The sequence below is a fragment of the Streptomyces sp. NPDC055400 genome (assembly GCF_053644375.1).
This window is the reverse complement of sequence record NZ_JBSHLM010000016.1, coordinates 202,301-259,805: the sequence shown is the minus strand read 5'-3', so window position 1 is coordinate 259,805 and position 57,505 is coordinate 202,301. Positions and strand designations below refer to the sequence as shown.

Genomic DNA, 57,505 nt, shown 5'->3' with positions numbered 1-57,505 from the left:
TGAGGGACAGCGCCGTCTCGAAGATCGGGTACTCGCGCGCGGGCACGGCGAGCAGGTCGGAGAGCCACTCGAGCGCTTCCTCCCTGCCGTCGTCGGTGATCCCGTAGAGCGTGCGCTCCGGCCGGTTCCCCTGCCGCTGCACGTCCGCGACCTCGACGAAGCCGTGCTTCTCCAGGTTCTGGACGACCGTGTAGAGCGAGCCGTAGTTGATCTTCGTCGTGGTGTCCTTGCCACGCCGGCGCAGTGTCTGCGCGATCTCGTACGGGTGCATGGGCTTCTCCATGAGCAGCACCATCACCGCGAGGGCCAGCGGATTGCCCAGCTTGCGCCGCTTGGTGGCCACCGACCTCACCTCTCCCCTCGCGCCCCTCACGTGGAAGCTGCACCTCGTACCCGAATATCCGTAGCCGAACATATCGCGATAGAAGACAAGGCGTCAACACACGATGTATCGCGAATGATGTCGACGCGCAAGAGAGGGGACTTCGGCGGGCCCGGTACGGTCGCGTCACGCCCCCGGAAGGCGGTCACCCTGCACGCGCGCGTGGAGGTGGGAGTCGTGCCAGCCGTCGGCGTGCAGGAGCGCGCTGCGCTTCGTGCCCTCCAGGGCGAAACCCGACTTGAGGGCCACCCGGCACGACGCCATGTTGCCGACGGCGTGCTGGAGTTCGAGGCGGTGGAAGCCGACCTCGTCCAGCGCCCAGCGGGACAGCGCGGCGACGGCTCGCGGGGCGATACCGGCACCCCGCGCCGAGGGCAGGACCCAGTACGCGACCTCGGCCACCCCCTCGTGCAGCGAGACGGAGCGCAGCCCCATGCGGCCCACCACCTCGTCGGTGTCCGTGGCGACCGCCCAGCCGACCCTTTCCTCGCCGTCCCAGCCGTCCCGCCACTCCTTTATCCAGCCGCGCGCCTCGTCCTCGGACTCCGCGACCCGCACGTGCCAGTGCTGGATCGCCGGGTCACGGAACGCCGCGTACACGGCCGGCACGTCCTCGTCCCGCCAGGGCCGCAGGAGGAGGCCGCCCTCGGCCCCGATGGTGGGCTGGGGGCCGCCGGCGAGCGTGCCTGCGGCCAGGACCTGCGAAATCGTCATCGGCATGCGCCCCATCCTGCCCCCGGCGGCCGGCCTCCGTCCGTGGTTCAAGGGGACCGGCGGCCGCCCGTAGGCTGGGCGGCGATGAGACGTAAGCGGCGCATTCCGCCCTCCCCGCTGCCGCAGCGCGACGGCATCGACGCCTTCCGGGTCATGCTGCCGCTCGACGGCGCCTGGAACACGGTGCGCGACCATCTCGTGGAACGGCTCGCGGCCGGGCCCGGGGTGATCGACGCGATGCTGCGCGAGGGGCGGATCGTGGGCGCGGACGGGGCCGCGGTGACGCCGGACGCGCCCTATGTCCCGGGCGCCTGGGTGTGGTTCCACCGCGACCTCGCGCCCGAGGTGCCCGTGCCGTTCCCGATCGGGATCGTGTACCGGGACGAGCACATCGTGGTCGCCGACAAGCCGCACTTCCTGGCCACGACGCCGCGCGGCAGCCATGTCACGCAGACCGCGCTGGCGTGCCTGCGGCGGGAGCTGGACCTTCCCGCGCTCGGGCCGGCGCACCGGCTCGACCGGCTCACCGCCGGCCTCGTCCTGTTCGTCGTCCGGCCCGAGGAACGCGGCGCGTACCAGACGCTGTTCGGCGCCAAGCTGGTGCGCAAGGAGTACGAGGCGGTGGCCGCCCACGACCCCGAAGTCGCTCTGCCGAGGACCGTGCGCAGCCGGATCGAGAAGGAGCGCGGGGTGCTCGCCGCGCGCGAGGTGCCGGGCGGCGAGCCGAACGCGCAGAGCCGGATCGAGCTCGTCGAGGAGCGCGGCGGGCTCGGCCGCTACCGGCTGCTCCCCCACACCGGCCGCACCCACCAGCTGCGGGTCCATATGAACGCGCTCGGCCTGCCGATCCTCGGTGACCCGGTCTACCCCGTGGTCGCCGACGCGGTGGCTCCCGACGACTTCCGCCGCCCGCTCCAGCTCCTCGCGCGGACCCTGGAGTTCAGGGACCCGGTGACGGGCCGGGAGCACCGCTTCGACAGCGGGCGGGTACTGGAGGCCTGGTCGGCGTACGAGGAGTGGGCGGGCGGCAGTGCGACGGCGCCCGCGCACCCCTCGTAACGCCTGGATCGGGCACGGTCAGTAGCCGCGCCACCAGCGCAGGAAGCGACGCCAGGCGCCCTGCGGCGGTGCGGCGGGCTCCGGGAACGCGGCGGGCGGCTGCTCCGGCGCCGGGGCGGCGGCCGGAACGGGGGCGGGCTGCGGGGCCGGCGGGGCGTGCGTCGACACCTGCCATTCGTCGCGCTGCTCCGGGACCGGGCGGTGGCCGGGCTTGGCGACGACGTCCTGCGGCGGGCGCGGCTCGAACTTCACCGGCAGCTCCACCAAGTGCCGCGAGAGGATCGAGGAGCGCCAGCGCAACTCGTGCTCGTGCACCGATAGTTCGACGTCGGGCAGGCGCATCAGGAGCGCGTCGACGCCGATGTCGGCAATGGCGCGGCCGATGTCCTGTCCGGGGCACTCGTGCGGTCCGCCGCCGAAGGCGAGGTGCGAACGGTTGCCCTGCATGTTGGCGGACAGGTCGGGGCGTACGACGGGGTCGACGTTGCCCGGCGCGATGCCGAAGATCAGGCCGTCGCCGCGCCGGATGTGCCGGCCGCCGAGCTCGGTGTCCTCCTTGGCGAAGTAGCCGACCATGGCGCTGAACGGCGGCTCGTCCCACAGGGACTGCTCGACCGCCTCGGGCACGGTCATCTGGCCGCCGTTGAGCTGGGCGCGGAAGCGGGGGTCGGTGAGGACCACGCGCAGCACGTTCGCGATGAGGTTGGCCGTGGCCTCGTACGCGGCGATCAGGACGAGGCGCAGGTGCTGGGCGACCTCGTCGTCGTCGAGTGCGGCGGGCTGGGCGATGAGGTGACTGGTGAAGTCGGCCTCGGGGTTGGCACGGCGACGGGCGGTGAGCCTGGTGAGGACGCCCATGATGTATTCGTTGCTGGCGATGGCGGTCTCGGTGCCCTTGATCATGTCGCGGGCGGCCTGCACCATCCGCTCGTTGTACTCCTCGGGCATGCCGAAGATCCGGCACATCACCATCATCGGCAGATGCTCGGCGAACTGGCTGACGACGTCGGCCTCGCCGATCTCGCAGATCTTGTTGACCAGCTCGTTCGAGGCCCGGTTGATGAAGCGCCGCAGACCACGGGACTCGATGGTGCCGATCGCCCCGGTGACCGCCCCGCGCAGCCGCTGGTGGTCGGCGCCCTCGGCGAAGCTGCAGATGGGCTGCCAGCTGAAGACGGGCGCGAGGGGGTTGGTGGGCGTGACGCTGCCGTCGAGGACCGCGTTCCAGTGGCGCGCGTCGCGGTTGAACTGCGAGGTCGAGCGGACCATGTGCAGGTTCTCGCCGTGCCCGAGAACTGCCCACATCGGCACGTCTTCGTGGATCAGAACGGGGGCGACGGGGCCGTGTTCGGCGCGCAGCTTCTCGTACACGGCCGCGATGTCGTCGTCCGCCTCGGGGCCGTAGAGCCGGCGCAGGCCGCCGGGGCCCAGGGCGTGGGCCGGGCAGCCGGGCGGCGGACTGAGCGCGGCCTCGTCCGTTCCGGCGTGTGAGTGGGAGGGAGTCGTCACGGTGATCGCTCCGGTGGTGTGGAAAGGCTGTGTGGAAAGACTGTGTTGAAGCAGAGAGGCCGGCGCCGGCCGGGTCAGACGCGGGCGAGCGCCAGTTCGTGCAGATAGCGCATCAGCGTCATCAGGACGTCCCGGCTGGAGGCACGGCGCCGGGCGTCGCACTCGAGGATCGGGACGTCCGGGTCGAGGTCGAGGGCCTGGCGCAGTTCGTCGGCGGGGTAGCGCGGGCCGTCGGGGAAGGCGTTGTTGGCGATGACGAACGGCACACCGCGCTCCTCCAGGCGCCCGATCACGTCGAAGCTGACTTCGAGGCGGCGGGTGTCGATGAGCACGACGGCGCCGAGCGCGCCCTCGAACAGGCCGTTCCACAGGAACCAGAAGCGCTCCTGGCCCGGGGTGCCGAAGAGGTAGAGCACCAGCTCGTCCGTGATGCTGATGCGTCCGAAGTCCATGGCGACCGTGGTGGCGGTCTTCGTCTCGGAGCCGTAGTTGTCGTCGACTCCGATGCCCGCCTGGGTCATGGTCTCTTCGGTGGTGAGCGGCCTGATCTCGCTGACGGATCCCACCATCGTGGTCTTGCCCACGCCGAATCCGCCGACGATGACGACCTTCACGGCGGCCGAGACCGTGTCGGGCAGGTGGTCCTCGCTCCGGGGCCCCGGAATGCGGGGTCCGTCCCGGAGCGTGTCAGAGCTTTTGAAGTCCATGCATCACCGCTTCGAGGAGGGAACGGTCGGCGACGGCGCCGCGGATGACGGGGGCGCGCGCCTGAACCAGTTCAGCCGCGAGGAGTTCGCCGAGCAGCACGGTGACCACGCTGAACGGCAGACTGAGGTACGCCGAGATCTCGGCCGTGGACAGGGGTGACTTGCACAGCCGTAACAGGGCTGCCTGCTCCGGCGGCGCGGCGGGCGGGGGGTCGGCGCGCGCGATGATCAGGGTGACCAGGTCGAGCGGCGCGCGCTCGGCCCCCTCGCTGCCGCCCGTGATGGTGTACAGGCGTTCGGGGTTGGCGCCCTTGCCGTCCGGCCCGCGGCGCTCGCGCTGCGGCGGCTCCGCCCGGGAGGGTTGCGGGGGATGCGTCATACGGTCTGCCCGTTGCGCCGGGGCGGACTGGTGAGGTGCGCACCGATGCGTACGACGAGGTCGCGCATGCGGTTGCTGATGAGTCCGGCGTCCACGTGGGCGTCGGCGAGGACCGCGAGGTACGCGCCCTTGCCCGCGGCCATGAGGTAGAAGAACCCTCCGCTGACCTCGATGATGACCATGCTCATCCGGCCGTCGCTGTCCGGGATCTCGCTGGCCACGGCGGTGGCGAGGCTCTGGAGTCCGGCGCAGGCGGCGGCGATGCGGTCGGCGGCGTCGGGGTCTCCGCCGTAGCGGGCGATGCGCAGGCCGTCCGCGGAGAGCACCACGACCTGCCGGGTCTGGGGCACGCCGTCGGCGAGCTCCTTGAGCATCCAGTCGAAGTTTGCCCTTTGCTGGATCACTGGCGGTCTCCCTCGTCGACCTGCTGATTGGTCCCGCCGGTCTCGCCCGACGCGTCACCCTGCCCGTCACCCTTGAGTCCGTTCATGAACGCCTCGACCCACAGGCCCGGTTCGGGCTGGTCCGGCTTCTCGGGTTCGGCCTCGGAGGCCGGCACCGGGATGGGCGTCCACTGCGGGGGCTGGTCCGCGCGGGGAGCCGCCCCGCTGCCGTTCTCGGGCGCCCTGGGCGTCACGATGATCTGCTGGTCGATGACCTTCGTGTCGACCTTCCTGCGGCGCTGCGGCAGTCCGTTGGCGCGCCACTCGGTGACGACGGGGACGTCGTCCTCCATGGCGGCCACCAGCGGCGCGGAGGGGCGGGGGCCCGTGGTGGGGCGGCGCAGCTTCTTCTTACGGGGCTCCTCCACGATGGGCTCGCCGTCGTTGTTGACGCGCGGCACACCGGAGGCGCCGATGCCGTGGGCGAGACCGGGCGCGGGGTCGCTCGTCACCATGATCCGCGGCACGATGAGAACGGCGCGGACACCGCCGTACGCGGACTGGCGCAGCGCGATCTGCATGTCGTACATCTGCGAGAGCCGGCCGACGACGGCCATGCCGAGGCGGGGGTTCTCTCCGAGGTCGTTGAGGTCGATACCGGCCTTGGCGCGGGCGAGCATCTCCTCCGCTCGGCCGCGGGCCTCCTCGCTGAGGCTGACGCCGCCGTCCTCGATCTCGATGGCGATGCCGGTCTGCACCTCGACCGCGGTGACGTGCACCTTGGTCTGCGGCGGCGAGTAACGCGTCGCGTTGTCCATGAGTTCGGCCAGCGCGTGGATGAGCGGCTCGACGGAGATGCCGCGGATGGCGATCTTGGCGATCGAGTGCAGCTCGATGCGGGGGTACTCGAGGATGCGCGACATGGCGCCGCGCAGCACGCTGTAGAGCGGCACGGGCCGCGGCCACTGGCGGCCGGGGCGGGCGCCGCCGAGGACGGTGATGGAGTCGGCGAGGCGGCCGATCAGCGCGGTGCCGTGGTCGATACGCAGGAGGTCGTCGAAGACCTCGGGGTTGCGGCCGTGGTCCTCCTCCATCTCGCGCAGTTCGGCGTTCTGCTTGTGCACGATGGACTGGACGCGGCGCGCGATGGAGACGAAGGCGCGCTGCGCGGCGTCGCGCATGTTCTCCTCGCGGTCGATGACGTTGAGCACCTCGGCCATCAACCTGCGCTGTGCGTCGGGAAGTTGGGAGTGCGCGGGGTCGGCCTCGACCACGACCTTGACGGCTTCGGAGGCCGTGTCGCCGGAGCGCAGCCGGTACAGGGACTCGGGCAGCAGATACGTGGCCATCCACTGCGCCTCGCCGTCACGGGCGGCGAGGCTGCGTTCCAGGTGCTCGATGTGCCGGGCGGACTGGGCGCGCTCCCACTTGATCGTGCGGCCGCGGCGTACCGCCTCGGCGGCCACCAGGATCAGCAGAAGCGTGGCGAGGCCGCCGCACAGGGCGACGGCGAGCCGCGCGGGCTGCGTCACCACCGCGACGGCGGCTCCGGTCGCCGCGGCCATGGCTACGGCGGGCAGCAACAGCACGCGTGTGTAGGGGATTTCTCGGCCACCGGGAGGCGATTGAACACTCACCATGTATGCCCTCTGAACGGTCGGATCGGGGGAAATATGCGGTACGGGGTGACGTGCTGACGTACGCGTGGGAATGAACTGGAACCATCTGCAAGATTGGGAACAAACGCACGAATATGTGCCAACTCGGTGCGCTGCGGGCGAGCTTAGTCCTGTGGAATCACCGCTGTGTCATATTCCGCAAGCACCTGAAATGGCCGGACGGGAGGAATACACTCGACTCCATTTACACGCTCAGCGGCGGTTCGCACACATGGAGTGATCATGTCCGCCCGTGCGAAATCCCCGTCCCGGCGGGGCTGTTGGGCCCTCGACGCGTGACGGGTGTGAGGTCAGAGGCCCGCGGTGCGCGGGGCCGCGTCCGCGGTCGCCGCAGCGAGGACCTGGGCGGCGACCGGTACGGAGCGTTCGGGATCGCAGCGGTGCACGAGAATGACGCCTTCGGTCACGCCGAAGAGCAGAGCGGCACGAGGGGAGAGTTCACCCTCGGCGAGCGCAGGACCTGGTCGATCGCGGCCGCAACTGGCCGTGGAGTTCCTTGAGTTCGGCGGAACGCAGTACGGCGGCCTGCGTCCCGCATCCGTCAGGGGCGCGGGGACACAGGCCCACCGGTCACAAGCGGCCGCAACCTACCCGACGGACGAGTACGCCACCACGCCGCGCCGCAACGCGTCCACCGCCTTGCGGGCGTTCTTGGCGACCGTGTCCCCGCCCCCCGCGCCGGAGACGGCCGGCGCCGCGGCCGAGATCTGGCCGAGCACGTCGATGACCTGCTTGCACCAGCGCACGAAGTCACCGGCAGGCATGTCCGCCTCGCGCAGGACCTCGTCGAGCCCCTTGCCGGACGCCCACTGGTGCGCGGCCCAGGCGAAGCCCAGATCGGGTTCGCGCTGGCCGACTCCCTCGGTCTGGCTGATCTTGAACTCTTCCTCCAGGGCGTCGAGCCGGCCCCAGATGCGGACCATCTCGCCGAGCGCCGCCTTGGCCTTGCCGGACGGCAGCTTGGGTGCGAGCGCGTCGTCGGCGGCGCGGGCCTCGAACACCAACGCCGAGACGCACGCGGCCAGTTCGGCCGGGCTGAGCCCTTCCCAGACTCCGTCGCGCAGGCACTCGCTGGCGAGCAGATCGAGTTCGCCGTAGAGGCGCGCGAGGCGCTTGCCGTTCTGCGTGACCTCGTCGCCGCGCAGATAGTCCATCTCGGTCAGCAGGGCCACGATGCGGTCGAAGGTGCGGGCGATGGTGTTCGTCCGGCCCTCGATGCGTCGCTCCAGCTGCTGCGTGTCGCGCCGCAGGCGGTAGTAGCGCTCGGCCCAGCGGGCGTGGTCCTCGCGCTCGTCGCAGCCGTGACAGGGGTGGGCGCGCAGCTCGGCACGCAGCCGCGTGATCTCCCGGTCGTCGGCCGCCGCCGCGCGGTTCCTGCGGTGCCGGTCGGGCACGATGTGGCCGGCCTTGGTGCGCAGCGCGGACGCGAGGTCCCGCCGCGACTGGGGCGAGCGCGCGTTGAACGACTTGGGGATCCGCATCCGCTCCAGCGCCTCGACCGGCACCGGGAAGTCGATCGACGCGAGCCGCTTGACCTGGCGTTCGGCGGTAAGGACCAGCGGGCGCGGGCCGTCGTGCTGCTCGAAGCCACGGTGTCCGTTCGACCGGCCGGCCGGGATGCCGGGGTCGAGTACGAGCGCGAGGCCGGCGAACTTGCCGGAGGGGACGTGGATGACGTCACCCGGCTTGAGCTTCTCCAGGGCGGCGGCCGCCGCGGCGCGCCGCTGGGCCGCCCCCTGCTTGGCGAGGTCCGTCTCGCGGTCCTTGAGCTCGCGGCGCAGCCGCGCGTACTCCTCGAAGTCCCCCAAGTGGCAGGTCATGGAGGCCTTGTAGCCGTCCAGTCCCTCCTCGTTGCGCTGGACCTGGCGGGAGATCCCGACGACCGACTTGTCGGCCTGGAACTGCGCGAAGGACGTCTCGAGCAGCTCGCGCGAGCGGTGCCGGCCGAACTGCTCGACCAGATTCACCGCCATGTTGTACGACGGCTTGAAGCTGGAGCGCAGCGGGTACGTGCGCGTGCCCGCGAGTCCCGCCAGGTGCTCGGGGCTGAAGCCGCGCTGCCACAGGACGACCGCGTGGCCCTCGACATCGATGCCGCGCCGGCCGGCCCGGCCGGTGAGCTGGGTGTACTCGCCGGGCGTGATGTCGGCGTGCTGCTCGCCGTTCCACTTGACGAGCTTCTCCAGGATGACGGACCTGGCCGGCATGTTGATGCCGAGGGCGAGGGTCTCCGTCGCGAAGACCGCCTTCACGAGGCCCCGAACGAAGAGCTCCTCGACGACCTCCTTGAACGTGGGCAGCATGCCCGCGTGGTGGGCGGCGATGCCGCGCTCCAGGCCTTCGAGCCACTCGAAGTAGCCGAGGACGTGCAGGTCCTCGTCCGGGATCGCGGCCGTGCGCTCCTCCACGATCTCGCGGACGCGGGCGCGGGCCTCTTCGTCGTTGAGCCGCAGGCCCGCGTACAGGCACTGCTGTACGGCGGCCTCGCAGGCGGCGCGGCTGAAGATGAACGTGATCGCGGGCAGCAGCCCCTCGCTGTCGAGGCGCTCGATGACCTCGGGGCGGCCGGGCGTCCAGATCCGGGAGCGCTGTCTGCGCTCGCGCTCGCGGTCCGCCTCGCGCACCATCTTGCCCTTGCGGCGGTCGCGCGGGTTGTACGAACGGCTGGCCTCCATGCGGGCCATGCGCGTCAGATCCGGGTTGACGGCCTTCTTGCGGCCCTCGCCCTCTTCGAAGAGGTCGTACATCCGGCGCCCGGCGAGCACGTGCTGGAACAGGGGCACGGGCCGGTGCTCGGAGACGATCACTTCGGTGTCGCCGCGCACGGTGTCGAGCCAGTCGCCGAACTCCTCCGCGTTCGACACCGTCGCCGAGAGGGAGACCAGGGTGACGGACTCCGGGAGGTGGATGATCACCTCTTCCCAGACGGCGCCGCGGAAGCGGTCGGAGAGGTAGTGCACCTCGTCCATGACCACGTAGCCGAGGCCGAGGAGGGTCTGCGAGCCCGCGTACAGCATGTTCCTCAGGACCTCGGTGGTCATGACGACCACCGGAGCGTCCGCGTTCACGCTGTTGTCGCCGGTCAGCAGGCCGACCTTGTCGACGCCGTACCGCTTGACGAGGTCGGCGTACTTCTGGTTCGACAGCGCCTTGATGGGTGTCGTGTAGAAGCACTTCTTGCCCTGCTGGAGGGCGAGGTGGACGGCGAATTCGCCGACGATCGTCTTGCCGGAGCCGGTGGGCGCGGCCACCAGGACGCCCTTGCCCGTCTCGAGAGCCTGACACGCCTCGATCTGGAAGGGGTCGAGGCCGAAGTCGTACATCTCGCGGAAGTCGGCGAGCGCGGTGGCCTGCTCGGCAGCGCGCTTACGTGCTGCCGCGTACCGCTCGGCCGGTGAGAGGTCCTCTGTCATCGTGCTTTCGAGACTACCGGCCACCACTGACAACGGACGATCTTTATTGTGATCGGCCCCTGCCAGGGCCGGGGGCCCATGATTTCCGGGTCCGGGGCGCCCTGATTTCCGGGTCCGGGGCGTCACGTTCTCAGAGGTCCGGACCCAAGATCTCAGGGGGTCAGGGCCCAATGACCCGGACGGCCCGCGGCACGCACTCGGCGGTCAGGGGCAGGCCTCCGAGCGGCTCCCCGTCGGCGTATCCGGTGATCCCCTCGGCAGCCAGCTCGACCTTCTTCGCGCGGTGGACGGTGACCACGGGGTGGTCGAGGTGGGTCCCCTTGTAGACGCGCGGGAAGACCTTGAGCAGCGTGGCCCGCGAGCAGTCCCCGACGACCGTGATGTCGAAGAGCCCGTCGGTCATGTCGGCGCCGGCACAGATCTTCATGCCACCCCCGTACGACGTCCCGTTCCCCACGGCGACGAGCGTGGCCTCGACCTCCAGCGCGGGGCCGTCGTCCAGGGTGATCCGGTACGGGATGGGCTTGAACGCGGCGAGCTCGGCGACGATCGCGAGGTCGTACTTGAAGCGGCCGACGGGCCAGCGCATCCGGTTGCCCCGGTCATTGACGCGGGAGTCGAAGCCCGAGGCCAGGACGGTGCCGAACCAGTGTCCTGCGGCCCGCCCCAGGTCGAGCTCACGTACCCGCGCGCCGTCGAGGGCGTCGGCGACGAGGGCGCCTGCCGCCGCCGGGTCCCGTACGGGCAGTCCGAGGGAGCGGGCGAAGTCGTTGCCGGTGCCGACGGCGATGACGCCGAGCGGGGTGCGGGTGCCCGCGACTGCCTGGAGCGCGAGGTTGGCCATGCCGTCGCCGCCGACGGCTATGAGCGCTCCGGTGCCGTCGTGGACCGCGGCACGCGCGCGCGTGAGGGCGTCATCGGCGTCCTCCCCCACGACCGTACGTACGGAGAAACCGGCCGCCCGCAACGCGGAAGCGGCCGGCTGCGCCGCCTGGGCGCCCCGGCCGCGTCCGGCGGTGGGATTGACGAAGAGGGTGATCTCGCTGGTCACGGGCGGACCTTACAAGATCGTGCCGCCCTGTCAGGTCACGTCGTCATAACCGTTGACCCGGTCAACGTCCGAGCTCGCCTGCTCGGGCAGCGCGCGGCTGGCCGAGACGGGCTCGGGCGTGAGGTCCAGGTCCGAGGCCTCGTCGTCGTCCAGGTCCTCGCGGTCCCTGGCCTTGCGGCGGTCGTTGAGCAGGGAGAAACCGGCGGCCGCGAAGTACAGGACCCAGATGGGTCCGGCGAGCGCCAGCATGCTCAGCGGGTCGGTGCTGGGCGTGGCCACGGCCGCGAAGACCGTGATGCCCATGATCATGCCGCGCCACCACCCGATCATCCGCTTGCCCGTGATCACCCCGGTGAGGTTGAGCATCACGAGGAGCAGCGGCAGCTCGAAGGAGAGCCCGAACACGACCACCATGCGTGTGATCAGGTCCAGGAGATCGTCCAGCGGCAGCTGGTTGTCGACACCGCCGGGCGAGAAGTCGAGCAGCACCCTCGCCATCGTGGGGAGGGTCTTGTACGCGAAGAAGGCGCCGCACAGGAACAGCGGGAAGCCGGTGGCGACGAAAGCGGTCGCGTACTTCTTCTCGTGCTTGTGCAGGCCGGGCGCGACGAAGCCCCACAGCTGGTAGAGCCAGACCGGCGACGCGAGCACGACGCCCGCCATCAGCGAGATCTTCAGGGCGAGCGTGAACGGCGTCAGCAGACCGTTGAGCACGATCCGCGCGCACGTCTCGTCGTGCTGTCCCTTGTTCGCCTGCTCGGCGAGCTCGGCGAAGCTCGACTTGCAGCCCACCGAGTCGAGCACCGGATTGGTGAAGAACTCGATGATGTCCTTGTAGAAGAAGGCGGCCACGATCGTGACGACGACGATGGCCAGCAGGGCCTTCGTGAGCCGGTTGCGTAGCTCACGCAGGTGTTCCGCGAGCGGCATCCGCCCCTCGGGATCCTTCTCCGTCTTGCGGGCAGACTTGAGCAACCCACGTCCTCATCTCGTGCGACAGGCCGCCTTCGCGGGGCGGCCCGGGATCAGCGCTGCGAAGTCTGGTCGGTCGGCTCGGTGACCGGGCGGGCGTTCGTCACGTCGCCGGGTGCGGCCTTGATGGTGCGCTGAGCCGGGGTCTGCTCGTCGTTCTTCGGCGGGTCCGTGGGCGCGGTCTGCTGACCGTCGGACTTCATCGCCTTGGCCTCGCTCTTGAGGATGCGGGCCGACTTGCCCAGCGAGCGCGCCATGTCGGGAAGCTTCTTCGCGCCGAACAGCAGGACGATGACGACGAGGATCAGAATGATCTCAGGGGCGCCGATCTTTCCGAACATAAGCGTTTACCTTCTCACCGAGGCGGCAGGGGCGGGGCTGCCGGTACAGGTCGGACTGGTGTCCGACCACCGTGCTGGCAGCGATCGTATCCCGTGGGGGTGAACAGGGGGCAATCCCTCTGCGTACTCCCAGTTGCGGGCCGCGCCTCGCTCTTCGGGCCGCGTCTGGCAGCGTACCCGCCCGTCCCGGCAACCGGACAGGGCACAGAGGTAAAGCGCTTACCGGCCTGTCTCCCGCGTCACATTCGGCGGGTCGTGCGATCAGAGGAGTTCGCGGCGCGTGCGGGCCGTGGCGGTCGCCGCTCGCTCCAGGTCCTCCGCCGCGCGGTTGATCCGCTGTGTGGTGTCCGCGACTTGACGCCCGAGGCGCTGGGCCTCGACAAAGACCTTGACCGCGAGTACGCCGAGCACGGCGAGTCCCACGAACCCCACAGCAATCGCCAGCATCGCCCAGAACATACGCCGAGCCTAGACGGTCTGATGGAGGCGGAGCGTGCTCACCCCTCCGCCGGTGAGGAGTTCGATGATGCGCTCCCCGGCCGGCTTGCGTACGGCGGCGCCGCACCCGGGGCAGGTGAACGAGTAGAACGTGGTGCGGCGGGTGGCGCCGATCGCCAGGCGCAGGGCCCCTGCGGAGAGTTCGAAGCGCTCACGGCAGTCGGGGCAGGCGGCCTTGAACAGCACCGGACCCACCATCGCAGACAATCCACCCATTTCGACCATCCCAGACTTTTCAGAACTTCCCGAACTTCTGGCACCCCCCGGGCCGCACCGCGGTCAACGGCACGCCCACCCTTCTCAATCGGACCGCGGCCATGAGCGTCGTCACAGACCCGCCCACGGCCAACGGCCCTACCCCTGCCCGTCGTACGCGGCCAGCGCCTCCCCGGCGGCCTGCCGCGCACTCTCGGCGAGCCCGGCCGGCGAGACGATGCGCCCGTCGCGGCCGAGCCGGAGCGCCAGCCGCTTCAGCGAGGAGGGGTCCGGCGTGCGCAGCGTGATCCGCAGGCCGCCGTCCGCCAACTCCTCGGCGCTGTCGTGCGGGTAGTACTCCGCGACCCAGCGTCCGCCGGGACCGACCTCGACCACGACCTCGGGGTCCTCGGCCGCGGGCTGCACGAGCCCCTCGGACAGGTCCCGCAGTTCGATCTGCGGCGGCGCGGACGGCTCGTCCAGGATCCGGATCTCGGCGACCCGGTCGAGCCGGAAGGTCCGCCGCGCCTCGGAGCGCCGGCACCAGGCCTCTACGTAGGTGTGGCCGACGCTCACCAGGCGGATCGGGTCGATCTCCCGCTCGGTGAGCTCGTCGCGGGCCGGGGAGTAGTAGCGGATCCACAGCCGACGCCGCTCCGAGATGGCCCGGTCGACGTCGGCGAAGACGCCGCCCTCGGACTCGAAGGTCACGGAGAGCCGGGCGCTCGCCCCGGCCGCCTCGCCGGCCGCGGCCTCCAGCTTCGCGGTGGCCCGGAGCAGCGCGAGCCGGTCGCTCTCCCTGAGGCCGGGCAGCGTGGACACGGCGCGCGCGGCGACGAGCAGCGCCGTCGCCTCGTCGGCTGCGAGCCGCAGCGGCGCGGCGACATCGTCCGGGTTGTGCCACCAGATGCGGTCGCCGTCCGTGTCGATGTCGAGGAGGTCGCCCCCGCGGAAGCTCGTCCCGCACAGCGGCAGGATGTCGAGGTCGGAGATCAGCTCGTCCTCGGTGATCCCGAAGGCGCGGGCGACATCCTCGACGCGCGCTCCGGGGCGCTCCCGCAGATACGTCACGAGGGACAGCATCCGCCGGGTCTGGTCGATGGCGTTCGTGGCCATTGGTCCTCGTTCCCCTCAGCCCTTGGCCACGGCGCGCAGCCGGTCGACGACCTCGGCCCGCAGCTCAGCGGGTTCGAGGACGACCACGTCGGGCCCGAACTCGACCAGCCAGGCGTCGAGCCCGTGCCCGTAAGGAATCTCCAGCTCGTCCCAGCCGTCGCCGAGATCGCGTACGGCCGAGGCCTTGGCGCGCAGCGGATAGCCGGAGCCGGCGCGCAGCCTGATGAGGGCCGTGCGGTCGGCGGTCTCGCCGGCCCAGCTCGCGACGGTCTCGCGGACGGTCACGACGTCGGGCACGTCGGCGGTGAATCGGCCGGCGCGGGAGCGGACCTTGCCGGTGATGCGGGAGAGCCGGAAGACGCGTTCGGCACCGCGGTCGCGGTCCCAGCCGGCGAGATACCAGTGACCGCGCCAGCATTCCAGCGCCCACGGCTCGACATGCCGCTGCTCGGGCCGCGCGGCCGTGGCCTTGCGGTAGTCGAAGACGACGGGCCTGCGGTCGCGGCAGGCCAGCATCAGCGGCTCGAACGACGCCTCGTGCGCCGGGATGCGGGGCTCGAGGGCGGAGTGCGCCTCGTAAGGGTCGACGTCCTCGGGCAGGCCCGCGGCCCGCAGCTTCTGCAGGGCTCCGCTGGCGGCGCCGGCGAGGCGGGCCTGCTGCCAGACCTTCGCGGCGAGGCCGAGCGCTGCGGCTTCCTCGGCGTCGAGGGTGACGGGCGGCAGCCGGTTGCTGTCACGGCGGGCGAGGTAGCCGATCTCGCCGTCGAGGCTCTCCACGGTCGCGATGACCAGGCCGAGCTCGCGCAGGTCGTCCTTGTCCCGCTCGAACATCCGGTTGAAGCTGTCGTCGGAGTTGGCTTCCAGGTAGGCCTCGATGGAACCGCGCAGCTCACGCTTACTGAGCGGGCGTCCCGTCCCGAGCAGACACAGCGCCAGATTCATCAGCCGCTCGGCCTTCGCAATGGCCATCGACGCCCTACGTCCTCTCTTCGAGAGCCCCCTGGCTCTCCCCCATCCGAACGTCGACCGTACCGCTCCGGGGTGTCGTGGCAAAAGCCGAAGGCCCATGCCAGGAGGCATGGGCCTTCAGATGACCGCTTGTGGTGACAGCCTGATCAGACCGCGACCAAGTCGCAGACGAAGATCAGCGTCTCGCCGGGGGCGATCACGCCGCCGCCGGCGCCACGCTCGCCGTAGGCGAGGTGGGCGGGGATGGTCAGCCGGCGGCGGCCGCCGACCTTCATGCCCTGGATGCCCTTGTCCCAGCCGGTGATGACCTGGCCGGCGCCGAGCTGGAACTCCAGCGGGTTGCCGCGGTTCCAGGAGGCGTCGAACTCCTCGCCGGTGGAGAAGGCCACGCCCACGTAGTGGACCTTGACGTAGTCGCCGGGCTTGGCGACGGCGCCGTCGCCCTCCCAGATCTCCTTGATCTCCAGGTCAGCCGGCGGCTGGCCCTCGGGGAAGTCGATCTCGGGCTTCTCGATGCTCACGTCTCTTGCTCCTGCTGCTAAACGGTTGGGCAACCCGGACAGTCTTGCATCCCGCAGGGTCAGGACGTGGCCAGGATGTCGACGACGAACACGAGCGTCGAGTTGGCCGGGAGCGTGTCGCCCTTGGCCTCCTTGCCGTACGCCTGGGCGGCGGGGATCACCAGGAGGACGCGGTCGCCCACGTGCTTGCCGACGAGACCCTTGTCCCAGCCCGGGATGACCTGGCCCTGGCCGATCACCGTGGTGAAGGGCTGGCCGGTGTTCCACGAGGAGTCGAAGAGCGTCGCCTTCGGCTTGCCCTCATTGATCTTCCAGGCGGCACCGCTGTACTGCATGGTGACCGTCTTGCCGCTCTTGACCTCGTCGCCCTTGCCCTGGATCAGGACCTGGTCGACCAGCTTCTTCGGCGGGTCGTTCTTCGGCACGGAGATCGTCGCGGGCTCCGGCTTGTCGGCCTTGATCTGCGGCAGGTTCGACGGGATGGACGCCTGCGTGCCCGTCACCATCTTCGGGGTGACCTTGCCGACGTCGATCGCGAAGACCAGCGTGTCGGTGCCGGTGACACCCGCCTGCTGGTTGCCCTGGCTGCCGAAGCCGGCGGCGGGCGGCGCGACGACGAGGACGCGGCTGCCCTCCTTCTGGCCGACCAGGGCGTCCGCGAACGCCGGGATGACGGTCTTCGAACCCGCGGTGATCAGCTGCGGGCTGCCGCCCGACTGGTACGAGCTGCCGAGGTCCTTGCCGCTCTTCCAGACCTTGCCGGTGAAGTTCATCGACACCAGGTCGTCCTTCTTGACCACGGCGCCGTCACCCTGCGACAGCGTGTGCACGACGAACTTGCCGCTCGGCTGGGCCTTCGGCACGGTGATCTTGGCCTGCTTGCCGAAGTCGCCGCTGATCTGCGGCATGGGCGACGCCGAGTCGACGGGCTTGGGCGCGGCCGCCTCGGCCTTGGGCGAGGAGGACGCCGAGTCCGCCTTGTCCGTGTCGCTCTTCTTGTTGTCATCACCCCCGCACGCCGTCGCGGTCAGCGCCAGAGCCGGGACGATGAGCAGAGCAGCAAGTCGGCGTCGCACAGTGATCCTCAGGTTGCGGGTTACGTGAGTACGGTCCAGCCACTGTAGGCCCTCACGTCACTTACCTGCGGTACCGCACGCACACCAAAGGCCCCGTACACGGATCATGTACGGGGCCCGGGCCGACGGTGAGCCGGTCGTCCTACATTCCGGCGATCAGCTTCTCCACCCGGTCGTCCACCGACCGGAAGGGGTCCTTGCACAGCACCGTCCGCTGCGCCTGGTCGTTCAGCTTCAGGTGCACCCAGTCGACCGTGAAGTCACGGCGCTGTTCCTGGGCCCTGCGGATGAAGTCGCCCCGCAGCCTCGCGCGCGTGGTCTGCGGCGGCACCGACTTGCCCTCGAAGATCTTGAGGTCGTTGCAGATGCGGGCCGCCTGCCCCTTCTTCTCCAGTAGGTAGTAGAGGCCCCTGCGGCGGTGGATGTCGTGATACGCGAGGTCTATCTGCGCGACCCGCGGATGCGACATGGTCATGTTGTGCTTGGCCCGGTACCGCTCGATGAGCTTGTACTTCATCACCCAGTCGATCTCGGTGCCGATCCGGTCGAGGTCCTCGGCCTCGATCGAGTCGAGAACGCGGCCCCACAGTTCGAGGACCTGCTCGACGGTGCCGGTGCGGATCCCGCGGCGCTCGCAGAAGTCCACGGCCTTCTCGTAGTACTCGCGCTGCACCTCGAGGGCGGATGCCTCGCGGCCACTGGCCAGACGCACCTTGCGCCGGCCGGTGATGTCGTGGCTGACCTCGCGGATGGCCCGGATCGGGTTCTCCAGTGTGAGGTCACGCATGACCGTGCCCGCCTCGATCATGCGGAGCACGAGGTCGGTCGCGCCCACCTTGAGGAGCATCGTCGTCTCGGACATGTTCGAGTCGCCGACGATGACGTGCAGGCGCCGGTACCGCTCGGCGTCCGCGTGCGGTTCGTCGCGGGTGTTGATGATGGGGCGGGAACGCGTGGTCGCGGAGGACACGCCCTCCCAGATGTGCTCGGCACGCTGGCTCACGCAGTACACGGCACCGCGCGGAGTCTGCAGCACCTTGCCCGCGCCACACAGCAGTTGCCGTGTGACCAGGAACGGAATGAGGATGTCCGCGAGTCGCGAGAACTCCCCGTGACGGGCCACCAGATAGTTCTCGTGGCAGCCGTAGGAGTTTCCCGCCGAGTCGGTGTTGTTCTTGAAGAGATAGACGTCGCCCGCGATTCCCTCCTCGTGCAGGCGGCGTTCGGCGTCGACGAGCAGGCCTTCCAGAATGCGCTCGCCCGCTTTGTCGTGCGTGACCAACTCGGTCACGTTGTCACATTCAGGAGTTGCGTATTCCGGATGTGACCCGACATCGAGATAGAGGCGGGCGCCGTTCCGCAGAAAGACATTGCTGCTGCGGCCCCATGACACGACACGGCGGAAGAGGTACCGCGCCACCTCGTCAGGAGACAGGCGGCGCTGTCCCCTAAACGTACATGTGACGCCGTACTCGTTCTCCAGCCCGAAAATGCGGCGGTCCATGAGTGAACATTACGCCTGATGCCCTGTACTGAAACCGGGTTCGACAGCACCGTTTCGATCATTTTCCGATGAGCCCGCGACACGCCCGGCGCCACGAGGAGCTGCGAGGACCCGTCCGGTGGTGAGGAGCACGAGCAGCGCGGCCACCCCGGCCGCCCCGGGAACGGCGAAGCCCCACACCGTCCCGCCCCACTCGACGACCGGTCCGGCCACGGCGGTTCCGCCCGACGTACCCACCGTGAACGTCGTCACGAGCCACGAGAACGCCTCCGTCACCGTGCCCCGCGGCGCGTGCCGGTCCACGATGATGAACGCGCACGCGATCGACGGGGCGAGGAACACGCCCGCGAGCGCCGTCAGCGCTGTCATCGCCACGACGCCCGGCATCAGCACCAGCGGCACGTAGAAGAGGGCCAGCAGGGCCACCAGCCACCGCAGCCGCCGCTCGGGGACACCGGCCCACTGCCGCGCCCCGTACACGGATCCACCGGCCAGCGCGCCCAGCCCGAGCGCCGCCATCAGCCACCCGTACGTCACGTCACCGCCGTGCCCGTCCGCGTACGAGACACCCGCCACCGTGATCGAGCCCAGCGCCGTCCCGATGAACAGGAACGCACCGAGCAGCGCGAGCAGTCCCGGCGAGCGCAGGGCGCCCAGCCAGTGCGCCTCGCGTGGCGCCGAGCGCCACGCGCGCGACGGCTGCGACACCACCACCGAGAGCGCGCCGAGCACACCGACGACATTCAGGACGACGAGCGCGGCCTGCGCCGACCACAGGGACACGCACACAGTGACGAGCAACGGCCCGACGGTGAACATGACTTCCTGCGCCACGGCGTCCATCGCGTACGCGGTGTGGACCTGATCCTCACGCGGCAGCACACTCGGCCACAGCGCACGCAGTCCGCCCTCGAGCGGCGGCGTGAACAGTCCGGCCGCGGCCACCGCGACGTACGCGAGCGCCGGTGATCCCGTCCCGGCGAAGGCGAAGACGGTCATGGCGAGCGCCGACGCCAGCGCCGCAGGGAGCTGCACTCTCGGCTGCCCCCGCAGGTCCACGAGCCGGCCGAGCAGCGGCTGCCCCACCGCGTTGGCGACGCCGTACACCGCGGCGAGAGCCCCGGCCAGGCTGTACGTGCCGCCCTCCGCGCGGACGAACAGCACGATCGCGATGGCGGCCGTCGCGTTCGGCAGCCGCCCCACCAGGGTGCCCACCAGCAGCCGCGTCGCATGCCGCGCCTGGAGGATCTCCGCATATCCCGCGGCCATCGCCCGCCCTCTCACCGCCCCGAGGCGCTCTAAGTTTTACGTATAACTTCGAGGGTTATACGTACCATGTCCACAGCCACAGGTCCACCCGAAGGCCCGCCACACACCCCACGGAGGCACAAGTGACGACCGGGTCAGACGAAACGACCCCCGCGCGCCCCACCAGTCGCGACGTCGCCCGCGCCGCCGGAGTCTCCCAGGCCGCCGTCTCCCTCGTACTCGGCGACAAATGGCGCGGCCGCGTAGCCGAAGCCACCGCCGAACGCGTCCGCACCGCCGCCCGCGACCTCGGCTACCGCCCCAACCTCGCCGCCCGCAACCTGCGCCTCGGCCGCACCCGCACCGCCCTCCTCGTCGTCCCCGCCCTCACCAACGAATTCTTCGCCGGCGTCTACACCGGCGCCGCCCGCGTCGCAGCCGAACACGGCTTCGGCGTCGTGCTCTACCCCTCCCCCGAAGGCATCGGCCCCGCCCGCGACCCCTTCGACTCCGCACGCGCGGCCCTCGACGGCGTACTCGCCTCCTCCATGGCCTCCGACGCCGTCACCGCCATCCGCGGCGACGGACTCCCCCTCGTCATGCTCGACAGCGACCCCGACGACACAGCCACCACCGGAGCCGCCACCGTCAACCTCGACATCGCCGACGGAATGCGCCAGGTGACAGACCATCTGCTCACCCTCGGCCACCGCCGGTTCCTGCACCTCGCCTCCGCCGTACCCTCCTGGACCTTCGACATACGCGCCCACGAACTCGCCGACCGCACCGCCCGCGTCCCCGAAACCCACATCCGCACCGTGCACGCACACCTGACAGTCGAAGCAGCCCGCACCGCCGCACACACCGCACTCACCGCACCAGGCCCCCGCCCCACCGCCATCGTCTGCGACGACGACAAACTCGCCACCGGCGCCTACAAAGCCGCCCGCAGACTGGGCCTGCGCATCCCCGACGACCTCTCCGTCACCGGCTTCGACGACCTCTCCCTCGCCACCGCCGTCGAACCCGAACTCACCACCGTCCGGCTCCCCGCGGAACTCTTCGGCGAACGAGGCATGGCCGCACTCCTCGCCGTCCTCGACGGCCGCACCCCGGAAACCACCGCACTCCCCGTCGAGTTGGTCGTCCGCGGCTCCACGGCCGCACCCGCCGGCTGAAACAACGAACGGCGCCCCGACCGCTCGCACGGTCGGGGCGCCGGACACCTCGGCAGGAAACCCTGCTCACTCCTCGTCTTCGGACTCCACGTCACTACTCTCCACCGGCTCGGCAGACGTCGCCGCACCAGCCTCGAGCAACCGCGACAACTGCGGCCCCACAATGCGCTTGAACTTCCGCTGCTGCGGACGCGTGCGGTCAAGAACCGCCACCTCGAGCCGCTCCGCGGGGATCTCCCGCTCACTGCCACTGGTGTCCCGCGACAGCGCCTGCACCGCCAGCTTCAACGCCTCCGCGAGAGTCATCCCGTCCCGGTGACGCTGATCCAGATACGTGCTGATCTGCTCCGCGTTACCCCCGACCGCGACCGAGCCGTGCTCGTCGACGATCGAACCGTCGTGCGGAAGGCGGTAGATCTGATCCCCGTCAGGGGTCTCGCCGACCTCCGCGACCACCAGCTCCACCTCATACGGCTTCTCAGCCGCACTCGAGAAGATCGTGCCCAGCGTCTGCGCATACACATTCGCCAGACCACGCGCCGTCACATCGTCACGGTCGTAGGTGTAACCCCGCAGGTCGGCGTAACGCACACCGCCGATCCGCAAGTTCTCGTACTCGTTGTATTTACCGGCCGCAGCGAAACCGATCCGGTCATAGATCTCGCTGAACTTGTGCAGCGCGCGGGACGGGTTCTCGCCGACAAACACGATGCCATCGGCGTACTGCAGCACAACCAGGCTGCGACCACGGGCGATGCCCTTACGGGCATACTCCGCCCGGTCGGCCATGGCCTGCTGGGGTGAGACATAGAACGGCGTCGACACCGGCTGTCCGTCCCTTTCTGTCAGTGACTCAGTGACTCAAGTCTCGGGCGAATGGCGCTTCGGGCAAGACGGATACACACCGGTCAGAGAAGCGCGGCCCGCGGGCCGTCGGGCTGCTCCAGCCGGCGCTCGAGGATGGAACGGGCGATCTGCGCACCCTCCTCGTCAGTAAGCCTGCGGAACCCGTCATCGGTGATCACAGTGACGATCGGATAGATCCGGCGCGCCACATCGGGGCCACCGGTCGCCGAGTCGTCGTCCGCCGCGTCGTAGAGCGCCTGCACGACGAGCGTCGTGGCGTCCGCCTCCGTCAGATCGTCGCGGTAGAGCTTCTTCATCGCCCCACGCGCGAAGATCGACCCGGAACCCGTCGCCGCGTACCCGAGCTCCTCGCTGCGCCCGCCCGTGACGTCGTACGAGAAGATGCGGCCCTTGCCGCGGTCCACGTCGTACCCCGCGAACAGCGGCACCACGGCGAGGCCCTGCATGGCCATGCCGAGGTTCGACCGGATCATGGTCGAGAGCCGGTTCGCCTTGCCCTCCAGCGACAGCTGAGCGCCTTCCACCTTCTCGAAGTGCTCCAGCTCCAGCTGGAAGAGCTTCACCATTTCCACGGCGAGCCCTGCCGTACCGGCGATGCCCACCGCCGAGTACTCGTCCGCCGGAAAGACCTTCTCGATGTCGCGCTGAGCGATCATGTTGCCCATGGTGGCCCGGCGGTCACCGGCGAGGACCACACCGCCGGGGAACGTGACGGACACGATCGTCGTGCCGTGCGGCGCCTCGATCGCACCCTTCACCGGCAATGCGCGGTTCCCGGGCAGGATGTCAGGCTGGTGCACGGCCAGAAAGTCCACGAAGGACGACGACCCGGGCGTCAGGAAGGCAGCTGGTAGACGCCCGGTGCTACGAGTGTTGGCTTCCACGCGATTCCTTCCACGTAGGCGGCGGCCCGCCTTATGGCATCGGGCCGATCCTTGAACTGCCCCAGGGCTGCGTTGCAGCTGAAGCACAGTACGCCACGGACCCTACCCGTCTCGTGGCAGTGATCCACATGTGCCGCCGGTGCGGCCCGGCAGATGCAACAGATGCCCATCTGGGAGGCGATCAACTCATCGCGCTCAACTTCAGTGATGCCGTGCTTACGCTTGAGATGATCCCCCCGCCCCTGGATGGCCCGGCACACCTTGCAGCGCGTCGAAAGGCCGTCAGAGGCAGTGGCGTTGCGATGCCAATCGCTGTGCGGTTTGATCTCCCCGCACGTCCGGCACAGCTTGTGCCCGGACGAGACATCCACCTTTTCCCGAACCGCCTTGCCAACGGCCTCCCGGCGGCGCCGGTAATGCGCAGCACTGTATTCGGCTACGCATTCCCGGCAGCGCGGCTGGAGTCCGTCCCGTCGGTTCCTGTCTGCGGCGAACGACTTAAGCGGCAGCGTTCGCCCACACCCGCTGCACCACTTGTCGAGCGGCTCAGACATGTCCGCTATTGACCACCTTTTTGCACAAATGAGCGCACGAAATCCTCGGCATTTTCCTCGAGTACATCGTCAATCTCGTCAAGAACCGAGTCGACGTCGTCGCTCAGCTTCTCCTGGCGTTCCTTGAGGTCCTCGGAAGCCTGCGCGTCCTGCGCCTGCTCCTCGACCTCCTCGGTGGAACGCGTCGCCTTCTGCTGTCCGCCGCCGGTGTCCTTGGTCGCCATCTACCTCACCCCGCTCGGTTCGACGTTCTTGATCAGACCCTACAAGCCGGGTCCGACATCGGCCCCGCACTTCGTCCAACGTGCGAGGCCTACCCATGTGATTCCCCTGCCGCCGGCTTTTCAGCCTCCGGACAGCACCCGGACCAGATCTTCGGCCGTGCGGCACCGGTCGAGCAGCTCCTTCACGTGATTACGCGTTCCGCGAAGGGGTTCGAGGGTTGGGACGCGCTGCAGGGAGTCACGGCCGGGGAGGTCGAAGATCACCGAGTCCCAGGAGGCCGCGGCGACGTCGTCCGCGTACTGCTCCAGGCAGCGCCCGCGGAAGTACGCCCTGGTGTCCTCCGGCGGCTTCGTGCGGGCCCTCTCGACCTCCGAGTCGTCCAGGAGCCGCTTCATCCGGCCGCGGGCCGCGAGACGGTTGTACAGGCCCTTCTCGGCCCTCACGTCGGCGTACTGGAGGTCGACGAGGTGGAGCCGGGCGGCGTCCCAGTCGAGGTTGTCGCGGCGGCGGTAGCCCTCCATGAGCTGCCGCTTGGCGACCCAGTCGAGCTCTCCGGCCAGGCTCATCGGGTCGGTCTCCAGGCGGCCGAGTACGTCCTCCCAGCGGGTCAGGACGTCCTTGGTCTGTTCGTCGGCGTCCGCCCCGTAGCGCTCCTCGACGTATTTCCTGGCCAGCTCGAAGTACTCCATCTGGAGCTGCACCGCGGTGAGGGTGCGGCCGCTGCGGAGGGTGACGAGGTGTTGCAGGCCGGGGTCGTGGGAGACCTGGTGGAGGGTGCGTACGGGCTGGTCCACGGCCAGGTCGACGGCGATGAAGCCGTCCTCGATCATGGACAGGACCAGGGCCGTCGTGCCGAGCTTGAGGTAGGTCGAGATCTCGGAGAGGTTCGCGTCGCCGATGATCACGTGCAGGCGGCGGTACTTCTCCGCGTCGGCGTGCGGCTCGTCCCTGGTGTTGATGATGGGGCGCTTGAGGGTCGTCTCCAGGCCGACCTCGACCTCGAAGTAGTCGGCGCGCTGGCTGAGCTGGAAGCCGTGTTCGTGGCCGTCCTGGCCGATGCCGACGCGGCCGGCGCCGGTGACGACCTGGCGGGAGACGAAGAAGGGCGTCAGGTGGCGCACGATGTCCGAGAAGGGGGTCTCCCGCTTCATCAGGTAGTTCTCGTGGGTGCCGTAGGAGGCGCCTTTGTTGTCGGTGTTGTTCTTGTAGAGGTGGATCGGCTGGGCGCCGGGGAGCTGGGCGGCGCGGTCGGCGGCCTCGGCCATGATGCGTTCGCCGGCCTTGTCCCACAGGACGGCGTCGCGTGGGTTGGTGACTTCGGGGGCGCTGTATTCGGGGTGTGCGTGGTCGACGTAGAGGCGGGCACCGTTGGTGAGGATGACATTGGCCAGGCCGATGTCCTCGTCGGTGAGCTGGCTGGAGTCGGCGACCTCGCGGGCGAGGTCGAAGCCTCGCGCGTCGCGCAGCGGGTTCTCCTCCTCGAAGTCCCAGCGGGCGCGGCGCGCCCGGTGCATCGCCGCCGCGTAGGCGTTGACGATCTGGGATGAGGTGAGCATGGCATTGGCGTTGGGGTGGCCGGGGACGGAGATCCCGTACTCCGTCTCGATGCCCATTACTCGCCGTACGGTCATGCGGCCCTCCTTGCCCGGCGGCGTCCCCGTTCGGGGGCGGCGCTCAAGTACCGCTGGTTCTCCGGTGCGCGTGCGGTGCCCGTCCCCGCGCTGCGCGACTCGGCGGTACCGAAGAGCCTAGAACGCCTATGCGCTGGTGGGGAGATCATTGCCGTCATTGCTGTCGCTGTGCCTGCGAGTGGGCCGCTGCCGGGAAATCCGGGGAGTCGGCCGGGATTGTTGCCTGGAAAACAGTCGGCTGCGGGTACCTGGTAGAGGCACCCGCAGCCGCCCTGCCTTTTACAGGTACTGACCGGTGTTTGCCACCGTGTCGATGGAGCGGCCGGTGTCCGCGCCCTGCTTTCCGGTGACGAGCGTGCGGATGTAGACGATCCGTTCGCCCTTCTTGCCGGAGATGCGAGCCCAGTCGTCGGGGTTGGTGGTGTTCGGCAGGTCCTCGTTCTCCTTGAACTCGTCCACGCAGGCCTGGAGGAGGTGGGAGACCCTGAGGCCCTTCTGGTTGTGTTCGAGGAAGGCCTTGATGGCTGCCTTCTTGGCGCGTCCGACGATGTTCTCGATCATGGCGCCGGAGTTGAAGTCCTTGAAGTACAGGACTTCCTTGTCGCCGTTGGCGTACGTGACCTCGAGGAAGCGGTTCTCCTCGCTTTCCGCGTACATCTGCTCCACGGCGGTCTGGATCATTCCGTGGACGGTGCTGGCGCGGTCGCCGCCGTGCTCTCCGAGGTCGTCGGAGTGCAGGGGGAGGCGGGCTGTCAGGTACTTGGCGAAGATGTCCTTGGCCGCTTCGGCGTCCGGGCGCTCGATCTTGATCTTCACGTCGAGTCGTCCGGGCCGCAGGATCGCGGGGTCGATCATGTCCTCACGGTTGGAGGCGCCGATCACGACCACGTTCTCCAGGCCCTCCACGCCGTCGATCTCGGCGAGCAGCTGGGGGACGATGGTGTTCTCCACGTCTGAGCTGACGCCGGATCCGCGGGTGCGGAAGAGGGACTCCATCTCGTCGAAGAAGACGATGACGGGTGTGCCCTCGCTGGCCTTCTCACGCGCACGCTGGAAGACGAGGCGGATCTGCCGCTCGGTCTCGCCGACGTACTTGTTGAGCAGTTCGGGTCCCTTGATGTTGAGGAAGAAGCTCTTGCCCGTGGCCTGTCCGGTCACTTCCGCGACCTTCTTGGCAAGGGAGTTGGCCACTGCCTTGGCGATCAGGGTCTTGCCGCAGCCGGGAGGTCCGTAGAGCAGGACACCCTTGGGCGGCCGCAGCTCGTGCTCCTTGAACAGGTCCGGGTAGAGGTAGGGGAGCTCGACCGCGTCGCGGATCAGTTCGATCTGGTTACCCAGACCGCCGATCTGCTCGTAGCCGATGTCCGGGACCTCTTCGAGGACGAGCTCTTCGACTTCGCTCTTGGGTACGACTTCGTAGACATAGCCGGATCGGGGTTCGAGCAGGAGGGCGTCGCCGGGGCGGATGTTGATGTCGAGGAGTGGTTCGGCGAGCCGGACCACGCGTTCTTCATCGGTGTGCCCCACCACCAGGGCGCGCTCGCCGTCCTCGAGGATCTCCTTGAGGGTGACGATGTCGCCGACGCTCTCGTACTCCATGGCCTCGACCACGTTGAGCGCTTCGTTGAGCATCACTTCCTGGCCGCGCCTGAGCTCTTCGAGCTCCACGCTGGGGCTCACGTTCACCCGGAGTTTGCGGCCGCCGGTGAAGATGTCGGCGGTACCGTCCTCGTTCGCGACGAGGAAGACTCCGAAGCCGGCCGGCGGCTGTGCGAGCCGGTCGACTTCCTCCTTGAGGGCCACGATCTGGTCGCGGGCCTCCCTGAGCGTGTTGGCGAGCCGCTCGTTCTGTGCGGACACGCCGGCCAGGTTGGTCTGCAGCTCGACGATCCGCTCTTCGAGAATCCTCGTATGCCGCGGAGAGTCGGCGAGCTTGCGTCGCAGGACGGCGATCTCCTGCTCAAGATAGGCAATCTGACCGGCGGGGTCGTCGGACCCTCTTCCCGGGCGGATGCCGCGGTTCATGTCGTCGTCGTGGGCTGCCACGGTCCTCACCTCCTCCAAGGGGAGCTGGACGCTTCCAGACCCTACCTGGGTGGGTGTCGATTGAAACCCCTAGATCACAAAGACGAAGGGGGTGTGTCCGATCTTCACCCTTGCGCTCTCCCTCACGCCAGGGGAATACCCACCCAACAACATCGGAAAGCGGGCGGTTGTAGGGTCGAAGCGTTCAACACCCGTCGGAGCTGGCCCGACTTGCTGGTACGCGGGGCGGTTCGAGGCAGGAAACGGCAGGAGATATGAGCGTGCAGCAGGAGGCCGGATCCGGCATCGACGGCGGTGTCGCCCTTGAGGTGTGGATCGACCAGGACCTCTGCACCGGCGACGGGATCTGCGCGCAGTACGCGCCGGAGGTCTTCGAGCTGGACATCGACGGACTGGCCTATGTGAAGGGCGCGGAGGACGAGCTGTTGCAGGCGCAGGGGGCCACCACTCCGGTGCCGCTGCCGCTGTTGAACGACGTCGTGGATTCCGCGAAGGAGTGCCCGGGCGACTGCATTCATGTACGTCGCGTTTCGGACAGGGTGGAGGTCTACGGTCCTGACGCGGAGTGACCGTGGGGTTCCTGGGTGTCACTCGACGTAGGGAAGGGCCAACGAAAGGGGCCCGTGCCGCCGTTCCCGGCGGGCACGGGCCCCTTTCGTGTGGTGCGCGTCAGATGCTGCGGGCCTGGGCGGGAGTGGTGCGCATGAAAGCGTCGCCCTTCCACTGCCACTTGGCTTTGTCCTGGGTGTCGGGGCAGCAACTGGGGACGGCGGCGCTGGAGTAGCCGAGGAGCGTGGCGGTGACGGCCTTGTCGCGTACCGCTACGTCGTCGGCGGTGAGCCGGTCCTTCGGGTCGACGAGGGTGGCGACGATGCGCGGCTCGGCGTGGGCCTCGTGGGGCTGGGTGAGGACGTAGACGCCGTTGGGCGGGGTGCCGGAGCCGGCGTCGCAGCGGACCACGGCGACGGTTTCCGGCCTGCCGTCACCGTCGAGGTCCCCGGTGGCCTTCTTCACCACGAGGATCTTGGCGGGGCCGCAGTCGAGCGGGAAGTGGACGGCGGCCGGGTCGGGCGGTGCGGCGGTGGTTCTGGTGCCGACGGGCTGCGTTGCCGGCTGGGCCGCGGTGGCCGCGCCGGGCTGCAGGAACGAGGAGACCGCGACGACGGCCGATACGGCCGCGGCGGTCGCGAGCCAGTGGATGGGGCGGGTGGTGGTGTGCGCCAGTTCCGGGACGGCGGGGTGCTGCACTAGGAGTGTCTCCTGTGAGGGCTGTGCCGGTGGGGGTGGCCAGCATCGTGCCATACCTCACAGTGTGGGGGAACGTCAGGGTCCGCTGATTCTCAGCATCCTCACGTGTCCTTGCCGTATTGTGCGCGCCGCTCCTCAACGAACGGGCGCCGCCGCCGAGTTCCGCGGGGGTGCGGGGAACTCGGCGGCGGCGTCTTTGCGTTGTGTCGGATGCTCGGGTCAGCGTCCGGCGTTGCCGCCGTCCGCGTTCGGGCCCGAGTAGTCCTCACCGTACGCGCCCTTGGCGGGGCGGCGGCGGCGCATGGGCGGCTCGACGCCGTCCGCGAGGCGGCGGGCGGTGAGGAGGAAGCCGGTGTGGCCGATCATGCGGTGGTCCGGGCGGACGGCCAGGCCCTCGACGTGCCAGTTACGGATCATCGACTCCCAGGACGTCGGCTCGTTGAAGCAGCCGATCTCGCGGATGGACTCGACGGTCCGCGCGAGCTGGGTGGTGGTGGCGACGTAGCAGCAGAGGATGCCGCCGGGGACGAGGGCCTTGGAGACGACCTCGAGGCACTCCCAGGGGGCGAGCATGTCGAGGATGACGCGGTCCACGTCGGAGTCACTCAGGTTGTCCTGGAGGTCCCCGACGGTGAGCTGCCACGCGGGGTGGGAGCCGCCGAAGTAGCGCTCCACGTTCTGCGTGGCGATCTCGGCGAAGTCCTCGCGGCGCTCGTAGGAGTGCAGCATGCCCTCGTCGCCGATGGCGCGCAGCAGGAAGCTGCTCAGCGAGCCGGAGCCGACGCCTGCCTCGACGACGCGTGCGCCGGGGAAGATGTCGGCGAAGGCGAGGATCTGCCCCGCGTCCTTGGGGTAGACCACGGCGGCGCCGCGGGGCATGGACAGGACGTAGTCGGGGAGCAGGGGGCGCAGCGCGAGGTAGGCGACGTTTCCGGTGGTGCGGACAACGCTGCCCTCGGGAGCGCCGATCAGCTCGTCGTGCGGGAAGGAACCCTTGTGGGTGTGGAAGTTCTTCCCGGCCTCGAGCGTGAACGTGTAGTGGCGGCCCTTGGGGTCGGTCAGCTGTACCTGGTCCCCGACCTTGAAGGGCCCGCGTCGGCGGGCGGCACCGGTCGGTTCGGACATGTGACCAGCCTACCGGTCCGCGGGGAGCCCGCGGACCAGGGGCGCGGGGGTGCGGGCCCGGTCAGGAGGGGCGGGCCATGGCCTTGACGAAGGCGCGCTCCACGTCGGCGGCGGACAGGACGCCGTAGATGGCGCCGCTCTCCTCGACGACGAGGTACTCGGTGGCGGGGGTGGCGCGGAGGGTGTCGAGGAGTTCCTCGCCGGCGAGTTCCGCGGAGATGCGCATGCCGTCGGTGAGGTCCTGGGCGAGGCCGCTCACCGCGACCCAGGGGCGGCGGTGTTCGGGGACGCCGACGATGGCGGCCTCGCGGACGAGGGACCGGGGTTCTCCGTCGACGTCGACGATGACGAGGGCGCGGGCGCCCGCCTCGTTGGCGCGGCGCAGGGCCTCGGAGAGAGGGGTGGCGCTTTCCACGGGGACGGCGCGGCGGGTGAGGGTGCGGGCGCGCAGTTCCGGGAGGTGTTCGCGCAGGCGGGCCATGCGGAGGCTGTTGCCGGCGCCGGTCCAGATGATCGCGGCGAGGATGGCGGCGAGCAGGGCGTCGGTGACGGTGTCCATGCCGCTGACGTCCGCGGCGCCTTCGCCGAGGGCGCCGGACTGGGTGAGCAGGGGCAGTCCGATGAGGACGGTGACGGCGAGGGCGCGGCCGACCCAGGCGGCGGCGACGGTGCCGCTCATGGGCTTGCCGGTGATCTTCCAGACGATCGCGCGGAGCATGCGGCCGCCGTCGAGGGGCAGGCCGGGCAGCAGGTTGAACGCGGCGACGATGAGGTTGGAGATCATCAGTCCCGCGAGCAGGACGCCGGGCACGGTGCCGGGTTCCACGGCGAGCATGCCGAGGTAGAAGACGCCGGCCAGGACGAGGGAGAGCAGGGGTCCGACGAAGGCGAGCACGAACTCGCGTCCCGGTGTCTCGGACTCCTTCTCGATCTCGGACACGCCGCCGAAGAACTGCAGCTGGATGCGGCGCACCGGCAGCTTGAAGCGGAGCGCGGCGACGGTGTGCGCGAGTTCGTGGACGAGTACGGAGGCGTAGAACGCGACCGCGAAGAAGAGGGAGACGAGGTAGCGGGCGGCGCCGAGTTCGGGCAGGACGTGGTCGAGCTGGCCGCCGAAGACCCAGGTGATGAGGGCGGCGACGAGGAACCAGCTGGGCGCGACGTAGACGGGGACGCCGAAGGGGCGGCCCATGAGCAGTCCGCCTCGGGGCTCGGGTGCCTTGGTGGGGCGGCGGCCGCTGGTCGCGGGGGTGCGGGCCGGGGGCTCGGGGTCGGTCTGGCGTGTGTCGTCGCTGTCGGGGGAGGCGGGCTTGGTGAACGGGTCGGAGCCGGGGGCGGTGTCCGGTGCGCTGTCGGAGGTCTCGCTCCGGTCGGCCGGGGTGGTGTCCTCGCCGTCGGCCGGGGCGGCGGGGTCGGGGTGTTCCGTGTGCGGGGGCTCTTCCGGATCCTGGGGCGCGTGCGGCACGGAGTTCGCTCGGGCCGCGCCGTTCACGGGTGTTGGGGCCACGGGGGGTGTGGGGCCGGGGCGGGCGGCCTCGTGGTCGTCCGTCGTGCCGCTGCCGGGCTGCGGCCGGCCGCTGTCGTCCACGGTGATCCCTCGGTCCCCTCGTCAGAAATCCCTCGCTCCTGCCGTTGCACGATCATGCAGGGCGAGGGGGTCTGCCGTCGATGGTATGCGTCCGGTGTGGCGCGGCCCTCGTCGACTCCCCTGCGGCGTCGCGGGGCCCCGCTTCCCAGGACGCCCGTGACGCGTTCGTACCTGACTGTCAGTGGCTGCCCGTAAGGTCTGTCGTCATGGAAACCAGCACCGAAGGGGCCGCCGCGGCCGCTCGCCCTGCGTCGCTCTCGCCGTCGCGCGCGAGCGACTTCATGCAGTGCCCGTTGCTCTACCGGTTCCGGGTGATCGACAAGCTGCCCGAGAAGCCGAGCGAGGCGGCGACGCGCGGCACGCTGGTGCACGCCGTGCTGGAGAGACTGTTCGACGCGCCCGCGGGCGAGCGGACGGCCCCGCGGGCCAAGGCGCTCATTCCCGGCCAGTGGGACCGGCTGCGTGAGGTGAAGCCGGAGCTGGCCGAGCTGTTCGCGGACGACGGCGAGGGCGAGCGGATGGCGCGCTGGCTCGGCGAGGCCGAGCAGCTCGTCGAGCGCTGGTTCACGCTGGAGGACCCGACGCGTCTGGAGCCCGCCGAGCGGGAGCTGTTCGTCGAGGCCCAGCTGGACTCGGGCCTGAAGCTGCGCGGCATCATCGACCGGGTCGACGTGGCGCCGACGGGCGAGGTCCGGATCGTCGACTACAAGACGGGCAAGGCCCCGCGCCCCGAGTACGCGGAGGGCGCGCTCTTCCAGATGAAGTTCTACGCGCTGGTGGTGTGGCGCCTGAAGGGGGTCGTGCCGCGGCGTCTCCAGCTGGTCTATCTGGGCAGCGGCGATGTGCTGACGTACGACCCGGTGGTGGCGGACCTGGAGCGGGTGGAGCGCAAGCTGCACGCGCTGTGGGAGGCGATCCAGCTGGCCACGGAGACGGGCGAGTGGCGGCCGCGCCCGACGAAGCTGTGCGGTTGGTGCGACCATCAGGCGGTTTGCCCGGAGTTCGGCGGGACTCCCCCGCCGTATCCGCTTCAGATCGGGGGGCCCGGGTCGGAGAGCAGCTAGCAGGGCAGAATGGGCCCGGACTACCTAAGGAGAGTTACGTGGCGATCCGCGTCCTACTGGTCGACGACCAGCCGCTGCTCCGTACCGGGTTCCGGATGATTCTGGAGGCCGAGCAGGACATCGCGGTCGTCGGCGAGGCCGGAGACGGCCTGCAGGCGCTCGACCAGGTACGTGCCCTGCAGCCCGATGTGGTGTTGATGGACATCCGTATGCCGCGGATGGACGGTGTCGAGGCGACCCGGCAGATCACCGGCCCCGGCCGGGACGGTCCGGCGAAGGTGCTCGTCCTGACGACGTTCGACCTCGACGAGTACGTGGTGGAGGCACTGCGTGCCGGCGCCAGTGGCTTTCTGCTGAAGGACGCTCCGGCCAATGAGCTGGTGCAGGCGATCCGGGTGGTCGCGGCGGGCGAGGCGATGCTCGCGCCGAGCATCACGCGGCGGCTGCTCGACAAGTACGCGGACCATCTGCCGTCCGGCGACGAGCCGGTGCCCGACACACTCCACACGCTGACCGAGCGTGAGGTCGAGGTCCTCAAGCTCGTGGCCCGCGGCCTGTCGAACGCGGAGATCGCGGCGGATCTGTTCGTCAGTGAGACGACGGTGAAGACCCATGTCGGCCATGTGCTGACGAAGTTGGGGCTGCGCGACCGCGTGCAGGCGGCGGTGTACGCGTACGAGAGCGGTCTGGTGCGTCCCGGCGCTCAGTAGACAGAGGCAGTACCAGCCGAGAGAACAGACCGGTGGCCGCCTCCCCTCGCGGGAGGCGGCCACCGGCTTGTCACGCGGTGCCCTTGCTGATCTCCCAGAAGCGGAACACGGTCGACGCGTCGAGGCACGACTCCAGGCCGTAGACGCTGTCGCGGACGACGGCGTACTGCTTGGCCTGCCAGACGGGCAGGACCGGCAGCTCGTCGGCGACGATGTTCTGGAGCTGCTCGAAGTCCCGGTCTGTGGAGGCGCGGTCGCTCTGGGCCCCGGTCTCCGGGATGATCTTCCCGGTGATGGTGCTGTTGGTGTAGTTGTTCCCGAGCACGTTGCCGGCGCCGAAGAAGGGCTGGGTGAAGTTGTCGGGGTCCGGGTAGTCCGGGACCCAGCCCTTCACGTACACGCCGTACTTGCCGGTCTTGATGTCCTTCTCGTACTGGCTGAGCTCGATGGACTTCATGTCGGCGTCGAACAGGCCGCTCGCGTTGAGCTGCTTGGCGACGGCCGCGAGTTCCTGGTCGGTGGCGGGGCCGTAGCGCGAGGGCGTCGACCAGAGGGTGATCTTCACCTTGCCGGTGATGCCGTCGGCACGCAGCGCGGCGCGGGCCTTGGCGGGCGAGGGGTGGGCGCCGTAGGTGTCGAAGAAGGCCGTGTTGTGGCCGCTGATGCCCGCCGGGATGATCGAGTACAGCGGCGTGGCGGTGTCCTGGTAGACCTCGTCGACCAGGGCGTCCCGGTCGATCAGGTAGGCCATGGCCTTGCGCACGGACAGGCGTCCGGCGACGGGGTCCTTCATGTTGAAGACCAGGTGCTGGACCTCGGCACTGGTGCCCTCGACGACGTCCATGGTGTTGCGCGTCGAGGTGGAGTTCTCGATGCCGGCGATGTCCTTGGCGGCGAGTCCGCGGTAGGCGAGGTCGATGTCGCCGCCGAGGAGGGCCTTCTTCAGGCCCGCCTGGTCGCCGTGGAAGAACTTGATGGTCATGCCGGAGTTCTGGACCTTCGCGGTGCCCTTGTAGCCCGGGTTGACCGAGAAGACGGCCTTCTTCTTGTCGAAGGAGTCCAGCTTGTAGGGGCCGGAGCCGACGGCCTTGCCGTCCGTGCGCAGGCCGTCCATGGAGTAGGCGGCGTGGTCGACGATGGATCCGGCGCCGGACGCGATCTTGCTGGGGAAGGTGGCGTCCGCGTGCTTCAGCTTGAAGACGACCGTCTTGGCGTCCGGCGTCTCGACCTTGTCGAGCATGGGGAACATGATCGCCGGGCCGGCGTCGTCACCGATGTGCATCATGCGGTCGAAGGAGAACTTGACGTCCTTCGAGGTGAGCTTGTGGCCGTTGCTGAACGTGAGGCCGTCGCGCAGGGTGCAGGAGTAGACGCGGGTGCCGGAGTCCGTGAAGGAGCACTCCTTGGCGGCTTCGGGTTCCGGCTCCGTGCTGCCCTTGGGGAAGCTCAGGAGCGACTGGAACACGTTGTTGAACAGCAGCCACGACCCCGGGTCGTAGCCGGACGCCGGATCGGTGGCCTGGATGTCGTCGGACATTCCCATGACCACGGCCCCGCCTGGCCCGGCGGCGTCGCCCTGGTCGGTGCCGCAGCCGGCCAGCAGGGCCGCGATGAGTCCCGTCCCGAGGGGAAGGACCAGCCACTGGTTGCGCATTCTCACGTACGTGCCTTGTCGTCAGTGGTGCGGAAGTCGGGCGAGCCGGCCGCCCTGGACGGGAAGGCCGGCTCGCGCTGGGATCAGCCGCTCACGCCGCGGCCGAGCTCCCAGAGCTGAAGGATCGAGGAGGAGCTCAGCGCCCACTCGACTCCGGTGATGTCGTCGCGTGCTGCGACGTACTGCTTGCCCTGCCAGAGCGGCAGGACCGGCACGTCGTCGGCGACGATGTCCTGGATGCTCGTGAGGCTCTTGGAGGCGGTCAGCCGGTCGGCCTCACGACGGGACTCGGGGATGAGCTGGTCCCGGATCGTGCTGTTCGCGTACGGGGACGCGAGGAAGTTGTCCTTGTCGAGGAACGGCGCGATGAAGTTGTCGGCGTCGGGGAAGTCGGGGAACCAGCCGAGGCCGTAGACGTCGTACTTGCCCTTGAGTTCGGCGGCGCGGTAGGTGTCCCACGCGTCGCCCTTGATGTCGACCTTGAACAGGCCGCTGGAGTTGAGCTGCTGCTTGAGCACCTCGAACTCCCGCTTGGTGGCGGGGCCGTAGTGGTCGGTCGTGTAGTGCAGGGTCAGCTTCACCGGCGTGGTGATGTCGGCCCGGGACAGGATCGAGCGGGCCTTGGAGACGCTCGGCTCGCTGTACTTGTTGAAGAACGAGTTCGTGTGGCCGGTGATGCCGGCGGGCACGAGCGAGAAGAGCGGCTCGGCGGAGGTGCCGTAGACGTCGGCCGTGAGCTGGCCGCGGTCGACGACCTGGGCCATGGCCTGGCGGACGGCCTTGCTCTTGACCACGGGGGCGCTGGTGTTGAATCCGAGGTAGCGGATCTCCATGCCCGGCATCTCGACCAGGTTGATGTTCTTGCCCGGGTTGTCCGAGAGCTGCTTGATCTGCTCCGGCGACATGGTGCGCGTCATCATGTCGACGTCGCCCTTTTCGAGGGCCTTGCCCATGGCGTCGGCATCCGCGAAGGAGACCAGCTCCACCTTGTCGTTCTTCGGCTTCAACTGCCCCTTGTAGTGGGGGTTCTTGGTGAAGACGGCCTTGACGAGGGTGTTGTTCTTGACCTGGGCGTCGAGGGTGTACGGGCCGGAGCTGTCGACCGAGAAGCCGTTGCGCAGCTTCCCCTTCGTGTAGTCCTCGGGGTTGACGATGCCGGCGGTGGGTGTGGCCAGCTTGTACGGGAAGGTGGCGTCGGGGCTCTTCAGGTGGAAGATGACCTCGTTGCGGCCCTTGGTCTCGATCGTGTCGATGCTGGAGAGCAGCGCGGAGGAGCCGCTGTCGCTCTTGATGCCGAGCACTCGGTCGATGGAGAACTTCACGTCCGAGGCGGTGACGGGGGTGCCGTCGGCGAATGCGAGGCCCTTGCGCAGGGTGCAGGAGAAGCGCTCGTTGCCGGTGTCGGTGAAGCCGCAGGTCTGGGCGGCCTCGGGCACCGGCTCGCCGCCGCCGCGCGGCATGGCCATCAAGGTCTGGACGGTCTGGCGCAGCACGTTCCAGGAGCCCGCGTCGTAGGCGTACGCGGGGTCGAACGGGGCGGGGACCGCCTTCGAGGCAACGAACCGGTCGGTGGTACCGACGGCGATCGGGTTGCCGTCCTTGCCCCCGCTGTCGGACCCGCCGCAGGCGGCGAGTACAGGCGCGAGCAGGCCGATGACGGCCGGCAACACCAAAGTCTTGCGGTTCATGCTCGAAGTTCTCCAGAGCTGTCGATCCCGTGGGCCCGGCAACGGGGGTGGTGTCGACGGGACACGAGGGGTTACGGCGATGTTCTCGCCACGAGATTAGTGCGCACGGCGAAGCGTCCCGAAGGGGCCGGAGCCACGGCTTCATCACGCTGCGAAACCGGGCGTGGACACACCGATAACCCCACACGGGTCTCTTCGGCTCAGGGTCCGACCAATCGGGACACAAGGTCACTCGGGAAGGAGTGCAGGGTGGGGCCGCAGCACAGGTCCTCATACCTGTCGACCCCACATCGAGTGGGAAACGTCACACGGTCAACTGGGTTGATGGGCGCCGCATTTCGGCCTTGTGCGAGCGGTGTTACCGAAGGTTCAGTGGCCCATCAGGCCATGGAGGAAAGGCAGGTTGACGTGTTCGAGCGAGGGGACGACGGTACGCCGGTAGGCGGGTGCGATCGGGGCGACAGAGGGTACGGCGACCACATGGCAGCCGGCCGCCTCGGCGGCGGCGACACCGGTCGCGGTGTCCTCGATGACGGCGCATCTGGCCGGATCCGCACCAAGGCCCGCGGCCGCGAGCAGATACGGGTCGGGGTACGGCTTCGTCCGCTCGACCTCGTCACCTGCGACGGTGAGCGCGAAGTGCTCGGGACCGAGCGAGGTCAGGACCCGGTCGATGATGCGCCGGTGTGAGGCGGACACGAGGGCCATGGGCACCTCGTGGGCGGCGAGTTCGGCGAGCAGCCGCGCGGCGCCCGGCATGAGCGGCAGGACGCTGTTGATGCGCTCCTCGAAGCCGTCGTTGAGCAGCACGGTCAGCTCGGGGAGCGTGATGTCCGCGCCGGTCGCCTCGATGAGGAAACCGGCACTGCGGGTCATGGGGCCGCCGACGACGACTTCGCGCCACGCCTCGTCGAGCGCGTGCCCCAGCGAGCCGAAGACGGCGACCTCGGCGTCCCACCAGAAGCCTTCGGTGTCCACCAGGGTGCCGTCCATGTCGAGGAGCACAGCCTGCAGGGCGGAGCCTTCGGCCGTTCGGGTACCGAGAGCGGGGACCGTACTGGTCATCCGGGCACACCTCCGTGAGGGACGAGAAGGCCGGCTGCCTCCTTTTGACGGGAAGGCAACCGGCCTGCACTGGACCGACCAGTGTACGTCGCGTACGGATCAATGCGCGCGACGGCGGCTCCGGGGACCGACGCGCCGCGCGACCGCGCTACCGCGCGTTGAAGTACTTCGCCTCCGGGTGGTGGATGACGATCGCGTCCGTGGACTGCTCCGGGTGGAGCTGGAACTCCTCGGAGAGCTGGACACCGATGCGCTCGGGCTCCAGGAGCGATGCGATCTTGGCGCGGTCCTCGAGGTCCGGGCACGCTCCGTAGCCGAGCGAGAAGCGGGCGCCGCGGTACTTCAGCGCGAACATGTCCTCCATCTCGGAGGGGTCCTCGCCGGAGAAGCCCAGCTCGGAGCGGACGCGTGCGTGCCAGTACTCGGCGAGTGCCTCGGCCAACTGGACGGACAGGCCGTGCAGTTCGAGGTAGTCGCGGTACGCGTTCGCCTCGAAGAGCTTGGCGGTCTCCTCGCCGATCCGGGAACCGACCGTGACCACCTGAAGGCCCACCACATCGGTCTCGCCCGACTCCTCCGGGCGGAAGAAGTCCGCGAGACACAGGCGGCGGCCACGGCGCTGGCGCGGGAACGTGAAGCGGGTGCGCTCATTGCCCTGGTCGTCGAGGAGGATGAGGTCCTCGCCCTTGGACACGCACGGGAAGTAGCCATAGACCACGGCCGCTTCCAGCAGGTTGTCCCTCTGCAGCCGGTCCAGCCAGCCGCGCAGACGCGGACGGCCCTCCGTCTCCACCAGCTCCTCATACGTCGGCCCGTCACCGGTGCGCGCCTGCTTGAGCCCCCACTGCCCCTTGAACAGCGCGCCCTCGTCCAGCCAGGACGCGTACTCCTTGAGCTGGATGCCCTTGATGACCCGGGTACCCCAGAAGGGCGGCTCGGGGACCGGATTGTCCACGGCCGTGTCGGAGCGTGCGGGCCCCTCCTCGGGCCGCTCCTCGATCTGCACGCCGCCCGCCTTCACCCGCCGTTGCTTCAGCTCCGGCAGGCTCGCGCCCGGCACACCCCGCTTGACCGCGATCAGAGCATCCATCAGGCGCAGCCCCTCGAACGCGTCACGCGCGTAACGGACTTCACCCTCATAGATCTCGTGCAGGTCCTGCTCCACATACGCCCTGGTCAACGCCGCACCACCCAGGATCACGGGGAAGTCGGCCGCCAGCTTGCGCTGGTTGAGCTCCTCCAGGTTCTCCTTCATGATCACCGTCGACTTGACCAGCAGCCCGGACATACCGATCACATCGGCCCGGTGCTCCTCCGCGGCTTCCAGGATCGCGGAGACGGGCTGCTTGATGCCCAGATTCACCACGTTGTAGCCGTTGTTCGACAAAATGATGTCGACCAGGTTCTTACCGATGTCATGAACGTCACCACGCACCGTGGCCAGGACGATGGTGCCCTTGCCCTCCGCGTCGGACTTCTCCATGTGCGGCTCCAGATAAGCCACCGCGTTCTTCATCACCTCGGCGGACTGCAGCACGAACGGCAACTGCATCTGACCCGACCCGAACAGCTCACCGACAACCTTCATACCGTCCAGAAGAGTGTCGTTGACGATGTCCAGGGCCGGGCGGGACCCCAGGGCCTCATCGAGATCGGCCTCCAGACCGTTCTTCTCGCCGTCGATGATGCGCCGCTTGAGCCGCTCGTCCAGCGGCAGCGCGGCCAGTTCCTCGGCCTTGCCCGCCTTGAGGGACTTCGCGGTGGCCCCCTCGAACAGCGCCATCAGCTTCTGCAGCGGGTCATAACCCTCCGCGCGACGGTCATGGATCAGATCCAGAGCCGTCCGCACCTCCTCCTCGCTGAACCGCGCGATCGGCAGGATCTTCGACGCGTGCACGATCGCCGAATCCAGGCCCGCCTTCACACACTCGTCCAAGAACACCGAGTTCAGCAGAATGCGGGCGGCCGGATTGAGACCGAAGGAGATGTTCGACAGGCCGAGCGTCGTCTGCACATCCGGGTGACGGCGCTTCAGCTCACGGATCGCGCCGATCGTCGCGATGCCGTCCTTGCGGGACTCCTCCTGACCCGTACAGATCGTGAAGGTCAGACAGTCGATGAGGATGTCCGACTCATGGATGCCCCAGTTCCCGGTCAGATCCTCGATCAGGCGCTCCGCGATGGCGACCTTGTGCTCGACCGTGCGGGCCTGGCCCTCCTCGTCGATGGTCAGCGCGATCAGCGCCGCGCCGTGCTCCCGCGCGAGCCGCGTGACCTTCGCGAAGCGGGACTCGGGGCCATCCCCGTCCTCGTAGTTCACGGAGTTGATGACCGCACGGCCGCCGAGCTTCTCCAGGCCCGCCCGCAGGACCTCGACCTCGGTGGAGTCCAGGACGATCGGCAGCGTGGACGCGGTCGCGAAACGGCCCGCCAGCTCCTCCATGTCCGCCACGCCGTCACGGCCCACGTAGTCGACACACAGGTCAAGCATGTGCGCGCCCTCGCGGATCTGGTCCCGGGCCATCTCCACACAGTCGTCCCAGCGGCCCTCCAGCATGGCCTCACGGAACTTCCTGGACCCGTTCGCGTTCGTCCGCTCCCCGATCGCCATGTACGAGATGTCCTGACGGAACGGAACCGTCTGGTACAGCGACGCGGCGCCCGGCTCGGGACGCGGCTCACGCACGGCGGGCGACAGGCCACGGACGCGCTCGACGACCTGGCGCAGGTGCTCGGGCGTGGTGCCGCAGCAGCCGCCGACGAGCGAGAGCCCGTACTCGCGGACGAACGTCTCCTGCGCGTCCGCCAGCTCGGGCGCGGTCAGCGGGTAGTGCGCGCCGTTCTTGCCGAGGACGGGCAGGCCGGCGTTGGGCATGCAGGACAGTGGGATGCGGGAGTGGCGGGCGAGGTAGCGCAGGTGCTCGCTCATCTCGGCCGGGCCGGTGGCGCAGTTCAGGCCGATCATGTCGATGCCGAGGGGCTCCAGGGCGGTCAGGGCCGCGCCGATCTCGGAGCCGAGGAGCATCGTGCCGGTGGTCTCGACCGTGACCGAGCAGATCAGCGGGAGGTTCGCGCCGGTGGCGTCGAGGGCGCGGCGGGCGCCGATGATCGAGGCCTTGGTCTGGAGCAGGTCCTGCGTGGTCTCGACGAGGAGCGCGTCGGCGCCGCCGGCGATCATGCCCTCGGCGTTCTGCTGGTAGGCGTCGCGCAGCGCGGTGTACGCGGCGTGGCCGAGGGTGGGCAGCTTGGTGCCGGGGCCCATCGAGCCGAGCACCCAGCGCTGCTGCCCGGTGCTCGTGGTGAACTCGTCGGCGACCTCGCGGGCGATGCGCGCACCGGCCTCGGAGAGCTCGAATACACGTTCGGGGATGTCATACTCCCCCAGGGCCGCGAGGTTCGCGCCGAACGTGTTCGTCTCGACGCAGTCGACGCCGACCGCGAAATACTCCTCGTGGACCGAGCGGACGATGTCGGGGCGGGTGACGTTCAGGATCTCGTTGCAGCCCTCGAGGTTCTCGAAGTCCTCGAGGGTCGGGTCCTGCGCCTGGAGCATGGTGCCCATCGCGCCGTCGGCCACGACCACACGGGTGGCCAGGGCTTCACGGAGGGCGTCGGCTCGGGTCCGGCCGGTGGGGTCGGTGGACGGGACGGGCGTTGGCAACGAGGCCATGAAAGTGCTCCCTGAGGTGCGACGGCTGTCGGCTTTGCGGCTCCCATGGAGGAGGCGCACTCGGTCAGGGTAGCCGGGCCGGTGGTTTCCGCGCGGAGGCGTCCACTGGACGGAACGCCATGTGGCGCGGGGTGCGGGTGCGCACAGGTGTGGCCCGAACCGGGGCGTCGAGCCAAACGGGGCGAAATATAGGCTCCTCGCGTATTCGCACGAGGTCGGCAACGACCGATAGTGTTCAGCATTGCCGAACGTTGCTCGGCGAGAGGATCGAGGAGGAAGGGCTGGGATGGCACGGAACATCCAGTCACTCGAGCGGGCAGCCGCCATGCTGCGGCTCCTTGCGGGCGGTGAGCGCCGGCTCGGCCTCTCGGACATCGCCTCCGCACTGGGGCTGGCCAAGGGTACGGCGCACGGCATACTGCGGACGCTGCAGCACGAGGGCTTCGTCGAGCAGGACGCCCCGTCGGGCCGCTATCAGCTGGGCGCGGAGCTGCTGCGCCTCGGCAACAGCTATCTGGACGTGCACGAGCTGCGGGCGCGCGCGCTGGTATGGACGGACGACCTGGCGCGCTCCAGCGGCGAGAGCGTATATCTCGGCGTCCTGCACCAGCAGGGCGTACTGATCGTGCACCACGTGTTCCGGCCCGACGACAGCCGTCAGGTCCTGGAGGTCGGGGCGATGCAGCCGCTGCACTCCACGGCACTCGGCAAGGTCCTTTCGGCATACGACCCGGTGGCGCACAGCGAGGTGGTCGAGGTGGAGCGAAAGACGTTCACCGGGCGGACCGTGAGCGACATCGTGGAGTTCGAGACGCTCCTCGACCTGACCCGCGCGCGCGGCTACGCGGACGACGTCGAGGAGACCTGGGAGGGCGTCGCCTCCGTCGCGGCCCCGATCCACGACCGGCGGCGCATGCCGGTCGGCGCGGTCGGCATCACCGGTGCCGTGGAGCGCGTGTGTGTCGACGGGGACCTGCGTCCTGAGCTCGTCGCCGCCGTGCGGGACTGCGCCCGCGCCGTCTCCCGGGACCTGGGCGCCAGCCGCTTCTGAGCGCCCGCGCCGCCTCGACGCCGCTCTCCGCACGAACGCAAGGCCCCGCTTCCCGGCGGGGCCTTCGCCGTTTCGACGTGCAGGCCGCAGTGTTACGGGCCACCATCGACGGACGTGCGGTCCAGACACGCAACCGATAACCCGACCCGATCAATAACGATCGAGTTTTCGACGACAGAAACCATTGACTAGTGAGTAACCCCGGGGTGAGACTCGCGTCCATCGGTCGGCATTGTCGAACACCTACCGGCAACAGGCGTTAGAGTGTGGCAAGCCAGGGCCGAAAACGCCCTCACCTGAGGGCGCGAACCACCGGAGAGGGACCCGGGGTTCGGCTTCCCTGGACGAAGGACAAAGGAGTCGCGGGTGTCCAGCTCCGACATCTTCATCGGCGAGACCATCGGTACCGCCGTACTCATCCTGCTGGGCGGTGGCGTGTGCGCCGCCGTCACGCTGAAGAACTCAAAGGCGCGCAACGCCGGCTGGCTCGCGATCACCTTCGGGTGGGGCTTCGCCGTACTGACCGGCGCCTACCTGGCGGGGGGCGTGTCAGGCGCCCACCTGAACCCGGCGGTCACCATCGGTCTCGCCATCGAGGGCGGCACCAAGTGGAGCGATGTTCCGCTCTACCTGGGCTCGCAGCTCCTGGGCGCGATGATCGGCGCCCTGCTGGTCTGGGCGACGTACTACGGCCAGTTCCGCGCACATCTGACCGACCCGGAGATCCTCGCCGCCCCGCCGGCCGAGGAAGGCATGATCCAGGAGAAGGTCTCGCCCAAGGCGGGCCCGGTGCTCGGCATCTTCTCGACCGGTCCCGAGATCCGGAACGTGGCGCAGAACCTCGTCACGGAGATCATCGCCACGGTCGTGCTCGTCCTGGCCATCCTCACGCAGGGCCTCAACGACGGAGGCAACGGCCTGGGCGTCCTCGGCGCCATGGTCACCGCGTTCGTCGTGGTCGGCATCGGCCTCTCCCTCGGCGGGCCCACGGGCTACGCGATCAACCCGGTCCGCGACCTCGGACCCCGCATCGTGCACTCCCTGCTGCCCCTGCCGAACAAGGGCGGCTCCGACTGGACGTACGCCTGGATCCCGGTCGCCGGCCCGCTCATCGGCGGCGCCATAGCGGGCGGTCTCTACAACATCGCCTTCAAGTAGGCGACCGACCCCCTACGCACCCTCCGCCAGAGCCGCACCGAGAACTTCCAGGAGCAGACCGTGACCGACGCACACACCGCGGGCCCGTTCATCGCAGCGATCGACCAGGGCACCACCTCCAGCCGTTGCATCGTGTTCGACAAGGACGGCCGGATCGTCTCCGTCGACCAGAAGGAGCACGAGCAGATCTTCCCGAAGCCGGGCTGGGTCGAGCACAACGCGACCGAGATCTGGACCAACGTCCAGGAGGTCGTCGCCGGGGCCGTCACGAAGGCCGGCATCACCCGGGACGACATCAAGGCCATCGGCATCACCAACCAGCGCGAGACGACGCTGCTGTGGGACAAGAACACGGGTGAGCCCGTCCACAACGCCATCGTCTGGCAGGACACCCGCACCGACGCCCTGTGCAAGGAACTCGGGCGCAATGTGGGCCAGGACCGCTTCCGCCGCGAGACGGGCCTCCCGCTGGCCTCCTACTTCGCCGGCCCCAAGGCCCGCTGGCTGCTCGACAACGTCGAGGGCCTGCGCGAGCGCGCCGAGGCGGGCGACATCCTCTTCGGCACCATGGACACCTGGGTCATCTGGAACCTGACGGGCGGTGTCAACGGCGGCCACCACGTCACCGACGTCACCAACGCCTCCCGCACCATGCTGATGAACCTCCACACCATGGAGTGGGACGCGAAGATCGCCGAGTCCATCGGCGTCCCGCTGGCCATGCTGCCGGAGATCCGCTCCTCCGCCGAGGTGTACGGCGAGGTCAGCGGCGGCCCTCTCGGCGACCTCCTCGGCGGCATTCCCGTCGCGTCCGCGCTCGGCGACCAGCAGGCGGCCCTGTTCGGCCAGACCTGTTTCTCCGAGGGCGAGGCCAAGTCGACGTACGGCACCGGCACCTTCCTGCTGATGAACACCGGCGACAAGCCCGTCAACTCGTACAACGGCCTGCTGACCACCGTCGGCTACCGCATCGGCGACCAGAAGGCGGTCTACGCCCTGGAGGGCTCGATCGCCGTCACCGGTTCGCTGGTGCAGTGGATGCGCGACCAGATGGGCCTGATCTCCACCGCCGCCGAGATCGAGACGCTGGCGTCGTCGGTCGAGGACAACGGCGGCGCGTACTTCGTGCCGGCCTTCTCCGGTCTGTTCGCCCCGTACTGGCGCTCCGACGCCCGCGGTGTGATCGCCGGCCTGACCCGGTACGTCACCAAGGCGCACCTCGCGCGCGCCGTGCTCGAGGCCACCGCCTGGCAGACCCGTGAGATCACCGACGCCATGACGAAGGACTCCGGCGTCGAGCTCGCGGCGATCAAGGTCGACGGCGGCATGACCTCCAACAACCTGCTGATGCAGACGCTCTCGGACTTCGTGGACGCCCCTGTGGTGCGCCCGATGGTCGCCGAGACCACCTGCCTCGGTGCCGCCTACGCCGCCGGTCTCGCCGTCGGCTTCTGGTCCTCGACCGACGAGCTGCGCGCCAACTGGCGCAGGGCCGCCGAATGGACCCCCAACATGGCCGCGGAGAAGCGCGACCGTGAGTACAAGAGCTGGCTCAAGGCCGTTGAACGCTCCATGGGCTGGCTCGACGAAAGTGGCGAGGAGTAAGACATGACCACCCTGCAGAGCGTCCCTGCCCTCGGGACGCATCCGGCCGCCGGCTCGACTGCGTCGTTCAAAGCAGCGAGCCGCGCCGAGACCCGGGAGCAGCTCTCCAAGGCGCAGTACGACCTCCTGGTGATCGGCGGCGGAATCCTGGGCATCTCCACCGCCTGGCATGCCGCGCAGTCGGGACTGCGGGTGGCCCTGGTGGACGCCGGCGACTTCGCCGGCGCCACCTCCTCCGCCTCCTCCAAGCTCCTCCACGGCGGTCTGCGCTACCTGCAGACCGGCGCGGTGAAGCTCGTGGCGGAGAACCACTTCGAGCGGCGTGCGGTGTCGCGTCAGGTGGCACCGCACCTCGCCAACCCGCTCACCTTCTACCTGCCCGTCTACAAGGGCGGCCCGCACGGCGCCGCGAAGCTGGGCGCGGGCGTGTTCGCGTACAGCGCCCTGTCGGCGTTCGGTGACGGTGTCGGGCACCTGCTCTCCCCCGCGAAGGCACAGCAGGACGTGCCCGAGCTGCGGACGGAGAACCTCAAGGCCGTGGCCGTGTACGGCGACGACCAGATGAACGACGCGCGCATGGCCCTGATGACGGTCCGCGCGGCCGTCGACTCCGGCGCCGTGGTCCTCAACCACGCCGAGGTCACGGGCCTGCGCTTCACCCGGGGCCGGGTCACGGGCGCGGACCTCAAGGACCGCGTCGACGGCGAGGAGTTCGGCGTGAACGCACGGCTCGTGCTGAACGCGACCGGGCCCTGGGTCGACCACCTGCGCGCCATGGAGGACCCGAAGGCGGCCCCCTCCATCCGCCTCTCCAAGGGCGCGCACCTCGTCCTCAAGCGCACCTCCCCGTGGAAGGCCGCGCTCGCGACGCCGATCGACAAGTACCGCATCACGTTCGCTCTGCCGTGGGAGGACATGCTGCTCCTCGGCACGACCGACGAGGAGTACGAGGGTGACCCGCGCGACGTGTCGGTCACCGAGAAGGACACCGACCAGATACTCGACGAGGCGGCCTTCTCGGTACGGGACCAGCAGCTGAAGCGGGATCTGATCACGTACTCGTTCGCCGGTCTGCGGGTGCTGCCCGGCGGGCCCGGCGACACGTCCAAGGCCAAGCGCGAGACGGTCGTCACCGAGGGCCGCGGCGGCATGCTGTCCGTCGCCGGCGGCAAGTGGACGACGTTCCGCCACATCGGCCGCACGGTGATGAAGAAGCTGGAGTCACTGCCGGGCCACCCGCTGGGCGAGGACTTCGAGCCGGTCAAGGAGCTGCCGAAGCGGATGCCGCTGCCGGGTGTCGCCAACCCGCGCGCCGTCGCGCACCGCCTCCTGGTCGACAACCCGGCCCCGGGTCCGCGCATGGCGGCCGACACGGCCAGGCACCTGGCCACGCACTACGGTTCGCTGGCCTTCGACATCGCGCGGATGGCCAACGAGAACCCGGAGCTCGGCGAGCGGGTCCACCCGGACGCCCCGGAGATCTGGGCGCAGGTCGCCTACGCCCGCGACCACGAGTGGGCCGAGACGGCGGACGACGTGCTGCGTCGCCGCACCACGCTGACGATCCGCGGCCTGGCCACGGACGACGTGCGCGCCAAGGTCCAGGACGTGCTCGACAAGAAGTAGGCACCCCTGGATTCACGTGACTTGAGGGGCGGCGCCCACGGGGGGTGCCGCCCCTCTCGCCTGTCCCGGTGCGCTGCCATGCCGCGTACATACGCCCGCAATGCCCGGGCGCGAGAGTGGGGGCATGAAGTTCCAGGTCCTGTCGATCATCGGCCATGCGCCGCACCCCCTCACCGGTGAACTCCCCTCCGCCGCCGACCGGTTGACGCAGGTCGTCGACGTCGGTGTCGCGGCGGAGGAGTTCGGCTTCGACGCGTACGCGGTCGGCGAGCGGCACGCGGGGGCATTCCTGTCGTCGAGCCCGACGGTGGTCCTCGGCGCGCTGGCCGCCCGTACCTCCCGCATCAAGCTGCTGACCGGCGTGACGGTCGTCGCGATCCTCGATCCGGTACGGGTCGCCGAGGACTACGCCACGTTGGACCAGCTCTCTCGCGGTCGCGTCGAGTTGGTGATCGGCAAGGGCGCCGAGGCCGGCCACTTCGACCTCTTCGGGCTCGACGAGGAGCGGCAGTGGGACCTCCAGAGGGAGAAGTACGAGCTCCTTCGGCGGCTGTGGAGCGAGGAAGGCGTCGACTGGGAGGGCGAGTTCAGGCCCGCCCTGAAGAACGTGACGACGGTGCCGCGCCCGTACGACGGACTGCCGCGCGTGTGGCACGGCTCGGCGACCTCGCTCAACTCCCCCGAGCTGGCGGCCCGGCACGGCGATCCGCTGTTCACGGCCAACGCCATCCAGCCGCGGGCGGCCTACGCGAAGCTCATCGACCACTACCGGGAGCGGTTCGAGGCGTACGGGCACGACCCGGCGCGGGCGCACGTCGCGGCGGGCTCGGGCGGCCTGCTCATCGCGGACTCGCACGAGCGGGCGGTGGCGCGCTTCAAGGAGCTGTACGAGGCGAAGGTCGCGCAGTCCTTCAAGCCGCACCTGGAGGGCAGGGCGGGGTACAACACGCCGTTCCGCACGATCGAGGACGCCATCGCGGACGGGCCCCAGCTGATCGGTTCGCCGCAGCAGATCATCGACAAGATCCTCGGCTACCACGAGGTGTACCGGCACGACCTCCAGTCGGTCACCGTCGACACCTTCGGGCAGGGGACGGGCGAGCAGGTCGAGACGCTCCAGCGGTTCGCCGAGGAGATCGCGCCGGTGGTCAGGAGAGAGGCGCCCAGCTCCCTGTGGGAGTGAGCGCTGCCCCCGTTCCGGGAAGCCGCATCGTCGCCAGGAAACCGCTTCGTCGCCCGGAAACCGCTTCGTCGCTATGAAGCCGCTTCGTCCGGGGTGTCGGACGCGAGGATGGAGTTCTCCAGCTTGCGCAGGAGCCGCGCGAGCTGGCGGCGCTCCGCAGGGGAGAGCTCGCCGAGCATCCGGCGTTCGTTGTCGAGGTGCTCGGTGAAGACCTCGTCGACCTTGGCGAGCCCCTCGTCCGTGAGCCGCGAGTAGACGACCCTGCGGTCGCCGGCGTCGCGCTCCCGGACGATCAGGCCGTCCTTCTCCAGGCGGTCTATGCGCAGGGTGACCCCGGCCGACGAGACGAGCCCCTGGTCGGCGAGCTGCCCCGCGGTCAGGCGGTACGGCTCGCCGGAGCGGCGCAGCGCGGTCAGCACGTCGAATCCGGCGACGGAGAGGCCGTGCCGCTCTATCGAGGCGATGAGCTTGGTGTTGTACCGCAGGAACGAGCGGTGCAGCCGGGCGAGGACCTCCAGTGGGGTCGTGTCCAGCTCGGGCCGCTCACGCGCCCAGTCCTCGATGACCTCCGCCACGGCGTCACGCCGTGCCGCCTTCCGTTCAGCCATCCCCGTCCCCTCGGCCGCTCCCGGGCGCGACGCGATGTCCTACGCCCCTGAAAATCCTACCCCTGAAGCGATCGGGGGGTGGAAGCGCGTCGGGCGAAGAGGCGGATCACGGCGATCGCCACCCGGCGGAGGTCGAGGAGGAGTTTCCACGCGTCGTCCGGCGGCGCTGATCCGCTCGGGATTCAGTCATCCCCCAGTGCCGAGCTGCTGTCCACGATCCTCGACCGGCACGTGAGCGAGCCCCTGCGGCGGCTGCTCGGTGACTGCGACGCGGCGGACGCGCGGATCGCCATGATCCGCAGCATTCTCTTCGGCGTGATCATGGAGCGCTGTCTGTTCGCCCACGAACCGGCCGCGTCGGTGCCGACGGACACGCTGAAACCCGTCCTCGCGGACGTCCTGACAGCGGCGCTGACCGGGCGGATCCCGCAGCGGCAGGTCCCGGAACTGCAGGCCCAGGAGCCCCCGGTCCCGGAAGCGCAGGTCGCCCCGGAGCCGGACCCCCGTTCCGGGCGAGCAGCGGCAACTCGCCGCGCTGCTGCGCGGTCTGGGACGGTCGATGACGGCAGGACAGGGCTGAGCCCGCACCGCGGGACAGGCTGAGCCGACACCCAGGGGCAGAGCTGAGCCCGCACCGCGGGACAGGCTGAGCCCGCACCGCGATACAGGACTGAACCCGCACCCCGAACACGCGAACGGCGCCGGCCCCCTCGCGCGGGAGAACCGGCGCCGAACATCCAGACCACCGTCAGGAGTTGAGCTCCTCCAGTGTCTTGCCCTTCGTCTCCACCGCGAACAGCGCGATCACCGCACCCACCAGGGCGACCGCGGCGAGCTGGGCGAAGACAAGCGTGAGGCTGCCGCCCCCGCCGATGATCGCGCCGACCGTGATCGGGCCCAGGATGACGCCGAGGCGGTTCCACAGGCCGCCGAACGCGGCGCCCTTGGCGCGGTTGCGCGTCGGGTACAGCTCGGGTGAGTAGAGGTAGAGGCCCGCGTTGATGGCGTACACGAAGAACGTCGTGCAGGAGGCGAAGATCGCGACCTGGCTGCCCGACGTCACGCCGACCAGGGCGAGCGTCGCGAGGGTGAACGTGGTGCCGCCGAGCGCGGCCACGAGGGCGGGGCGCCGGCCCACGCGGTCGATGACGAGGGCGACGACGAGGGTGCCGAGGAGTCCCGTCACATTGCTGAGCAGCGTGTAGACGAGCGCGGTGGTCAAGTCGAGCCCGAAGTTCTTGGTGTAGAGCGACGGCAGCCAGGTGGAGATGCCGTGGTTGACGTAGTACGCGACGAACCAGAGCCCGGAGACCACGGTCGTGCGGCGCAGGTAGCGGCCGGTGAACAGCTCGCGCAGGCGCCCCCGGGAGGTCTCCTCCGCCCGGTCCGCGGCCGGTTGCGGCAGGGGCTCCCCGGTGGCGGCGGCGACCTCCTCCTCGATCCGCGCGATGGCCCGCTCGGCCTCCTCGGTGCGGCCCTGGGAGAGCAGCCACCGCGGTGATTCGGCGACGTACCTGGGCAGGGCGGCGGCGAGCAGGACGGGCAGGGCGCCGATCACGAACATCGCGCGCCAGCCGAGGTTCGGCACCACCCACACGGCGACGAGGGTGGCCGCGGCCAGACCGGCCGGGAAGATCATCTCGTAGATCAGGACGAAGCGTCCGCGTTTGTCGGAGCGGGCGATCTCGTTGATGTACGTGGCCGCCACGGGGACGACGCCGCCGATGCCGAGGCCCTGGACGAAGCGGAAGAGCGAGAAGAGCTCGATGCCGTTCGAGAAGGCCACGGCGAGGCTCCCGAGCGCGGTGACGGCGACGCCGAGGGCGACGGTCCGCACCCGGCCGATCCGGTCGCCCAGCCAGCCGGCGACGAGGGCGCCCAGGAGCATGCCCACGGAGCCGGTTGTGACCGCGAAGGTGGCCTGGCCCGTGCTCAGGTGCCAGTCCTTGATCAGGACGGGCAGCGCGGACGCGGCAAGGAGCTGGTCGAACGCCTCGAAGAACGTCACGGCGCCGATCAGGAACCGGACCTTCACGTGCCAGCGGGATTGCGGGAGTCGTTCGAGCCGGGCTGCTATCGAGCCGAGGCCTGGCTTGCCGGCCACAGTCGTCATGAGGGGGTCCTTCCGCGACAACGCGAACAGAGGAGTTGCGCAGACACTAGGAGGACTTATCTAAGCGGTCAATGATTAATGACTTAGATACATCGGAAGTGACCTCACCGTCACCCTCACGAAACCGACCTCGGACACCGTCGCGCGACGACTTCGCCGCAAGGTCTTGCGGGAAGATACTTAAGCGCTTAGATTTCTAGCACTGAGCAAGCCGACGTGCGCAACCCATGTGAGCGAGCGCCTCGGTGAGCCCAACTCCCCCGCACCCGTTGGCCGTAGACCGCCTGGAGGTCCCGCCCGTGCCTCACCACCCCACCGACATCCTGATCGCGGGCCAGTGGCGACGCGGCGCGGGCGAACCGGTCGAGACCGTCGACCCGGCGACCGGAGAGGTGCTCGTCACCGTCCACTGCGCGTCCGCGGACGAGGTCGACGAAGCCGCCCGGGCCGCCGCGCTCGCCGTGGCCGACCCGGCCTGGCGCGACCTCCTCCCCCACCAGCGGGCCCGGCTTCTCCACCGCATCGCCGAGCTGACCGAAGAGGCCGCCGGTGAGCTCGCGGCCCTCCAGACCGCCGACACCGGCAAGACCCTCACCGAGACGAAGGCCCTCGCGCTCAGCGCGGCCGGCACCTTCCGGTACATGGCGGCCGCCCTGGAGACGGCCGAGGAGACCATCACCCCGTCCCGCGGCCCGTACGTGACGATGAGCGTGTACGAGCCGATCGGAGTCGTCGGCGCGATCAACCCCTGGAACTCGCCGGTCGCCAGCGACGCGCAGAAGATCGCGCCCGCCCTCGCCGGCGGCAACGCCGTCCTGCTCAAGCCCGCCGCCTGGACCCCGCTGGTCTCCCTCGCGCTCGGGCGCCTCATCCACCGGGCGCTCGGCGAACTCGGCCTGCCCACCGCCCTGCTGTCGGTCCTGCCCGGCAGCGGCCGGATCGTCGGGGACGCGATCGTGCACCACCCCCTGGTGACCCGGATCGACTTCACCGGCGGCACGGAGACCGGCCGGTCCATCGCGGCGGTGGCGGCCTCGAAGCTGATCCCCGCCTCCCTCGAACTCGGCGGCAAGTCGCCGACGATCGTGCGCGCGGACGCGGACGTCGAGCAGGCCCTGGCGGGCGTGATGTTCGGGATCTTCTCGTCCAGCGGCCAGTCGTGCATCGCCGGTTCGCGGCTCTTCGTCGCACGCGAGATCTACGACAGCTTCGTCGGCGAACTCGTCGAGCGGGTGCGCAAGTTGCGCGTCGGTCCCGGCACGGACCCCGGCACCCAGGTCGGACCGCTGGTCCACCACCGGCACCGGGACTCCGTCGCCGCCTATGTCGATCTGGCCCGCTCCGAGGGCGCCCGGGTGTTGTGCGGCGGCCGGGCGCCCGAGGGCGACACCTACCGGGACGGCGCGTACTACCTGCCCACCGTCCTCGACGGGCTCCCCAACACCTCACGGACCTGCCAGGAGGAGATCTTCGGGCCCGTCCTGGTCGCCCTGCCCTACGACGACGAGGACGACCTGGTCCGCCAGGCCAACGACTCCGTCTACGGGCTCGCCTGCGGGATCTGGACCCGTGACCACCGGGCCGCGTGGCGCCTGGCCCGCCGGATCGAGGCGGGGACGGTCTGGATCAACACGTACAAGCAGTTCAGCGCCTCCACCCCGTTCAGCGGGATGAAGGACAGCGGTCTCGGTACGGAGAAGGGCCGCGACGCCATCCGCGCCTACCAGCGCCAGAAGTCCCTGTACTGGGGCACTTCGGACGCGCCCCTGCCCTGGGCCAACTGACCGCCCCGTCGTCTGGAGACACTCATGCCCCACCCATCGCCAGGACCCGTCGCCCGCCTGCGCTCCCTGCGCTACGTCGAGCTGCTCACCCCCGCCTTCACCGAGGCCGCCGACTTCTACGAGGAGGTCTGGGGCCTGCGGACCGTCGAGGCGGAGCGCGGCGCGGCGGCCTGGCTGCGCGGCACCGGCGAGGAGCACCACGTCCTGCACCTCACCCGCGCGGACCGCACGGGGCTCGGCCGGCTCGCGTTCGCCGTCGCCACGCCCGCCGAGGTCGACGAGGCGGCCCGGCGCCTGGAGGCCCGCGGGATCACCCCGGTCTTCGGCCCCGGACCGCTCGACCAGGTCGGCGGCGGCTACGGCCTGCGCTTCACCGACCCCGAGCGGCGGCTCGTGGAGATCAGCGCGCAGGTCGAGGCGGTCGCGCCGCGCGGCAGGGACGCCGCCGTCCCCGTCGGCGTCACACACGCCGTCCTGAACACCGCCGACATCGACGCCTCCGTCGCGTTCTACTGCGACGTCCTCGGCCTGCGCGTCTCCGACTGGTCCGAGCACCAGATGGCGTTCCTGCGCTGCAACGCCGACCACCACTGCATCGCGTTCAACCAGGCCGAGTGGGCTTCCCTCAACCATGTGGCGTACGAGATGAGTTCGGTCGACCACTTCATGCGCGGGCTCGGCCGGCTCAGGCACCACGGCATCGACCCGCAGTGGGGGCCGGGCCGCCACGGCCCCGGCAACAACACCTTCTCCTACTTCACCGACCCGTCCGGGCTCGTGTGCGAGTACACGTCCGAGGTCGCGCAGATCGTCGAGGACGCCTGGATCGCGCGGGTGTGGCGGCGCGTGCCCGAGCTGTCCGACCTGTGGGGCACGGCGGGCCCGCCGTCGAAGGAGATCCGCTGTCACATGGCCGGCACGCCCGACCCCGGCCCGCTCACATCTGTCTCCCAGGAGGTCCCCGCATGAGCACGGTACGCAAGGTGGGGCTCGTCGGCTGGGGCGCGATCGGCCGCGTCGTCGGCACCGCACTCGCCGAACAGCACGTCCCCGGGGCCGAGTTGACGTGCATCATCGACAACCGTCCCCTGGGCGACACGGCGCCCGCGCCCCAGCGGACCTTCGACGAGGCCCTGGAGTGCTGCGACCTGATCGTCGAGGCGGCCGGGCAGGGCGTCGTACGGGAGTGGGGTGAGCGGGTCCTCGCCTCCGGCACCGACCTGCTCGTCGCGTCGACCGGGGCGCTGACCGACGACGAGCTGGCCAAGCGGCTGCTCGCGGCGGGCCCCGGCCGGGTGTACTTCACCGGCGGCGCGGTCGGCGGCCTCGACCTCCTCCAGGCGGTGCGCTCGCTGGGCCCCCTCGACGAGGTGCGGCTCACCACCACCAAGCTGCCGTCCACCCTCGAACAGCCCTGGATGGACGAGGAGCTGCTGTCCAGGCTGCGGACGGCGACCGGGCCCGTCGAGGTCATGTCCGGCACGGCGCGCGACATCCCCGTGAAGTTTCCCAAGTCGACGAACGTGGCCGCCTCGGTCGCCCTCGCCGTCGGCGACCTGGACGCTGTGCGGGTCCGGGTCGTCGCCGACCCGGGCGCCCGCCACACGCGGCACGTCGTCGAGGCGTCCGGCGCGCACGGCGCGTACCGCTTCGACGTCGCGCACCTGCCGGACCCGGGCAACCCCGCGACCAGCCAGGTCGTGCCGTACGCGGTGCTGCGCAGCCTGGCGGCGCTGGCCGGGCGGACGGGTCAGATCCTGTGAGCGCCGTCCATGTCGAGGAGGCGGGCGACCACGGCCCCCTGCTGCTGTGCCTGCACGGCATCGGCTCCTCGTCGGCGGCGTTCGCCCCGCAGCTCGCCGAGCTGTCCGCGTACGCGCGGGTCGTGGCCTGGGACGCGCCCGGCTACGCCAAGTCGCCGGATCCGGAAGGGCCGTTGGACCTGGACGGGTTCACGGACGCGGCGGCCGGGGTCATCCGGGAGCGCGGCGGACGCGCGCACGTCCTCGGTGTCTCCTGGGGCGGGGTGATCGCGCTGCGGCTCGCGGCCCGCCACCCGGATCTGGTCGAGTCGCTCATCGTCGCCGACTCCAGCGCGGGCTCCGGCACCGACCCCGCCAAGGCCGAGGGCATGCGAGCGCGGGCAGCCGAGCTGGCCGAGCTCGGCCCTCGCGCCTTCGCCGAGAAGCGCGGGCCGCGGCTCGTGTCCGGCGGGGCGCCCGAGGAACTCGTACAGCGCGTCGTCGACACCATGGCCTCTTCCGTGCGGCTGCCCGGCTACGCCTACGCCGCCGAGTCCATGGCCTGCGCCGACCTGCGGGCCGAGCTGCCCGGGATCGCCGCGCCCGCGCTCGTCCTGTGCGGCGAGCAGGACCGGGTCACCGGCGTCGAGGCCTCCCAGGTCATCGCCGGCGCCCTCCACAAGACCGCCTACGTGATCGTCAAGGACGCCGGTCACCTGGCCAACCAGGAACAGCCCGAGCGGTTCAACGCCTGGGTCCTGTCCCACCTCCGCATCACCGCCCGCATCCCCGAGTAGGAGTCCAGCCATGCCTCTGACCACCACCGACTACGACAACGGCAGCGACCTCGGCAAGTACACCGACTCGCTCATCGCCACCAAGGAGTCCCGCGTCGCGGACTTCAACACGCTCTCCTTCCAGGAGAAGGCGGGCCCGCAGTACCGCCGCGGCCAGATCCGCTACGTCGGCTCCGGCGCCACCGGCAACCACGAGAGCGACTCCCGGATCATCCCGTCCGGCGGCTTCACCTTCTCCAACATGCTGCTCCCGCCCGGCGCCGAGGGCCCCGAGCACACCCACCACGACGTCGAGGAGGCCTTCTTCGTCCTGGAGGGCCAGGTCCGCGTCGGCATCCACCGCGGCGCCGACGAGGTCGAGTACCGCACCCTCGGCTACCGCGACATGATCGTCGTCCCGGCGGGCGTGGCCCGGTCCCTGAAGAACGAGGGCGACACCGACGCCCTGTTCTGCGTCGTCATCGGCACGCAGAAGCCGCAGGTCCCGACGTACCCGGAGCACTCGCCGATGCACGGTGTCACCCGTGACTGACCCCTCAGGGGGCGCCGGCACCGTCGTCGTCACCGGGGCGGGCCGTGGCCTGGGACTGGCCATGGCCCGCCGGGCCGCCGAGGACGGCTTCCGCGTCGTGGTCGCCGAGCTCGACACCGAACGCGGGACCCACGCGGTCGAGGGACTGCGCGGTGACGGGCTCGACGCCCACTTCGTGCGCTGCGACGTGGCCGACCCCGAGTCGGTCGACGAACTCGCCGGTCGCGTACGGGGATTGGGTCCGTTGTACGGCCTGATCAACAACGCGGCTCTCGCCAACGGCGTCGGCGGCAAGGAGTTCCAGGACATCGACGTCGAGGTGTGGGACCGCCTGATGACGGTCAACGCCCGCAGCCCCTGGCTGGTGTCGAAGGCCCTGTACCCGCTCTTCGGCTCGCCGGGCCGGATCGTGAACGTCGCCTCGGACGCCGCGCTCTACGGCTCGCCCCGCCTCGCCCACTACATCGCCTCGAAGGGCGCGGTCATCGCGCTGAGCCGGGCGATGGCCAGGGAACTCGGCGACAAGGGCATCACGGTCAACGCGGTCGCGCCCGGCCTCACCGAGTGCGAGGCCACCGAGACCGTCCCCGAGGAACGGCATGAGCTGTACCGCTCGGGCCGGGCCATCTCGCGGCCGCAGGAGCCCGGCGACCTCATCGGTCTCGTCGCCTTCCTGCTCGGCGAGGAGTCCCGCTATCTCACCGGACAAGTGATCGCCGTCAACGGCGGCTTCACGATGCACTGACCCAACTGATTCACAGGAGAGCAGAGTTATGGATCTGGGCCTCGCCGACCGGACCGTCCTGGTCACCGGCGGCAGCTCGGGCGTCGGCCTGGCCACGGTCCGCGCCCTTCTGGACGAGGGCGCGCGCGTCGCGACCTGCGGCCGTGACGCCGACCGCCTCGCGAAGGCGGCGGCGCGCCTCGGCAGCGACCGCCTCCTGACGGGCGTCTGCGACGTGCGGGACGCGACGGCCGTACGGGACTTCGTGCGGCATGCCGCCGACACCTTCGGTGGCCTCGACGGGCTCGTCAACAACGCGGGCCAGTCCCGCATGAAGCGCCTCGACGAGTCGACCGCCGAGGACTGGCGCGACGAGCTGGAGCTGAAGTTCTCCGGCGTCCTCAACCCGCTGCACGCCGCCCGCCCGCACCTCGCCGCCTCGGACGCCGCGTCCGTCGTGAACGTCAACGCGGTTCTCGCCAAGCAGCCCGAGACCCGGCTGATCACGACGAGCGCCGCCCGCGCCGGCATCCTCAACCTCTCCAAGTCCCTCGCCACCGAGCTCGCCCCCGAGGGGATCCGCGTCAACTCGGTCTGCCTCGGCCTCGTCGACACCGGCCAGTGGACCCGCCGGCACGCCGCCGCGGAGTCCGGGCTCTCCTACGAGGACTGGCAGGCGGAGCTCGCCGCCGACCGCGGGATCGCGCTCGGCCGGCTCGGCCGGGCCGAGGAGGTCGCGTACGCGATCGTCGCGCTGCTCTCGCCGCGTGCCTCGTACATCACCGGAACCAGCATCGACGTCTGCGGCGGAGTCGGCCGCTCCATCCTCTGAGGAGACCACCATGCGTTACGACACCGGAGGCGATCTCCTCGTCGCCGTACTGCGGGAACTGGGGATCGACACGGTCTTCGGGATCGTCAGCGTGCACAACCTGCCGCTCGTCGAGGCCGTCGACCGCGAGCTGCGGTTCGTGCCCGTGCGCCACGAGGCGTCCGCCGTCAACGCGGCCGACGCCTACGGCAGGGCCCGCGGCACGCTCGGCTGCGCCCTCACCTCGACCGGGACGGGCGCGGGCAACGCGGCCGGCTCCCTGATCGAGGCGCTGGCGTCCGGCACGTCCGTCCTGCACATCACCGGGCAGGTGGAGTCGGAGTTCCTGGGCAGCGGGCGCGGTTTCATCCACGAGACCAAGGACCAGCTGGGCATGCTGTCGGCGGTCTCCAAGTACGCCGCGACCGTGCCGTCCGCCGACGCGGCGGGCCGCGTCCTGCGCGAGGCGGCCCGCGCCGCGCTCACCGCACCCGGCGGCCCCGCGAGCGTGGAGTGGCCGGTCGACCTCCAGTACGCGGCCCAGACCGACACCGCCGGTGAGGAGTTCGCAAAGGCCGCCGTGCCCGCGCCCGGTGACGACGAACTCGCCGCCGCGGGCGCCCTGCTGGCCCGGGCCGAGCGCCCGGTGATCTGGGCCGGTGGCGGTGCCACGCGCGCCCGTACCCAACTCGCGGACCTGCTCGCCGCGACCGGCGCCGCTCTCCTGACGTCGAACTCCGGCCGTGGCGCCGTCCCCGAGGACCACCCGCAGGTCGTCGGCAACTTCGCGACGACGCCGGCCGGGCGGGCCCTGCTCGCCGACGCCGACGTGCTGCTCACGGTCGGCACCCACTTCCG

53 protein-coding genes (2 of these 53 cut by a window edge) are annotated in these 57,505 nt (G+C 69.9%); 19 read left to right on the top strand and 34 right to left on the bottom strand.

Annotated elements, in window-relative coordinates:
- On the bottom strand, positions 1-343 hold the 5' portion of the coding sequence (locus ACWIGU_RS35255; RefSeq protein WP_454405736.1) for a PadR family transcriptional regulator. Its footprint begins 338 nt before the window's first position; only the first 343 of its 681 coding nucleotides appear in the window; it begins with the start codon at positions 341-343; its stop codon lies beyond the left edge, outside the window.
- A 165-nt stretch (positions 344-508) separates the two neighbouring features.
- Entirely contained in the window at positions 509-1,102 is a 594-nt protein-coding gene (locus tag ACWIGU_RS35250) for a GNAT family N-acetyltransferase (protein ID WP_454405734.1), read from the bottom strand.
- 78 nt (positions 1,103-1,180) lie between these two features.
- On the opposite strand from ACWIGU_RS35250, the gene ACWIGU_RS35245 reads away from it, so the two are divergent.
- Positions 1,181-2,155, top strand: a complete 975-nt coding sequence (locus ACWIGU_RS35245; protein WP_454405733.1) for an RluA family pseudouridine synthase — start codon at positions 1,181-1,183, stop codon at positions 2,153-2,155.
- A gap of 18 nt (positions 2,156-2,173) precedes the next feature.
- Here ACWIGU_RS35245 and ACWIGU_RS35240 read toward each other — a convergent pair whose 3' ends face one another.
- The 17 genes from ACWIGU_RS35240 to ACWIGU_RS35160 form a co-directional block, all read right to left on the bottom strand.
- Positions 2,174-3,664: a cytochrome P450 gene (locus tag ACWIGU_RS35240; protein ID WP_454405732.1), complete on the bottom strand. Its 1,491-nt coding sequence runs from the start codon at positions 3,662-3,664 to the stop codon at positions 2,174-2,176.
- 74 nt (positions 3,665-3,738) lie between these two features.
- Complete coding sequence (locus ACWIGU_RS35235; protein WP_356272487.1) at positions 3,739-4,371, bottom strand: GTP-binding protein; 633 nt, start codon at positions 4,369-4,371, stop codon at positions 3,739-3,741.
- Positions 4,352-4,750, bottom strand: coding sequence for a DUF742 domain-containing protein (locus tag ACWIGU_RS35230; protein ID WP_266566303.1), 399 nt, complete (start codon positions 4,748-4,750; stop codon positions 4,352-4,354). Before ACWIGU_RS35230 ends, ACWIGU_RS35235 begins: the two co-directional genes overlap by 20 nt.
- The gene (locus ACWIGU_RS35225; protein WP_100597102.1) at positions 4,747-5,154 is read right to left on the bottom strand and encodes a roadblock/LC7 domain-containing protein; all 408 of its coding nucleotides are present in this window, start codon (positions 5,152-5,154) and stop codon (positions 4,747-4,749) included. The genes ACWIGU_RS35230 and ACWIGU_RS35225 overlap by 4 nt, the downstream gene beginning before the upstream one ends.
- Positions 5,151-6,773 carry a sensor histidine kinase gene (locus tag ACWIGU_RS35220; RefSeq protein WP_454405730.1) on the bottom strand — a complete coding sequence of 541 codons (1,623 nt, stop codon included), beginning with the start codon at positions 6,771-6,773 and terminating at the stop codon, positions 5,151-5,153. The genes ACWIGU_RS35225 and ACWIGU_RS35220 overlap by 4 nt, the downstream gene beginning before the upstream one ends.
- A 626-nt stretch (positions 6,774-7,399) precedes the next feature.
- Complete coding sequence (locus tag ACWIGU_RS35215; RefSeq protein ID WP_454405729.1) at positions 7,400-10,225, bottom strand: DEAD/DEAH box helicase; 2,826 nt, start codon at positions 10,223-10,225, stop codon at positions 7,400-7,402.
- 160 nt (positions 10,226-10,385) lie between these two features.
- A complete protein-coding gene (locus ACWIGU_RS35210; RefSeq protein WP_454405728.1) occupies positions 10,386-11,276 on the bottom strand; it encodes a diacylglycerol kinase in 891 nt (296 codons plus the stop codon).
- 30 nt (positions 11,277-11,306) lie between these two features.
- The gene (tatC, locus tag ACWIGU_RS35205) at positions 11,307-12,251 is read right to left on the bottom strand and encodes a twin-arginine translocase subunit TatC (RefSeq protein ID WP_454405727.1); all 945 of its coding nucleotides are present in this window, start codon (positions 12,249-12,251) and stop codon (positions 11,307-11,309) included.
- Between the two features lie 50 nt (positions 12,252-12,301).
- Positions 12,302-12,589: a Sec-independent protein translocase subunit TatA gene (gene tatA, locus ACWIGU_RS35200; protein ID WP_266566295.1), complete on the bottom strand. Its 288-nt coding sequence runs from the start codon at positions 12,587-12,589 to the stop codon at positions 12,302-12,304.
- 261 nt (positions 12,590-12,850) lie between these two features.
- Complete coding sequence (locus ACWIGU_RS35195) at positions 12,851-13,048, bottom strand: hypothetical protein (protein ID WP_454405726.1); 198 nt, start codon at positions 13,046-13,048, stop codon at positions 12,851-12,853.
- Positions 13,049-13,057: 9 nt separating this feature from the next.
- Positions 13,058-13,303 carry a hypothetical protein gene (locus ACWIGU_RS35190; protein WP_454405725.1) on the bottom strand — a complete coding sequence of 82 codons (246 nt, stop codon included), beginning with the start codon at positions 13,301-13,303 and terminating at the stop codon, positions 13,058-13,060.
- A gap of 138 nt (positions 13,304-13,441) precedes the next feature.
- Entirely contained in the window at positions 13,442-14,398 is a 957-nt protein-coding gene (locus tag ACWIGU_RS35185) for a helix-turn-helix transcriptional regulator (protein ID WP_356272509.1), read from the bottom strand.
- Positions 14,399-14,413: 15 nt separating this feature from the next.
- Positions 14,414-15,367: a helix-turn-helix transcriptional regulator gene (locus ACWIGU_RS35180; protein ID WP_454405724.1), complete on the bottom strand. Its 954-nt coding sequence runs from the start codon at positions 15,365-15,367 to the stop codon at positions 14,414-14,416.
- Positions 15,368-15,513: 146 nt separating this feature from the next.
- Complete coding sequence (locus ACWIGU_RS35175; RefSeq protein ID WP_356272513.1) at positions 15,514-15,888, bottom strand: FKBP-type peptidyl-prolyl cis-trans isomerase; 375 nt, start codon at positions 15,886-15,888, stop codon at positions 15,514-15,516.
- Between the two features lie 59 nt (positions 15,889-15,947).
- Complete coding sequence (locus tag ACWIGU_RS35170; protein ID WP_454405723.1) at positions 15,948-16,964, bottom strand: FKBP-type peptidyl-prolyl cis-trans isomerase; 1,017 nt, start codon at positions 16,962-16,964, stop codon at positions 15,948-15,950.
- A 142-nt stretch (positions 16,965-17,106) separates the two neighbouring features.
- Positions 17,107-18,468 (bottom strand): Pup--protein ligase, encoded by a 1,362-nt coding sequence (gene pafA / locus ACWIGU_RS35165; RefSeq protein ID WP_389860631.1) that lies wholly within the window; start codon positions 18,466-18,468, stop codon positions 17,107-17,109.
- 9 nt (positions 18,469-18,477) lie between these two features.
- Positions 18,478-19,737: an MFS transporter gene (locus tag ACWIGU_RS35160; RefSeq protein ID WP_454405722.1), complete on the bottom strand. Its 1,260-nt coding sequence runs from the start codon at positions 19,735-19,737 to the stop codon at positions 18,478-18,480.
- A gap of 122 nt (positions 19,738-19,859) precedes the next feature.
- On the opposite strand from ACWIGU_RS35160, the gene ACWIGU_RS35155 reads away from it, so the two are divergent.
- Complete coding sequence (locus ACWIGU_RS35155; protein ID WP_454405721.1) at positions 19,860-20,894, top strand: LacI family DNA-binding transcriptional regulator; 1,035 nt, start codon at positions 19,860-19,862, stop codon at positions 20,892-20,894.
- A 66-nt stretch (positions 20,895-20,960) separates the two neighbouring features.
- Here the strand turns inward: ACWIGU_RS35155 and prcA are convergent, their stop codons facing one another.
- The 6 genes from prcA to arc all read right to left on the bottom strand — a co-directional run bounded on the left by prcA (position 20,961) and on the right by arc (position 27,101).
- Entirely contained in the window at positions 20,961-21,719 is a 759-nt protein-coding gene (gene prcA / locus ACWIGU_RS35150) for a proteasome subunit alpha (protein WP_454405720.1), read from the bottom strand.
- A gap of 83 nt (positions 21,720-21,802) precedes the next feature.
- On the bottom strand, positions 21,803-22,645 hold the full coding sequence (prcB, locus tag ACWIGU_RS35145; RefSeq protein WP_454405719.1) for a proteasome subunit beta: 843 nt from the start codon (positions 22,643-22,645) through the stop codon (positions 21,803-21,805).
- Positions 22,597-23,199 carry an endonuclease domain-containing protein gene (locus ACWIGU_RS35140; protein WP_454405718.1) on the bottom strand — a complete coding sequence of 201 codons (603 nt, stop codon included), beginning with the start codon at positions 23,197-23,199 and terminating at the stop codon, positions 22,597-22,599. Before ACWIGU_RS35140 ends, prcB begins: the two co-directional genes overlap by 49 nt.
- A 5-nt stretch (positions 23,200-23,204) precedes the next feature.
- Positions 23,205-23,423 (bottom strand): ubiquitin-like protein Pup, encoded by a 219-nt coding sequence (locus ACWIGU_RS35135; protein ID WP_016325855.1) that lies wholly within the window; start codon positions 23,421-23,423, stop codon positions 23,205-23,207.
- Positions 23,424-23,543: 120 nt separating this feature from the next.
- On the bottom strand, positions 23,544-25,055 hold the full coding sequence (dop, locus tag ACWIGU_RS35130; protein ID WP_454405716.1) for a depupylase/deamidase Dop: 1,512 nt from the start codon (positions 25,053-25,055) through the stop codon (positions 23,544-23,546).
- Between the two features lie 279 nt (positions 25,056-25,334).
- Complete coding sequence (gene arc, locus ACWIGU_RS35125) at positions 25,335-27,101, bottom strand: proteasome ATPase (RefSeq protein WP_100597121.1); 1,767 nt, start codon at positions 27,099-27,101, stop codon at positions 25,335-25,337.
- Positions 27,102-27,355: 254 nt separating this feature from the next.
- Between arc and ACWIGU_RS35120 the strand changes: the two genes are divergently transcribed.
- Positions 27,356-27,670: a ferredoxin gene (locus ACWIGU_RS35120; RefSeq protein ID WP_356272529.1), complete on the top strand. Its 315-nt coding sequence runs from the start codon at positions 27,356-27,358 to the stop codon at positions 27,668-27,670.
- Between the two features lie 100 nt (positions 27,671-27,770).
- Here the strand turns inward: ACWIGU_RS35120 and ACWIGU_RS35115 are convergent, their stop codons facing one another.
- The 3 genes from ACWIGU_RS35115 to ACWIGU_RS35105 form a co-directional block, all read right to left on the bottom strand.
- Positions 27,771-28,349: a hypothetical protein gene (locus tag ACWIGU_RS35115; protein WP_454405715.1), complete on the bottom strand. Its 579-nt coding sequence runs from the start codon at positions 28,347-28,349 to the stop codon at positions 27,771-27,773.
- 219 nt (positions 28,350-28,568) lie between these two features.
- Positions 28,569-29,474: a tRNA (adenine-N1)-methyltransferase gene (locus ACWIGU_RS35110; RefSeq protein WP_356272533.1), complete on the bottom strand. Its 906-nt coding sequence runs from the start codon at positions 29,472-29,474 to the stop codon at positions 28,569-28,571.
- A 61-nt stretch (positions 29,475-29,535) separates the two neighbouring features.
- Positions 29,536-31,062, bottom strand: coding sequence for a site-2 protease family protein (locus tag ACWIGU_RS35105; RefSeq protein WP_454405714.1), 1,527 nt, complete (start codon positions 31,060-31,062; stop codon positions 29,536-29,538).
- A gap of 206 nt (positions 31,063-31,268) precedes the next feature.
- Here ACWIGU_RS35105 and ACWIGU_RS35100 point away from each other — a divergent pair, with 206 nt between their 5' ends.
- Positions 31,269-32,126, top strand: a complete 858-nt coding sequence (locus ACWIGU_RS35100; protein WP_454405713.1) for a RecB family exonuclease — start codon at positions 31,269-31,271, stop codon at positions 32,124-32,126.
- Positions 32,127-32,164: 38 nt separating this feature from the next.
- A complete protein-coding gene (locus ACWIGU_RS35095; protein WP_018535046.1) occupies positions 32,165-32,836 on the top strand; it encodes a response regulator in 672 nt (223 codons plus the stop codon).
- A gap of 70 nt (positions 32,837-32,906) precedes the next feature.
- Here the strand turns inward: ACWIGU_RS35095 and ACWIGU_RS35090 are convergent, their stop codons facing one another.
- The 4 genes from ACWIGU_RS35090 to metH form a co-directional block, all read right to left on the bottom strand.
- Positions 32,907-34,496, bottom strand: a complete 1,590-nt coding sequence (locus ACWIGU_RS35090) for an ABC transporter substrate-binding protein (protein WP_454405712.1) — start codon at positions 34,494-34,496, stop codon at positions 32,907-32,909.
- A 77-nt stretch (positions 34,497-34,573) separates the two neighbouring features.
- Positions 34,574-36,178: an ABC transporter substrate-binding protein gene (locus ACWIGU_RS35085; protein ID WP_454405711.1), complete on the bottom strand. Its 1,605-nt coding sequence runs from the start codon at positions 36,176-36,178 to the stop codon at positions 34,574-34,576.
- Between the two features lie 369 nt (positions 36,179-36,547).
- On the bottom strand, positions 36,548-37,243 hold the full coding sequence (locus ACWIGU_RS35080; protein WP_454405710.1) for an HAD family hydrolase: 696 nt from the start codon (positions 37,241-37,243) through the stop codon (positions 36,548-36,550).
- A gap of 148 nt (positions 37,244-37,391) precedes the next feature.
- Positions 37,392-40,913: a methionine synthase gene (gene metH, locus ACWIGU_RS35075; RefSeq protein WP_454405709.1), complete on the bottom strand. Its 3,522-nt coding sequence runs from the start codon at positions 40,911-40,913 to the stop codon at positions 37,392-37,394.
- A 286-nt stretch (positions 40,914-41,199) separates the two neighbouring features.
- Between metH and ACWIGU_RS35070 the strand changes: the two genes are divergently transcribed.
- The 5 genes from ACWIGU_RS35070 (at position 41,200) to ACWIGU_RS35050 (ending at position 47,536) form a co-directional block, all read left to right on the top strand.
- Complete coding sequence (locus ACWIGU_RS35070; RefSeq protein ID WP_454405708.1) at positions 41,200-41,964, top strand: IclR family transcriptional regulator; 765 nt, start codon at positions 41,200-41,202, stop codon at positions 41,962-41,964.
- Positions 41,965-42,330: 366 nt separating this feature from the next.
- Complete coding sequence (locus ACWIGU_RS35065; RefSeq protein ID WP_356289439.1) at positions 42,331-43,122, top strand: MIP/aquaporin family protein; 792 nt, start codon at positions 42,331-42,333, stop codon at positions 43,120-43,122.
- 60 nt (positions 43,123-43,182) lie between these two features.
- On the top strand, positions 43,183-44,727 hold the full coding sequence (gene glpK, locus ACWIGU_RS35060) for a glycerol kinase GlpK (RefSeq protein WP_356289437.1): 1,545 nt from the start codon (positions 43,183-43,185) through the stop codon (positions 44,725-44,727).
- Positions 44,728-44,730: 3 nt separating this feature from the next.
- Positions 44,731-46,353 (top strand): FAD-dependent oxidoreductase, encoded by a 1,623-nt coding sequence (locus ACWIGU_RS35055; protein WP_454405707.1) that lies wholly within the window; start codon positions 44,731-44,733, stop codon positions 46,351-46,353.
- A 124-nt stretch (positions 46,354-46,477) separates the two neighbouring features.
- Entirely contained in the window at positions 46,478-47,536 is a 1,059-nt protein-coding gene (locus tag ACWIGU_RS35050; protein WP_454405705.1) for an LLM class flavin-dependent oxidoreductase, read from the top strand.
- A 71-nt stretch (positions 47,537-47,607) separates the two neighbouring features.
- Here ACWIGU_RS35050 and ACWIGU_RS35045 read toward each other — a convergent pair whose 3' ends face one another.
- Positions 47,608-48,144, bottom strand: a complete 537-nt coding sequence (locus ACWIGU_RS35045; RefSeq protein ID WP_376257173.1) for a MarR family winged helix-turn-helix transcriptional regulator — start codon at positions 48,142-48,144, stop codon at positions 47,608-47,610.
- A gap of 78 nt (positions 48,145-48,222) precedes the next feature.
- Between ACWIGU_RS35045 and ACWIGU_RS35040 the strand changes: the two genes are divergently transcribed.
- Positions 48,223-48,747, top strand: coding sequence for a TetR/AcrR family transcriptional regulator (locus ACWIGU_RS35040; RefSeq protein WP_454405704.1), 525 nt, complete (start codon positions 48,223-48,225; stop codon positions 48,745-48,747).
- A 145-nt stretch (positions 48,748-48,892) separates the two neighbouring features.
- Here ACWIGU_RS35040 and ACWIGU_RS35035 read toward each other — a convergent pair whose 3' ends face one another.
- On the bottom strand, positions 48,893-50,257 hold the full coding sequence (locus ACWIGU_RS35035; protein ID WP_454405703.1) for an MFS transporter: 1,365 nt from the start codon (positions 50,255-50,257) through the stop codon (positions 48,893-48,895).
- A gap of 299 nt (positions 50,258-50,556) precedes the next feature.
- Here ACWIGU_RS35035 and ACWIGU_RS35030 point away from each other — a divergent pair, with 299 nt between their 5' ends.
- The 8 genes in view from ACWIGU_RS35030 to ACWIGU_RS34995 are tightly spaced (at most 28 nt apart) and all read left to right on the top strand, a layout consistent with a single transcriptional unit that may run on beyond the window.
- Positions 50,557-52,041 (top strand): aldehyde dehydrogenase, encoded by a 1,485-nt coding sequence (locus ACWIGU_RS35030; RefSeq protein ID WP_454405702.1) that lies wholly within the window; start codon positions 50,557-50,559, stop codon positions 52,039-52,041.
- A gap of 24 nt (positions 52,042-52,065) precedes the next feature.
- Positions 52,066-53,010: a VOC family protein gene (locus tag ACWIGU_RS35025; protein ID WP_454405701.1), complete on the top strand. Its 945-nt coding sequence runs from the start codon at positions 52,066-52,068 to the stop codon at positions 53,008-53,010.
- Positions 53,007-53,804, top strand: coding sequence for an aspartate dehydrogenase domain-containing protein (locus tag ACWIGU_RS35020; protein ID WP_454405700.1), 798 nt, complete (start codon positions 53,007-53,009; stop codon positions 53,802-53,804). The genes ACWIGU_RS35025 and ACWIGU_RS35020 overlap by 4 nt, the downstream gene beginning before the upstream one ends.
- Positions 53,801-54,580 (top strand): alpha/beta fold hydrolase, encoded by a 780-nt coding sequence (locus tag ACWIGU_RS35015; protein WP_454405699.1) that lies wholly within the window; start codon positions 53,801-53,803, stop codon positions 54,578-54,580. The genes ACWIGU_RS35020 and ACWIGU_RS35015 overlap by 4 nt, the downstream gene beginning before the upstream one ends.
- Positions 54,581-54,590: 10 nt before the next feature.
- Positions 54,591-55,112, top strand: coding sequence for a cupin domain-containing protein (locus ACWIGU_RS35010; protein ID WP_389526572.1), 522 nt, complete (start codon positions 54,591-54,593; stop codon positions 55,110-55,112).
- A complete protein-coding gene (locus ACWIGU_RS35005) occupies positions 55,105-55,857 on the top strand; it encodes an SDR family oxidoreductase (protein ID WP_454405698.1) in 753 nt (250 codons plus the stop codon). The genes ACWIGU_RS35010 and ACWIGU_RS35005 overlap by 8 nt, the downstream gene beginning before the upstream one ends.
- 28 nt (positions 55,858-55,885) lie before the next feature.
- On the top strand, positions 55,886-56,668 hold the full coding sequence (locus ACWIGU_RS35000) for an SDR family oxidoreductase (RefSeq protein WP_454405697.1): 783 nt from the start codon (positions 55,886-55,888) through the stop codon (positions 56,666-56,668).
- Positions 56,669-56,678: 10 nt separating this feature from the next.
- Positions 56,679-57,505, top strand: partial view of a thiamine pyrophosphate-binding protein gene (locus ACWIGU_RS34995; RefSeq protein ID WP_454405696.1) — the 5' portion only. 802 nt of this gene lie beyond the right edge of the window; only the first 827 of its 1,629 coding nucleotides appear in the window; its start codon is at positions 56,679-56,681; the stop codon falls past the right edge of the window.

Bases quoted from the DNA above. Each gene is read 5' to 3' on its own strand.
- ACWIGU_RS35190 (WP_454405725.1), bottom strand. From the start codon at position 13,303: ATGGGTGGATTGTCTGCGATGGTGGGTCCGGTGCTGTTCAAGGCCGCC.
- ACWIGU_RS35050 (WP_454405705.1), top strand. From the start codon at position 46,478: ATGAAGTTCCAGGTCCTGTCGATCATCGGCCATGCGCCGCACCCCCTC.
- ACWIGU_RS35100 (WP_454405713.1), top strand. From the start codon at position 31,269: ATGGAAACCAGCACCGAAGGGGCCGCCGCGGCCGCTCGCCCTGCGTCG.
- ACWIGU_RS35215 (WP_454405729.1), bottom strand. From the start codon at position 10,225: ATGACAGAGGACCTCTCACCGGCCGAGCGGTACGCGGCAGCACGTAAG.
- ACWIGU_RS35230 (WP_266566303.1), bottom strand. From the start codon at position 4,750: ATGACGCATCCCCCGCAACCCTCCCGGGCGGAGCCGCCGCAGCGCGAG.
- ACWIGU_RS35245 (WP_454405733.1), top strand. From the start codon at position 1,181: ATGAGACGTAAGCGGCGCATTCCGCCCTCCCCGCTGCCGCAGCGCGAC.
- ACWIGU_RS35025 (WP_454405701.1), top strand. From the start codon at position 52,066: ATGCCCCACCCATCGCCAGGACCCGTCGCCCGCCTGCGCTCCCTGCGC.
- tatA (WP_266566295.1), bottom strand. From the start codon at position 12,589: ATGTTCGGAAAGATCGGCGCCCCTGAGATCATTCTGATCCTCGTCGTC.
- pafA (WP_389860631.1), bottom strand. From the start codon at position 18,468: ATGGACCGCCGCATTTTCGGGCTGGAGAACGAGTACGGCGTCACATGT.
- ACWIGU_RS35135 (WP_016325855.1), bottom strand. From the start codon at position 23,423: ATGGCGACCAAGGACACCGGCGGCGGACAGCAGAAGGCGACGCGTTCC.
- ACWIGU_RS35020 (WP_454405700.1), top strand. From the start codon at position 53,007: ATGAGCACGGTACGCAAGGTGGGGCTCGTCGGCTGGGGCGCGATCGGC.
- ACWIGU_RS35085 (WP_454405711.1), bottom strand. From the start codon at position 36,178: ATGAACCGCAAGACTTTGGTGTTGCCGGCCGTCATCGGCCTGCTCGCG.
- ACWIGU_RS35010 (WP_389526572.1), top strand. From the start codon at position 54,591: ATGCCTCTGACCACCACCGACTACGACAACGGCAGCGACCTCGGCAAG.
- ACWIGU_RS35000 (WP_454405697.1), top strand. From the start codon at position 55,886: ATGGATCTGGGCCTCGCCGACCGGACCGTCCTGGTCACCGGCGGCAGC.
- ACWIGU_RS35235 (WP_356272487.1), bottom strand. From the start codon at position 4,371: ATGGACTTCAAAAGCTCTGACACGCTCCGGGACGGACCCCGCATTCCG.
- ACWIGU_RS35140 (WP_454405718.1), bottom strand. From the start codon at position 23,199: ATGTCTGAGCCGCTCGACAAGTGGTGCAGCGGGTGTGGGCGAACGCTG.
- ACWIGU_RS35110 (WP_356272533.1), bottom strand. From the start codon at position 29,474: ATGTCCGAACCGACCGGTGCCGCCCGCCGACGCGGGCCCTTCAAGGTC.
- ACWIGU_RS35080 (WP_454405710.1), bottom strand. From the start codon at position 37,243: ATGACCAGTACGGTCCCCGCTCTCGGTACCCGAACGGCCGAAGGCTCC.
- ACWIGU_RS35195 (WP_454405726.1), bottom strand. From the start codon at position 13,048: ATGTTCTGGGCGATGCTGGCGATTGCTGTGGGGTTCGTGGGACTCGCC.
- ACWIGU_RS35035 (WP_454405703.1), bottom strand. From the start codon at position 50,257: ATGACGACTGTGGCCGGCAAGCCAGGCCTCGGCTCGATAGCAGCCCGG.
- ACWIGU_RS35220 (WP_454405730.1), bottom strand. From the start codon at position 6,773: ATGGTGAGTGTTCAATCGCCTCCCGGTGGCCGAGAAATCCCCTACACA.
- ACWIGU_RS35070 (WP_454405708.1), top strand. From the start codon at position 41,200: ATGGCACGGAACATCCAGTCACTCGAGCGGGCAGCCGCCATGCTGCGG.
- ACWIGU_RS35180 (WP_454405724.1), bottom strand. From the start codon at position 15,367: ATGGCCATTGCGAAGGCCGAGCGGCTGATGAATCTGGCGCTGTGTCTG.
- ACWIGU_RS35045 (WP_376257173.1), bottom strand. From the start codon at position 48,144: ATGGCTGAACGGAAGGCGGCACGGCGTGACGCCGTGGCGGAGGTCATC.
- dop (WP_454405716.1), bottom strand. From the start codon at position 25,055: ATGACCGTACGGCGAGTAATGGGCATCGAGACGGAGTACGGGATCTCC.
- metH (WP_454405709.1), bottom strand. From the start codon at position 40,913: ATGGCCTCGTTGCCAACGCCCGTCCCGTCCACCGACCCCACCGGCCGG.
- ACWIGU_RS35120 (WP_356272529.1), top strand. From the start codon at position 27,356: ATGAGCGTGCAGCAGGAGGCCGGATCCGGCATCGACGGCGGTGTCGCC.
- ACWIGU_RS35055 (WP_454405707.1), top strand. From the start codon at position 44,731: ATGACCACCCTGCAGAGCGTCCCTGCCCTCGGGACGCATCCGGCCGCC.
- ACWIGU_RS35250 (WP_454405734.1), bottom strand. From the start codon at position 1,102: ATGCCGATGACGATTTCGCAGGTCCTGGCCGCAGGCACGCTCGCCGGC.
- ACWIGU_RS35185 (WP_356272509.1), bottom strand. From the start codon at position 14,398: ATGGCCACGAACGCCATCGACCAGACCCGGCGGATGCTGTCCCTCGTG.
- ACWIGU_RS35160 (WP_454405722.1), bottom strand. From the start codon at position 19,737: ATGGCCGCGGGATATGCGGAGATCCTCCAGGCGCGGCATGCGACGCGG.